General features: G+C 37.0%; 56 protein-coding genes and 1 riboswitch (2 of these 57 running past the window's edge). Of the genes, 4 read left to right on the forward strand and 52 right to left on the reverse strand.

The window, feature by feature from the left end; genetic code table 11:
- The 36 genes from rsmB to ACSYSF_RS05780 form a co-directional block, all read right to left on the reverse strand.
- Nucleotides 1-1,245, reverse strand: the 5' portion of a protein-coding gene (gene rsmB, locus ACSYSF_RS05605) for a 16S rRNA (cytosine(967)-C(5))-methyltransferase RsmB (RefSeq protein ID WP_489867002.1). It extends 126 nt beyond the left edge of the window; the window shows 1,245 of its 1,371 coding nt (coding positions 1-1,245); it begins with the start codon at nucleotides 1,243-1,245; its stop codon lies beyond the left edge, outside the window.
- A complete protein-coding gene (gene fmt / locus ACSYSF_RS05610) occupies nucleotides 1,238-2,188 on the reverse strand; it encodes a methionyl-tRNA formyltransferase (RefSeq protein ID WP_489867003.1) in 951 nt (316 codons plus the stop codon). Before fmt ends, rsmB begins: the two co-directional genes overlap by 8 nt.
- Before the next feature lie 66 nt (nucleotides 2,189-2,254).
- Complete coding sequence (gene priA, locus ACSYSF_RS05615; RefSeq protein ID WP_489867004.1) at nucleotides 2,255-4,675, reverse strand: primosomal protein N'; 2,421 nt, start codon at nucleotides 4,673-4,675, stop codon at nucleotides 2,255-2,257.
- A 148-nt stretch (nucleotides 4,676-4,823) separates the two neighbouring features.
- The gene (locus ACSYSF_RS05620) at nucleotides 4,824-6,011 is read right to left on the reverse strand and encodes an acetate/propionate family kinase (RefSeq protein WP_489867005.1); all 1,188 of its coding nucleotides are present in this window, start codon (nucleotides 6,009-6,011) and stop codon (nucleotides 4,824-4,826) included.
- A 102-nt stretch (nucleotides 6,012-6,113) separates the two neighbouring features.
- Nucleotides 6,114-7,121, reverse strand: a complete 1,008-nt coding sequence (locus tag ACSYSF_RS05625; protein ID WP_491737221.1) for a class I SAM-dependent methyltransferase — start codon at nucleotides 7,119-7,121, stop codon at nucleotides 6,114-6,116.
- A 73-nt stretch (nucleotides 7,122-7,194) separates the two neighbouring features.
- On the reverse strand, nucleotides 7,195-7,485 hold the full coding sequence (locus tag ACSYSF_RS05630) for a hypothetical protein (RefSeq protein ID WP_489867007.1): 291 nt from the start codon (nucleotides 7,483-7,485) through the stop codon (nucleotides 7,195-7,197).
- Entirely contained in the window at nucleotides 7,478-7,906 is a 429-nt protein-coding gene (locus ACSYSF_RS05635; protein WP_489867008.1) for a prepilin-type N-terminal cleavage/methylation domain-containing protein, read from the reverse strand. Before ACSYSF_RS05635 ends, ACSYSF_RS05630 begins: the two co-directional genes overlap by 8 nt.
- A 156-nt stretch (nucleotides 7,907-8,062) precedes the next feature.
- Complete coding sequence (locus ACSYSF_RS05640; protein ID WP_489867009.1) at nucleotides 8,063-8,464, reverse strand: type II secretion system protein; 402 nt, start codon at nucleotides 8,462-8,464, stop codon at nucleotides 8,063-8,065.
- A 1-nt stretch (nucleotide 8,465) separates the two neighbouring features.
- Complete coding sequence (locus ACSYSF_RS05645; protein ID WP_489867010.1) at nucleotides 8,466-8,795, reverse strand: competence type IV pilus major pilin ComGC; 330 nt, start codon at nucleotides 8,793-8,795, stop codon at nucleotides 8,466-8,468.
- Nucleotides 8,792-9,784 (reverse strand): type II secretion system F family protein, encoded by a 993-nt coding sequence (locus tag ACSYSF_RS05650; RefSeq protein WP_489867011.1) that lies wholly within the window; start codon nucleotides 9,782-9,784, stop codon nucleotides 8,792-8,794. The genes ACSYSF_RS05645 and ACSYSF_RS05650 overlap by 4 nt, the downstream gene beginning before the upstream one ends.
- Nucleotides 9,756-10,673 (reverse strand): competence type IV pilus ATPase ComGA, encoded by a 918-nt coding sequence (comGA, locus tag ACSYSF_RS05655; protein WP_489867012.1) that lies wholly within the window; start codon nucleotides 10,671-10,673, stop codon nucleotides 9,756-9,758. Before comGA ends, ACSYSF_RS05650 begins: the two co-directional genes overlap by 29 nt.
- Before the next feature lie 117 nt (nucleotides 10,674-10,790).
- Complete coding sequence (locus ACSYSF_RS05660) at nucleotides 10,791-12,242, reverse strand: NCS2 family permease (RefSeq protein ID WP_489867013.1); 1,452 nt, start codon at nucleotides 12,240-12,242, stop codon at nucleotides 10,791-10,793.
- Between the two features lie 231 nt (nucleotides 12,243-12,473).
- Entirely contained in the window at nucleotides 12,474-13,196 is a 723-nt protein-coding gene (locus ACSYSF_RS05665) for a YebC/PmpR family DNA-binding transcriptional regulator (protein WP_489867014.1), read from the reverse strand.
- A 52-nt stretch (nucleotides 13,197-13,248) separates the two neighbouring features.
- Nucleotides 13,249-15,783 carry an SF1B family DNA helicase RecD2 gene (recD2, locus tag ACSYSF_RS05670; RefSeq protein WP_489867015.1) on the reverse strand — a complete coding sequence of 845 codons (2,535 nt, stop codon included), beginning with the start codon at nucleotides 15,781-15,783 and terminating at the stop codon, nucleotides 13,249-13,251.
- Nucleotides 15,764-16,432 (reverse strand): tetratricopeptide repeat protein, encoded by a 669-nt coding sequence (locus ACSYSF_RS05675; RefSeq protein ID WP_489867016.1) that lies wholly within the window; start codon nucleotides 16,430-16,432, stop codon nucleotides 15,764-15,766. The genes recD2 and ACSYSF_RS05675 overlap by 20 nt, the downstream gene beginning before the upstream one ends.
- 18 nt (nucleotides 16,433-16,450) lie before the next feature.
- Nucleotides 16,451-17,113 (reverse strand): histidine phosphatase family protein, encoded by a 663-nt coding sequence (locus tag ACSYSF_RS05680; RefSeq protein ID WP_489867017.1) that lies wholly within the window; start codon nucleotides 17,111-17,113, stop codon nucleotides 16,451-16,453.
- 93 nt (nucleotides 17,114-17,206) lie between these two features.
- Nucleotides 17,207-19,999 carry an isoleucine--tRNA ligase gene (ileS, locus tag ACSYSF_RS05685; protein WP_489867018.1) on the reverse strand — a complete coding sequence of 931 codons (2,793 nt, stop codon included), beginning with the start codon at nucleotides 19,997-19,999 and terminating at the stop codon, nucleotides 17,207-17,209.
- Between the two features lie 277 nt (nucleotides 20,000-20,276).
- Nucleotides 20,277-20,921, reverse strand: a complete 645-nt coding sequence (locus ACSYSF_RS05690; RefSeq protein ID WP_489867019.1) for a DivIVA domain-containing protein — start codon at nucleotides 20,919-20,921, stop codon at nucleotides 20,277-20,279.
- A 14-nt stretch (nucleotides 20,922-20,935) separates the two neighbouring features.
- Nucleotides 20,936-21,721 (reverse strand): YlmH family RNA-binding protein, encoded by a 786-nt coding sequence (locus tag ACSYSF_RS05695; protein ID WP_489867020.1) that lies wholly within the window; start codon nucleotides 21,719-21,721, stop codon nucleotides 20,936-20,938.
- A gap of 8 nt (nucleotides 21,722-21,729) precedes the next feature.
- Complete coding sequence (locus tag ACSYSF_RS05700; RefSeq protein ID WP_489867021.1) at nucleotides 21,730-21,993, reverse strand: YggT family protein; 264 nt, start codon at nucleotides 21,991-21,993, stop codon at nucleotides 21,730-21,732.
- A gap of 11 nt (nucleotides 21,994-22,004) precedes the next feature.
- On the reverse strand, nucleotides 22,005-22,454 hold the full coding sequence (locus ACSYSF_RS05705) for a cell division protein SepF (protein WP_489867022.1): 450 nt from the start codon (nucleotides 22,452-22,454) through the stop codon (nucleotides 22,005-22,007).
- 11 nt (nucleotides 22,455-22,465) lie between these two features.
- The gene (gene ftsZ / locus ACSYSF_RS05710) at nucleotides 22,466-23,722 is read right to left on the reverse strand and encodes a cell division protein FtsZ (RefSeq protein ID WP_489867023.1); all 1,257 of its coding nucleotides are present in this window, start codon (nucleotides 23,720-23,722) and stop codon (nucleotides 22,466-22,468) included.
- Between the two features lie 30 nt (nucleotides 23,723-23,752).
- The gene (gene ftsA, locus ACSYSF_RS05715; RefSeq protein WP_489867024.1) at nucleotides 23,753-25,147 is read right to left on the reverse strand and encodes a cell division protein FtsA; all 1,395 of its coding nucleotides are present in this window, start codon (nucleotides 25,145-25,147) and stop codon (nucleotides 23,753-23,755) included.
- 105 nt (nucleotides 25,148-25,252) lie between these two features.
- Entirely contained in the window at nucleotides 25,253-26,200 is a 948-nt protein-coding gene (locus ACSYSF_RS05720; protein WP_489867025.1) for a cell division protein FtsQ/DivIB, read from the reverse strand.
- 29 nt (nucleotides 26,201-26,229) lie between these two features.
- Entirely contained in the window at nucleotides 26,230-27,327 is a 1,098-nt protein-coding gene (gene murG, locus ACSYSF_RS05725; protein WP_489867026.1) for an undecaprenyldiphospho-muramoylpentapeptide beta-N-acetylglucosaminyltransferase, read from the reverse strand.
- Between the two features lie 12 nt (nucleotides 27,328-27,339).
- Nucleotides 27,340-28,692 (reverse strand): UDP-N-acetylmuramoyl-L-alanine--D-glutamate ligase, encoded by a 1,353-nt coding sequence (gene murD / locus ACSYSF_RS05730; protein WP_489867027.1) that lies wholly within the window; start codon nucleotides 28,690-28,692, stop codon nucleotides 27,340-27,342.
- 60 nt (nucleotides 28,693-28,752) lie between these two features.
- Complete coding sequence (gene mraY / locus ACSYSF_RS05735; protein ID WP_489867028.1) at nucleotides 28,753-29,748, reverse strand: phospho-N-acetylmuramoyl-pentapeptide-transferase; 996 nt, start codon at nucleotides 29,746-29,748, stop codon at nucleotides 28,753-28,755.
- Between the two features lie 29 nt (nucleotides 29,749-29,777).
- The gene (locus ACSYSF_RS05740) at nucleotides 29,778-31,964 is read right to left on the reverse strand and encodes a penicillin-binding protein (RefSeq protein ID WP_489867029.1); all 2,187 of its coding nucleotides are present in this window, start codon (nucleotides 31,962-31,964) and stop codon (nucleotides 29,778-29,780) included.
- Nucleotide 31,965: 1 nt separating this feature from the next.
- Complete coding sequence (ftsL, locus tag ACSYSF_RS05745; protein ID WP_489867030.1) at nucleotides 31,966-32,361, reverse strand: cell division protein FtsL; 396 nt, start codon at nucleotides 32,359-32,361, stop codon at nucleotides 31,966-31,968.
- Nucleotides 32,362-32,383: 22 nt separating this feature from the next.
- Complete coding sequence (gene rsmH, locus ACSYSF_RS05750; protein ID WP_489867031.1) at nucleotides 32,384-33,328, reverse strand: 16S rRNA (cytosine(1402)-N(4))-methyltransferase RsmH; 945 nt, start codon at nucleotides 33,326-33,328, stop codon at nucleotides 32,384-32,386.
- A 38-nt stretch (nucleotides 33,329-33,366) separates the two neighbouring features.
- Complete coding sequence (gene mraZ / locus ACSYSF_RS05755; protein WP_489867032.1) at nucleotides 33,367-33,801, reverse strand: division/cell wall cluster transcriptional repressor MraZ; 435 nt, start codon at nucleotides 33,799-33,801, stop codon at nucleotides 33,367-33,369.
- Between the two features lie 345 nt (nucleotides 33,802-34,146).
- Nucleotides 34,147-34,527: a hypothetical protein gene (locus ACSYSF_RS05760; protein ID WP_489867033.1), complete on the reverse strand. Its 381-nt coding sequence runs from the start codon at nucleotides 34,525-34,527 to the stop codon at nucleotides 34,147-34,149.
- A gap of 17 nt (nucleotides 34,528-34,544) precedes the next feature.
- Nucleotides 34,545-35,288 carry an RsmE family RNA methyltransferase gene (locus tag ACSYSF_RS05765; protein WP_489867034.1) on the reverse strand — a complete coding sequence of 248 codons (744 nt, stop codon included), beginning with the start codon at nucleotides 35,286-35,288 and terminating at the stop codon, nucleotides 34,545-34,547.
- Nucleotides 35,288-36,241, reverse strand: a complete 954-nt coding sequence (gene prmA / locus ACSYSF_RS05770; RefSeq protein WP_489867035.1) for a 50S ribosomal protein L11 methyltransferase — start codon at nucleotides 36,239-36,241, stop codon at nucleotides 35,288-35,290. Before prmA ends, ACSYSF_RS05765 begins: the two co-directional genes overlap by 1 nt.
- A gap of 179 nt (nucleotides 36,242-36,420) precedes the next feature.
- Nucleotides 36,421-37,842, reverse strand: a complete 1,422-nt coding sequence (gene pyk, locus ACSYSF_RS05775) for a pyruvate kinase (RefSeq protein ID WP_489867036.1) — start codon at nucleotides 37,840-37,842, stop codon at nucleotides 36,421-36,423.
- Between the two features lie 252 nt (nucleotides 37,843-38,094).
- Nucleotides 38,095-39,570 carry an amino acid permease gene (locus tag ACSYSF_RS05780; protein WP_489867037.1) on the reverse strand — a complete coding sequence of 492 codons (1,476 nt, stop codon included), beginning with the start codon at nucleotides 39,568-39,570 and terminating at the stop codon, nucleotides 38,095-38,097.
- A 94-nt stretch (nucleotides 39,571-39,664) separates the two neighbouring features.
- Nucleotides 39,665-39,842, reverse strand: a riboswitch (Lysine riboswitch).
- 191 nt (nucleotides 39,843-40,033) lie between these two features.
- Here ACSYSF_RS05780 and ACSYSF_RS05785 point away from each other — a divergent pair.
- Nucleotides 40,034-40,681, forward strand: a complete 648-nt coding sequence (locus ACSYSF_RS05785) for a hypothetical protein (protein ID WP_489867038.1) — start codon at nucleotides 40,034-40,036, stop codon at nucleotides 40,679-40,681.
- Nucleotides 40,682-40,786: 105 nt separating this feature from the next.
- On the opposite strand, the gene ACSYSF_RS05790 is transcribed toward ACSYSF_RS05785, so the two are convergent.
- The 5 genes from ACSYSF_RS05790 to mreD all read right to left on the reverse strand — a co-directional run bounded on the left by ACSYSF_RS05790 (nucleotide 40,787) and on the right by mreD (nucleotide 45,659).
- Entirely contained in the window at nucleotides 40,787-42,448 is a 1,662-nt protein-coding gene (locus ACSYSF_RS05790; RefSeq protein WP_489867039.1) for a formate--tetrahydrofolate ligase, read from the reverse strand.
- Between the two features lie 130 nt (nucleotides 42,449-42,578).
- Nucleotides 42,579-43,412, reverse strand: coding sequence for an amino acid ABC transporter substrate-binding protein (locus tag ACSYSF_RS05795; protein WP_489867040.1), 834 nt, complete (start codon nucleotides 43,410-43,412; stop codon nucleotides 42,579-42,581).
- Nucleotides 43,409-44,059 carry an amino acid ABC transporter ATP-binding protein gene (locus tag ACSYSF_RS05800; RefSeq protein WP_489867041.1) on the reverse strand — a complete coding sequence of 217 codons (651 nt, stop codon included), beginning with the start codon at nucleotides 44,057-44,059 and terminating at the stop codon, nucleotides 43,409-43,411. Before ACSYSF_RS05800 ends, ACSYSF_RS05795 begins: the two co-directional genes overlap by 4 nt.
- 13 nt (nucleotides 44,060-44,072) lie before the next feature.
- Nucleotides 44,073-44,717: an amino acid ABC transporter permease gene (locus ACSYSF_RS05805; RefSeq protein WP_489867042.1), complete on the reverse strand. Its 645-nt coding sequence runs from the start codon at nucleotides 44,715-44,717 to the stop codon at nucleotides 44,073-44,075.
- 321 nt (nucleotides 44,718-45,038) lie between these two features.
- On the reverse strand, nucleotides 45,039-45,659 hold the full coding sequence (gene mreD / locus ACSYSF_RS05810; RefSeq protein ID WP_489867043.1) for a rod shape-determining protein MreD: 621 nt from the start codon (nucleotides 45,657-45,659) through the stop codon (nucleotides 45,039-45,041).
- A 148-nt stretch (nucleotides 45,660-45,807) separates the two neighbouring features.
- Between mreD and ACSYSF_RS05815 the strand changes: the two genes are divergently transcribed.
- Both ACSYSF_RS05815 and ACSYSF_RS05820 read left to right on the forward strand, forming a co-directional pair.
- Complete coding sequence (locus ACSYSF_RS05815; protein WP_489867044.1) at nucleotides 45,808-46,434, forward strand: carbonic anhydrase; 627 nt, start codon at nucleotides 45,808-45,810, stop codon at nucleotides 46,432-46,434.
- A 196-nt stretch (nucleotides 46,435-46,630) separates the two neighbouring features.
- Nucleotides 46,631-47,971 carry an ISL3 family transposase gene (locus ACSYSF_RS05820; RefSeq protein WP_489867045.1) on the forward strand — a complete coding sequence of 447 codons (1,341 nt, stop codon included), beginning with the start codon at nucleotides 46,631-46,633 and terminating at the stop codon, nucleotides 47,969-47,971.
- Nucleotides 47,972-48,100: 129 nt separating this feature from the next.
- Here ACSYSF_RS05820 and mreC read toward each other — a convergent pair whose 3' ends face one another.
- The 3 genes from mreC to ACSYSF_RS05835 all read right to left on the reverse strand — a co-directional run bounded on the left by mreC (nucleotide 48,101) and on the right by ACSYSF_RS05835 (nucleotide 50,604).
- Nucleotides 48,101-48,946 (reverse strand): rod shape-determining protein MreC, encoded by an 846-nt coding sequence (mreC, locus tag ACSYSF_RS05825; RefSeq protein WP_489867046.1) that lies wholly within the window; start codon nucleotides 48,944-48,946, stop codon nucleotides 48,101-48,103.
- A 127-nt stretch (nucleotides 48,947-49,073) separates the two neighbouring features.
- Nucleotides 49,074-50,078, reverse strand: a complete 1,005-nt coding sequence (locus tag ACSYSF_RS05830) for a rod shape-determining protein (protein ID WP_489867047.1) — start codon at nucleotides 50,076-50,078, stop codon at nucleotides 49,074-49,076.
- 91 nt (nucleotides 50,079-50,169) lie between these two features.
- On the reverse strand, nucleotides 50,170-50,604 hold the full coding sequence (locus ACSYSF_RS05835; protein ID WP_489867048.1) for a JAB domain-containing protein: 435 nt from the start codon (nucleotides 50,602-50,604) through the stop codon (nucleotides 50,170-50,172).
- Nucleotides 50,605-50,717: 113 nt separating this feature from the next.
- Between ACSYSF_RS05835 and ACSYSF_RS05840 the strand changes: the two genes are divergently transcribed.
- Complete coding sequence (locus ACSYSF_RS05840) at nucleotides 50,718-51,062, forward strand: VOC family protein (protein WP_489867049.1); 345 nt, start codon at nucleotides 50,718-50,720, stop codon at nucleotides 51,060-51,062.
- Nucleotides 51,063-51,322: 260 nt separating this feature from the next.
- Here ACSYSF_RS05840 and ACSYSF_RS05845 read toward each other — a convergent pair whose 3' ends face one another.
- The 8 genes from ACSYSF_RS05845 to nrdE all read right to left on the reverse strand — a co-directional run.
- Nucleotides 51,323-52,156 carry a hypothetical protein gene (locus ACSYSF_RS05845; protein ID WP_489867050.1) on the reverse strand — a complete coding sequence of 278 codons (834 nt, stop codon included), beginning with the start codon at nucleotides 52,154-52,156 and terminating at the stop codon, nucleotides 51,323-51,325.
- Nucleotides 52,157-52,273: 117 nt separating this feature from the next.
- The gene (locus ACSYSF_RS05850; RefSeq protein WP_489867051.1) at nucleotides 52,274-52,642 is read right to left on the reverse strand and encodes a fluoride efflux transporter FluC; all 369 of its coding nucleotides are present in this window, start codon (nucleotides 52,640-52,642) and stop codon (nucleotides 52,274-52,276) included.
- Entirely contained in the window at nucleotides 52,630-53,019 is a 390-nt protein-coding gene (locus ACSYSF_RS05855; protein ID WP_489867052.1) for a fluoride efflux transporter FluC, read from the reverse strand. The genes ACSYSF_RS05850 and ACSYSF_RS05855 overlap by 13 nt, the downstream gene beginning before the upstream one ends.
- A 14-nt stretch (nucleotides 53,020-53,033) precedes the next feature.
- The gene (locus ACSYSF_RS05860; RefSeq protein ID WP_489867053.1) at nucleotides 53,034-53,804 is read right to left on the reverse strand and encodes an ABC transporter ATP-binding protein; all 771 of its coding nucleotides are present in this window, start codon (nucleotides 53,802-53,804) and stop codon (nucleotides 53,034-53,036) included.
- A gap of 6 nt (nucleotides 53,805-53,810) precedes the next feature.
- A complete protein-coding gene (locus ACSYSF_RS05865) occupies nucleotides 53,811-54,698 on the reverse strand; it encodes an ABC transporter permease (protein ID WP_489867054.1) in 888 nt (295 codons plus the stop codon).
- Between the two features lie 7 nt (nucleotides 54,699-54,705).
- Nucleotides 54,706-55,692 (reverse strand): tryptophan ABC transporter substrate-binding protein, encoded by a 987-nt coding sequence (trpX, locus tag ACSYSF_RS05870; protein WP_489867055.1) that lies wholly within the window; start codon nucleotides 55,690-55,692, stop codon nucleotides 54,706-54,708.
- A gap of 314 nt (nucleotides 55,693-56,006) precedes the next feature.
- Entirely contained in the window at nucleotides 56,007-56,963 is a 957-nt protein-coding gene (gene nrdF / locus ACSYSF_RS05875; RefSeq protein WP_489867056.1) for a class 1b ribonucleoside-diphosphate reductase subunit beta, read from the reverse strand.
- 32 nt (nucleotides 56,964-56,995) lie between these two features.
- Nucleotides 56,996-57,671, reverse strand: the end of a protein-coding gene (nrdE, locus tag ACSYSF_RS05880) for a class 1b ribonucleoside-diphosphate reductase subunit alpha (RefSeq protein WP_489867057.1). Its footprint extends 1,496 nt past the window's final position; 676 of the gene's 2,172 nt are visible here — the last part of the coding sequence; its start codon lies beyond the right edge, outside the window; the stop codon is at nucleotides 56,996-56,998.

Genomic DNA, 57,671 nt, shown 5'->3' on the forward strand with positions numbered 1-57,671 from the left:
ATCATGATGACTTGCTAAAAATTCATCGATTACATCTTCATTTTCAGATTTAAGAATGGTACATGTACCGTAAACCAGTCGACCACCTGACTTCAATTTACCAGCAACGGCATCCAAAATAGCACTTTGGATTTTTTGTAATTGGTAACTATCATCAATTGATTTCTCATATCTAATCTCTGGTTTACGTCGTAATAGGCCAAAACCTGAACATGGTGCATCAACCAAAATACGATCAAAAGCACCATCCGCAAATTTCTCATCAACTTTTCGTGCATCCAAAACTTGTGTAACAACCCGATCAGCAAGCTGTAAACGGTTAGCATTTTCTTGAATTAACTTTGCCTTGTGATCATGGATATCTAACGCTGTTACTTTACCACCTGCTTCAGCATTCAAATACGTTGCAATTTGCGTTGTTTTACCTCCAGGTGCAGCAGCTGCATCTAAGACTTGATCAGTAGGTGCAATATCTAAGCTAGGTACCATTAACATTGCTGATTCATCTTGTAACGTTAATAAGCCATCTTTAAACATTTGTGAACTTGCAACATGCCCGCCTGATACTAACAACGCATCTGGCGTAACTTGTGAAGGCTGCACACTAAATCCGGCTTGTTCTAATAACTGAGTCACTTCTTTTGTCGTTGTAACTGCTGTATTGATACGAACAGATTGCGCAGGTGCTTCATTAATGGCAGCAGCAATAGCAGCTGTTTTATCCAAACCTAATTGCTCCTGCAAAGTACGTAACAACCAAACTGGTAATGAAGCTTTAATTGATAGTTGTTCTACTGGATCTTGAATTTCTGTAAAATCTGAAACGCCTTGCCGTTGAATAGCATGCAAAACACCAGTCACAAATTTACGAATGCCATCATGACCACGTCGTTTAGCGATGTTGATTGCCTCGTCAAAAATTGCATGATCTGGAATTTTATCCAAATACTGCATTTGATAAATTGAAATCAACAATAATTCACGTACCCAAGCATCCAACTTTTGTGGCTGTTTTACAAACGGTGTAAGCCAATATTCAATAGTCAGCCGATGTTGAATCACGCCATAAACCATCGTAGTCATTAAATTCACGTCTTTTTCAGCCAATTGTGACTGTTTAATAATGCTATTTAACTGCAAATTTGAATAAGCTCCATTATGAACTTTTTCTAAAACACGAACAGCTAAAGCACGAGGATTTGTTTGCTCCCACGTCGCAATTTTTTGATTAGTTTTTTTACTCATTTGTAATTACGTGATCTCCCTCGGTAAATTTAGCATGGCCATTCAAATAAGCAGTAATTGCCATCTTAGGTTTGCCAGCTGGTTGAATTTTATCAATTGCAAGTACGGTACCATCCCCTGCTGCAATCCACAAATCATGTTTACTCTTTTTAACAACTGTTCCTGGCAAAGCTGAAACAGTTTCGTCAACAACATGGGCTTGATGGATTTTTGTACGGACACCATTAATATTAGTGTGCGCAATTGGGAAAGGACTTAAACCACGCACATGGTTGTAAACAACCTGGGCTGGTTTCTCAAAATCTAATACTTCTTCTTCTGGTTTAATATTTGGTGAAAAAGTAACTTCATCGGGATTTTGTGCGATTGGCGTTACTGTACCAGCAACCAATTTTGGTAAGGTTTCTAGTAACAAATCACGACCAACCAAGCTGAGTTTATCAAAGAGCATTCCCGTTGTATCTTCATTTAAAATTGGCAATTCTTTTTGTGCAATAATATCACCTGCATCCATGGCTTTTACCATGTACATAATCGTAACACCAGTTTTTTCATCGCCGTTCAAAACAGCATAATGAATTGGTGCACCACCACGATACTTAGGTAGCAATGACGCATGGACATTAATAGCACCTATTTTAGCAGCATGCAATAATTTTGTTGGCAAAAATTGTCCATAAGCTGCTGTAATAATAAAATCAGGCGCCAAATCAATAATTTGTTGCATTTCGTCTGATCCAGACAATTTTTCTGGTTGGAGAACCGGAATGTTTGCCTTAACAGCCACTTCTTTAACCGGTGTTGGTGTTAAGACATGTTTACGTCCAACTGGACGATCTGGTTGCGTTAAAACTGCTTTAACATCATAAGCAGAATCTTCAATTAAACTTTGTAGGATTGGGGCTGAAAAATCAGGTGTTCCCATAAAAACAATACTTGTCATGTTTATTATAAACTCCTCTACTGTATGTATGATAATACCATCATTTTCATAATGGTATTTTCGTCATTAAATAAAATTCGTTGGTTCACGGTCAATCATAATCGTCACCCCTTGTCGTTGTAACTCTTGTCCACATTGCATCAACTCGGTCAGTGCCTGCATAAGATTTTGATCATAACGATACTTAATAACTAATCGATAATAATATTTATTTTTAATTCGCACAATTGTACTAGGCGCAGGTCCAAGCATAATTGTTTCTTTATCAACAATTCCTTTTAACCAGTTTGCCGTTTCAAATGCTGTCTTAGCAGCTTGCTCTTCTTTTTCATGAGCAAACTTAATCTGCACCGTAAAATAATATGGTGTATATTTCCAAGCATAGCGAAGAGCCATTTCCTGTTTATAAAAAGTTTCATAGTCCTGATCTTTTGCCAATTGAATAGCATAGTGTTCTGGATTAAAGGTTTGCATAATAACTTCACCTGGCTTTTCGGCTCGCCCAGCTCGTCCTGATACTTGAGTGAGAAGTTGGAAAGTTCGTTCAGAAGCTCGAAAATCTGGCAAAGTTAGTGTTGTGTCAGCATTTAAAATACCAACTAACGTAATATTAGGAAAATCTAACCCTTTAGCAATCATCTGTGTTCCTAATAAAATATCTGCTTCATGATGACTAAAAGCGGTTAATAACTTATCAACCGAGCCTTTTTTACGTGTTGTATCAACATCCATACGTAAAACACGGGCTTGCGGTAAGATTTCGTTTAAATGTTCCGCTACTTTTTGTGTCCCAGTTCCAAACTGACGGATACGTGTTGATCCACAAACTTTGCAGCGACTTGGGATTGTTTCACTATAACCACAATAATGACACATTAATCGGCCAATGTCTTTGTGCACCGTTAAAGCGACATCACAATTCACACATCGAGGTGAGTAACCACAATCACGACAAATAACAAAGTTTGCATAACCACGGCGATTGAGCATCAACACAATTTGTTCTTGATTTGCCAACCGTTGCTGCATACTCGTTAATAATTGAGGTGAAACAATATCATCATCATTGTATTTCATTGACTCACGCATATCTACAATCTCAGTTGTCGGTAAAGCACTTTTCGTTGCACGTTTTGGCAATCTTAATAATTGATAAACGCCTTTATGGGCACGCGCGCGACTCTCTAATGAAGGAGTAGCAGAACCTAATACTAACGTCGCATCATAATAATTTGCCCGCCACTGTGCCACGTCACGTGCATGGTAACGCGGATTATCATCCTGCTTATATGATGCCTCATGTTCTTCATCAATGATAATTAGGCCAATGTTATCTAATGGAGCAAAAACAGCTGAACGAGCCCCTACAACCACATGGACCTCATGTCGTTGGACCCGTCGCCACTCATCGTACCGCTCGCCATCGGATAAACCTGAATGCATAACGGCTACATCATCACCAAAACGACTTTTAACCCGACGAACCATCTGCGGGGTCAAAGTAATTTCTGGCACCAACATTAACGCAGTTTTACCTTGAGCCAAGGTATGCGCAATTGACTGTAAGTACACTTCTGTCTTACCTGAACCAGTCACACCTTCTAACAAAAAAGTTTTGGTTTTTGCTGTTGTAATACTATTTGTAATCGCTAAATAAGCTGTTTGTTGCGCTTCATTTAACGTTAGTGGTTCGCTAGGTTGTACTGGTGTTTGTAACTTAGGAATACGATATGATTCCATTTGATCTTGTACTAGCCAGTCTTTATTTTCAGCTTGTTTAATAACAGCATAATCCAACTGATAGTGCTTAATGACTTCTTTAACAGGTACAAATTTAGGGGATGCTTGTATCAAGTACTTTAACAACCGTGCTTGTTTAACAGCTGCTGGTCGTAACTGTGCTAAGCGTTGCTGATAAAATGCTTTATTCTGTACTGGTTTTAAGACATTAACCATTTTAGCTTTCGCTCTATTTTTGACCAAATAACCAACTTCAATCACATGTTGTTTTTGCAATTTCATCAGTTGTGGTAACAATTCACGATCAACATTTTCGTTATCAAATGGCACTTCATGTCGATCCGCAAACAATAGTGCTATTTCTGGCCAATCTTCTAATTTTTCTGGTGCTAATAAGCGTAAGACTTTACCATATTTAGCTCGCATGACATTAGGAAGCATCGTTTGCAAGACACTAACTTGAAAGGCAAAGTTATAGTCGGCTACCCAAGCAGCCAATTGTAACAATTCTTCATTAAGGACTGGCGTCATTTCTACTACTTGAACAATGTCTTTTAATGTTTGCGGTTCTTCTATTTCTTGATTGGTTTCAACCACAAATCCTTGTACTAATCGATTTCCCTTACCAAAAGGAACAACTACGCGCATGCCACGTTGTAAGATATCCAATAAAACATCTGGTACATGATAAGTATAAGGTCGATTAGTTTGCATAGTTGGCACATCAACAATTACTTGTGCATACATCAATAGTTCCTCCTTTCTCCTTAGTAATTTTAGAAAAATAATCACATACTTCATTTTACCAGAATTACTAATATCATGTTCTGCTTATAGCAAAAATAAAAAGCCAGAACCTTTCAGTTCCAGCTCTAATTATTTATAAATTGTCTAATTACTTTGATTGCAAAGCTTGAACATCACGAGCAATCATCAACTCTTCGTTAGTAGCAACCTTCAAAACTGCTGCTGTTGAATCTTCAGTTGAGATAATAACTTCATCATCACGTGATTCATTCTTTGCTTCATCCAACTTGATACCCATGAAGCCCAAACGCTTAATGATTTCTTCACGTACGTTTGCAGCATTTTCACCAATACCAGCAGTAAATGTCAAAGCATCAACACCACCCAATTCAACATAGTATTGACCGATGTAACGAACAACACGATCAATGAAAATTTCAATTGCAAGTGCTGCATGGTCATTCGTGTCTTCAACTTGTTCCAAGTCACGCATATCTGATGAAATTGATGAAACTCCTAGCAAACCTGACTTCTTGTTCAAGATATCAAGCATTTCGTCATTTGATAGACCTTCACGGTTTTGAATGTAATATACAAGTGAAGGATCAACATCACCGGTACGAGTAGCCATCGCAACACCAGCTAATGGTGTGAATCCCATTGATGTATCGTATGACTTACCATCTTTGATTGCTGTAACTGAAGCACCAGCACCCAAGTGTAGCGTAATAAGCTTCAAATCTTCTAGCTTCTTACCTAACAAATCAGCCGTACGTTGTGCAACATAATAGTGTGAAGTTCCATGGGCACCATACTTACGAGCTCCGTACTTTGTGTAGTACTCATATGGTAGTGCATAAAGGTAATTCTTTTTTGGCATTGATTGATGGAAAGCTGTATCAAAGACAGCAACAGACAATGCATTAGGTAGCAACTTTTGGAATACACGAATTCCCAATGCTTCAGATGCATTATGCAAAGGTGCATAGTCTGCTAAACGCTCAATCTTGTTGATAACTTCATCATCAACAACAACTGACTTGTTAAACCATTCCCCACCTGCAACAATACGGTGACCAACACCGGTGATTTCTGACAAGTCTGCAATAACTTCATGTTCCTTCAATTGAGCAAGCAAAAGATTAATTGCAGCTTCATGATCTGCAATATCTTGTACTAATTCAAACTTTTCTCCATTATATTTCAAAGTAAAGATTGCATCGCTCATTCCGATACGCTCAATTTGTCCTTTTGCAATCACTGTTTCTGCTGGCATCTCAAATAATTGAAACTTTAGTGATGATGATCCAGCATTAATCGCCATTGTCTTAGCCATGTACACTTATCTCCTCTTTCCTAACTAATCATAATTAACTTAAAACAGTATATCATAAAAAAATGATATTCGTTAATAAAAACGTTTACAAAGCCTATTAAACTAATGAATATACATTTGGTTAGCGGTCATCCAGGCTGTCAATTCAGTCACAAACTGCTTATTTTCTTTCTCTTCAGACAATGATGGTGCCTTTGCCAACATGACTGGCTTAGCTTGTTGCGCATTAGCGCCAGAACGTTGTAATACTAAGATTGCTTTCCCATTCTTAGGGTCTTTAAACAAGTTAGTTGGCAACTGTACAAAGGCCTGGAAGTAGACTTTATCTGTTTGTATATAACGTAACAAAGATTTACTCTGTTCACTTTCAAATAAATTAGTTGGTACAGCTAAAATCACTAAACCACCTGGTTTTACGGCAGCAACACTTTGTTCAATCAATAAATGATGCACAAATGTTAAGCCATCTGCCACACTCATTTCATAATTTTCTGGTGCTGATTTAGGGTAATAACCGATTGGTAAATCACCGACAACAACATCAGCATCAGCAGTCATTGTGGTTGCAACGCTATCGGCTAAATTAACATGCCAATCCTCATCTAATAATGCGGCCACACCACTAGCTACGGTGAGCATCGTATCATCATTTTCCCAACCAGAAATTTTTAGACTTTTACCTTTAGTCTGTAAAGCCTGACTAATCGTAACCATTAAGTTACCAGTCCCTAATGATAGATCCTTAAGGGTTACGTTATTTGTTTTTTCAACAAATGCATTCGTAATCATGGTAATCCACATACCAATTGCATCCGGGGTTACTTGATAATTAGCTTGTAAGCCATCTTGATGAATTGTACCAACTAATAGAAATTGCAATACTTGGCGTTTATCATTCTTACTTAACTCATCAAAATTGGCTGATTTTAAATCAGCCATAATACTTTGCTTTTGTTCATCAGTTAGTGCCGCAAAATCATCATCAGATTGGCCTAACATCAGCTCAAACAAGATAATTAAGGCGTCAATTGATGCGCCATCAATGAATGTCATTACTTTCTGTTGGGCAGCCTGTAAATATTTTACGCTGTTTTCAATCGCTTCATACATTTCAATTACCTCATCTTTCATACAGAGACTAGTTTAGCTAGTTTCGATGTAACTGACAAGGTACATTAACCACTTATTTTTTAGGTACCATGACAATTTGCTGTGGCGTTACTTTCAAAGCGTAATGAGTTTTAGTAATATAAACAATTCTAGGAATCTGTTGCGCTTTTTTATCGACGACTAGATTTTTAGTCTGACGCACATACCTGACTGCTTGATATTTATTTTGCCAATATTGATATTCTTGTTTTTGTAAAACTTGATAATGCACTTGGCTACCCAACCAAAATGTCATTACGGCTAATAAAGTACCACTTAAAATAACAATATGACATAATATAAAGCCCTGTCGTCGCTTAACCATTAATATATACTTCTTCCTTAAATTGCCGACTATTAGTAAATTGCAAAGTTATTTGATATAAATGTGCTCCCTCTTCTGTAAAATTAACTTCTTTGACATCTAGCAAATATGATACAAACTTACCATCAGAACGATATAAACACAGACAGCGCCCCCACAAACCTAAATAATAAAATTTGTCAGTTTTTGTATTATAAATACCTAATTTATTACTGTTTACTGATTTCACTTGATAATGCTGCGCATCACTTTCTAAACGCGTAATAAAACGATTCATCAAAATCTCTTGCACATCATTAGTTTGGTGCTGTTTAATCTTTTGTATACCATGAGATAGCACAACAAACGTCCCCAATAAACTACTAAAAATAGCCAGCGCTATGATACATTCAACTAATGTAAATCCCTGCCTTTTAACCATGCTTGTCGTTCCTGATAATATTTTTGTTTGACCAACAGAATATTTTGATCATTTTGCTGCCGTTGTTGGCGTACCATTTCCACAGTCATTAAAACAATCGTGACCATTCCCAACACAACCGAGGTACTAATTAATGATTCAACTAATAAAAATCCTTTACGTCGTAAAACGATAAGCCCCACCTCCTAATTGAAAAATTAAACTGCAACGCGTTTTGGTTTTAACATTTACAAAGCGAATCGTTCCAGCAGTTACTTGTGAGGGACGCCAATGAATTCGATTACTATAAGTAAGAACTTGCCAATCATCAGGCAATTGAATCGTTTGATCACCAACATAAATTGTGTCTTCATGACCACTAATATAAAAACCAAAACCTTGCCCTAAATATACTTGTTGCTGTTCTAGTAAATATTTTTGGCGAAATTCATTTTTTACCGACTCCCAAGTATGCAACCGTGATTGTGCTGGCAACATTGTACCAGGTATTGAAATTAACAAACAGATTGCTAATACAACCAACGTTTCAATTATTGTGACACCTTTACGCCTCATCATATTACTTCTCTTGAATAATCACCTTATCACCCTTAATCGCAAACTTTGCCCGTTCCATTTGTCGTACTTGTGATAAGGTTAAGTAACCACAATTCATCAACATTTCTAATGACAAAGTATGCCGTCCAGCTTCATCTTCAGTAATTCGATACACATTCACTTGATTTTGTAAGGTATTGTATAGTGCCTTTTGTTGCCGTTCTTCAGCTGATTTACGAATATGAAATACATTAGGATAAACTAACACAACTAATAACCCGATAATAAATAATGTCGTTACAACTTCAATCAATGTAAAACCCTTACGATTTGCACCCTTCTTTTTCATCATTGAATAATTCCTCCCATATTTTGATACATCGGTACAAGTGTTAAATAATACAAAGCAATCACAACAATTCCAATTACAGCAAAGCATAATGGCTGGATAAAGGTCATATATTTTTGAATCAATTCATCAAGCAATTGAAACTTTCGCTTAGCTAGCAATTGAAACTCTTCCCCTACTTTATATTGCGGTTGACCACGCATAAACAATAGTGTGCATTCTACTGGTAACAGTTCTAGGCTAACGATAAACTGATGCATTGTTTGACCATCGTTTAAAGCTTGCCAGGCTTTGTCTCCTATATAAGCAGTTAATTTAGAGTTCTTAGCTTGACGAGCCCGTGTGACAATTGTCGCTAATTCAACTCCACTAGTTAGCAATAAGCCCAATTGTAAACAGATATAATATTCAATGCTTAATTTTATAATGCGACCAATTATGGGACATCTCATTAATAATTTAATCCGTAAATACCAAGACTGTTTTTTAAACCATGCCATACCAATCATTATTGGTATTAGCAGACCAACTAACCAATAACCACTATTTTTGATATCCATTAATTTTAAATTAATGCCTAGTTGCTGTAACTCTGGCAGTAAAAATAGCACAAACCCCGCTAACATTATCGCTAGCAATATCATTAATACAATTGGATATAGTAATAACTGACGTAATTTCTGATATTGAATCAAACGCTCTCGTTCTCGTTTCCCTAACGCCTGTAGCAACGCTACCAAGCGGCCATGAACCATTGCAAACTCTAATTGCTGCCTTAACTCGGGTCGAACATATGGCGACATCACAGTGGCAAACGTTGACCCTGATTTTAAGTCAGCTACCATTTGTTCAACTTGTCCTTCTGGTAAATGGAGTAGTAATTTTACGATTTTTAAAGCATTTTCTAAATCATAGCCAACAGACAATAAATAGCTTAAATTCTCAAAAAAGTCTGCTTGTCGCTTACGTTGCCACCTTTTCTTGTTCTTCATGCCCCAACTCCACTAATAATTTATCTAATGCGGCACCACTCATGACTTCGAGCTGCACATATGGTCCAGATGCTTGATTAACCATTTTTTGATAACCCAAGCCACATAAAATTTGTTGCAAAATATCTGCCGGAATACCAAAAGCACGCAGGCGGTGCCATATACCAACTATCGACATGGCATGAACTGTACTCAAAATCAAATGACCACTCAAAGCTGCTTGCGCAACAATATGTGCCGTCTGCGCATCACGTATTTCTCCAACAATCATGACATCAGGATGGTGTCGCAATGCCAATTTCAAAAGTTGTTCATAACTCATATCAGCAGCTTCATTAACCTGTAATTGTAGAAATTTAGGTTCAACAAGTTCGACGGGATCTTCAATCGTTAAAACCATTTTATGTCGTAAGTGATTAGCAGCCATATGATACATGGTTGTGGTTTTTCCTGACCCCATTTGACCGGCTAATAAAATTAAACCTTGCTTATTTTGTAATAAATTAGTTAATTCAGTTACTTTATGCACTGGTTGCCAATTTAAAAAATCCTCTTTCATACTATAAATTAGCCGAATCACGACTGATTCACGATTCAAAAAATCAGCCACACTGGAAATACGTAAATATAATGATTGATTATCTAAAATATAATGCCAGCGCCCTAATTGAGGTCGTCGAATTTCACTAATATCCATACAAGCTGAAAATTTAATATGACGAATTAACGCCTCGCCCTGATTACAATCTAACTGACCCATATTTTTTAAGCCGCCTAATTCATAAGATACTATTTGAAAGCCCATTTGATTTGGCAAAATGTATATGTCACTCGCATGATTAGCAGCCGCCTTGGCTAGTAAATCGTAAAACGTTTGTTGAACTACCATGGTATTTTAACCTCCTAACACTTATAAAGACGTTGCCCGTTTAAAAATGTTCACAAAAAAAGTGCAAAAGCGACATTCACTTTTGCACTATTAACGCTGATAACTAATCAACTTTTATTAATTTAAGGCCAAGACCACGAAGTTTAGAATAAACAAAATTGATACAATCCATAAGATAACACTAATTTCGCTAAACTTACGCTTAACACTCTTAATCAAAACGAAGAAAATAAATCCGGCAGCAATACCGTATGAAATAGAATATGAGAAGGCCATAAAGGCAGCTGTAAAGAATGCTGGGATTGCAACTTCAATATCATCCCAATCAATCAATTTAAACTCATTCATCATCATAATTCCAACCACAACCAAGATAGGTGCAGTTGCAGCACCTGGAATAACATTAACCAAAGGCGCTGCAACAATTGATAGCAAGAAACCAATAGCCACAACAACAGCCGTTAATCCAGTACGACCACCAGCTTTAATCCCGATTGATGCTTCAATAAATGTTGTTGTATTTGAAGTACCAAAAATTCCAGCAAACATCGTTGCAAACGTATCAGCAACTAGGCCACGATCCATCTTTGACTTGAAACCCTTATTTTCATAGAACTCTTTTTGGTCAGCTGGTGAGAAAATACCCGTTGAAATACCAGTTCCAATAAATGTTCCAATGGCATCAAACAAACCAGATAGTCCCATAGAAAAGACCGTTAAAATAACAATCAAAATATCTTTAGGTGAGGTAAACATTGACCATAACCCATGTGAGCCCAATGCTTGTCCAAAAATAGAACCAAAATCATGGAACGTCGTTGAAAATGATGACAAACCTTCAATATGTGTATTTGTAACACCCATTGGAATTCCAATTAAAGTTGTTGCAAAAACAGAAATCAAAAAGGCACCAGGCACATTAGCAATAACCAACAAAACTAACAAAATTAAGCCAATTAATGCTAATAGAACTGAAGGCTCCGTAAAAGTTGTTAACTGTGGCGTTGTGCTACCACTACCTGTCAATGTTTCAATGACTTTCGCACCACCACCATTAAATGGCTTATTATTTAATGAAATAATGTCCTTACCATCAACTAAAAAGTTAATAAAACCAGCATTCTTCAATCCAATATACGCAATATACAATCCGATACCAGCAGCAATCGCATGCTTCAGTTGTACCGGGATTGACTTAACAATCAATGAACGGACTTTCGTAAGCGTAATAATAACATCAACTAACCCAACCAAGAACACCATTCCTAGTGCCTGTTGCCAAGTGTAACCTAGTCCGAAAACAATAGTGTAGGTAAACATGGCTTGCATTCCAATCGAAGGTGCTAATGCATAAGGTAAATTAGCAAATAACCCAGTAATTAACGTACCCGTTACGGCAGTTAAAATCGTTGCTAAAAATACTCCCTGACTAGGCATTCCCGTCAAAGCAAGTACTGACGGATTCAAAAAGATAATATAAGCCATTGCCACAAAGGTCGTAATACCAGCAATAATTTCGGTACGTATCGTTGTGTTGTTTTCCGATAGCTTAAAGAAACGCTCCAACATAATAAGTTCTTCTCCCTAAAAAATCATGTTAACGTTATTCGTCAACATGACCCAAGCGGTAAAAAATTAACTGTTGATTGATATTTATAACACAATTAAATAGTTTACGTTTGAGTCTGTGGCAAAACACGTTAACGACTCTATTCAAATAAGTTTAACGTTATCGCTAAATTTCAAATTAGTCAATCCATTTATAAAAAAAGAACTTGTTAAATACAAGTTCTTAATTATTTATTCAGCTGTAGTGAAGACTGCTTGAACATCTTCGTTGTCTTCCAGTTCAGCAACTAAGTTAGCTAATGATTCTTGCTTATCTTCTGGCACAGCCATTGGATTTTGCGCAATCATTGTAACTTCGTCGTTTGTTAACTTGTAACCCTTTTCTAGTAGCGCATCACGCACTTCTGGGAAAGCCTTTGGTTCTGTATAAATTTCAAATTGATCATCAAATGTCTTCATGTCATCTGCACCAGCATCTAACATATCTTCAAACAATTGATCTTCATCAATTTCATTATCTTCATCACGCTCAATTTCCATGTAACCCTTACGATCAAATTGGAATGAAACTGAACCTGACGTACCTAGCTCACCACCAAAGTGCTTAAATGAAGAACGTACTGATGAAGCTGTACGGTTAGTGTTATCTGTTAAAGCTTGCACCAAAACAGCAATTCCAGCTGGACCATATCCTTCATAAGTTAGCTCTTGGTAATTCGCACCATTGGTACCAGAAGCCTTATCCAATGCACGTTGGATGTTGTCCTTTGGCATGTTAGCTGCCTTAGCTTTATCAATTACCAAACGCAACCCAGAGTTTGATTCTGGATCAACACCACCTGATTTAGCTGCCGTATACAAATCACGAGCTAACTTTTGGAAAATCTTACCACGCTTCGCATCTTGGGCGTTCTTACGTCCTTGGATGTTATGCCATTTACTATGTCCTGACATTTCAGAAACCCCTTTTCTATCGAAAATATATCGATTTATTTTACCATATAAATTAAGTATTTGCCAATTCTTGATGATTATCTGGCATAAAATCATATGGTGTGACATCATTTAGACCAATATTAGGATCAATATTGCCTTGTTCAATCAACGCAGACGTTAATATAAAGTCCTTTGGTTTATTTACTTCAGTCAATACCTGTTTAGCCTTAGATGCTTCGCTATCAATGGCTGTTTCATCAAACAGTGAATCCTCGACTAATATTGTCTTTTCATCAAGTCTTTTATTATCAGGTGCTTGACCGTTTGCATACTGTAAAATACGCGCCTGCAAATTAGTTTGCCGATCTACGCCTAATGTTATGACAGCCGTTTGATACGCACTCAATTGTCCAATTAATACCAACGACTCGCTAGCACGCGTCAAACCTGTATATAGCAAGTTACGCTTTAGCATCCGTGAAAATGCGTCAACCAACGGCATGATAACTAATTTATACTCTGTACCTTGTGACTTATGAATGGTTGTTGCATAAGCTAGTGTGATATTTTGATAATTTTCACGCGTATAAGTAACTTCACCGGTATCAAAAGCCACTATCAACTGATCTTTATTATCCGTATTTGTCTTGTCTTTAGCTAACAAAATACCTGTAATATAGCCAATATCACCATTAAATACATTGTTTTCTGGATCATTAGCTGTTTGCATAACTTTATCGCCGACACGATAATTAAACACTTGATTATCCCGTTTGATATCAATTGACTTTGTACGATTAGTGACCGGATTGAAAATATTTTGGACAATCTCATTTAAGTTATTAACACCAGCTGCCGTGCGATACATAGGAGACAAGATTTGCATATCAGCAACTGAATGCCCCTTATCCTTCCAACTTTTCGCAATCTTTTCAATCAGCTTAGGCACATTATTCAAATTTGCAGGGAAAAATGAACGATCAATTTGCTGTTGCGTAAAATCAGCTGGTAGGCGACCATTTTTCACTTCATTTGCCAAAGAAATAATCGTTGAGCCTTTTCCTTGTCGGTGAATCGTTTCTAGTTCGCGATAATTCAACAAGCCACTAGCCAATAAATCATAAAATACACGACCAGGCCCTACTGATGGTAGTTGATCCTTATCACCGACCAAAATAATTTGCATATTCGCTTGAATAGCTGATAACAAAACAGCGAATAATTGTGTATCGACCATTGACATCTCATCAATAACCAGTAAATGACCGGTAATTTCTTCAACATCGACATCACTGATGTTCACTTCACGTCCAGTTATACCCAGTAAATGATGGATAGTTGTTGCCAACATCCCCGTTGACTCCTGCAACCGCTTAGCTGCTCGTCCAGTAGGTGCTGCCAAATGTATACTATCATCAATTTCATCAGTTTTTAAACCATCAGCTCTTAATAACTTCTTCAAAGTCGCAACCACGCCACTAATAATCGTCGTTTTACCGGTACCAGGTCCGCCAGTCAAAATGAATAATTGATTGGTTAACGCTGCGATAATGGCTTCTTTTTGTGTCGCATCATAATCAAAATCATTCGCTTCTTCTACTTCATTTAAAAATTTAACAACCTGTTTGCGATCATACGTTGTTTGACTGTGATGGGTTAAATTAATTAACCGTTCAGCAATTTGATTTTCTGCTTCATAAATTTCTTGAACATAAAAATAACTACCGTCTACAACAATAGTACCTTCACTCGTTAAGCCTAATAATGCCTTTTTAATCATGGCATCAGTCACATCAGCCGGCTGGCTTTTTGCTAATAACGCTTTGGTACTACTTAACAAATCAGGCAAAACCATATACGTATCACCTGAACTGAAAGTTTTATTATTAATTGTTGCAATAACTCCAGCTTTGATACGACGCTCATCTAAAACATCAATGCCTTGTTGCAAAGCGAATTGATCAATTCGTTTAAAAGAAACACCGTCAATATCAATAACTAACTGATAAGGATTATTTTTTAAAATAGCCAACGTATCTTTTTGATATTTCTGATAGATAGCTGTCGACAATGCCGAGCCGAAGCCAAAATCATTTAGGGCTATAATGGCACGCTCCATACCATCAGATTTCATTAATTGATCAACAATAACTTGTTGTATATCTTTTGAAACACCAATACCCTTTAAAATATCAGGCTTATCTAAAATTAATTCAATCGCATTAATGCCTAATTCATCAACAATTTTTGTGGCAGTGACTTTTCCAACACCGGGAAAACTGTCACTTGATAAATACTTCACTAAACCTGATGCTGTACTAGCGGCTTGACGATGGTAGTTATGGGCCATGAATTGTAGACCATAGCGGGGATGCTCTTTTAGCTGCCCTTTAAATTCATAACTCGCCCCAATTTGGATATCACCAAAACTACCTGTAATGGTTATTTCATCTTCATTAAAATCAAAATTTTTACTAACGATAGCAATTCGTAATACTTTATAAAAAGAATCTGACGCCGCAAACATAATATTTTGTACTTGCCCAGTCACACTTGGGGTAAGGTCCACTTCATCTTCTAAAATATCAGTCTGAATTGGATTCATTGTTTTGACTTCCTAACATAATTGTAATTAATTCATCAAGCCGTTTTGCATCTGATTCATACTGTTTTGAATCAATTTTTTTAGCTTGCTCTAACCAAGGATTAGCTTCTTCATCGTTGGCTTGTGCTATTACACCACGCCCGAAATTGGCACCATAATCTTGATCATCTACTGAAATTGCTTGATCAAACGCAGCAGTTGCCGCTGTTAAATCACCAAGACTTAACCAAACATTTCCCAATAAAACTTGGGCTTTAACATCTTGCTTATCCTGTTGCACCGCTGTTAATGCAAAGGCCAAACTTTGTTTAAACTTATTTTGGGCATAAAAACTTTGCGCTTGCATCAAAGTTGCATCATGTTTTAACTGTTCATCGGTAATCTTATCAAAAAAGGTTGCCGCACGCGCATAATCTGCTGCTGTGTAATAAACGTTACCAGTGGCATAGAACAATTCTTGTTGAGCTGCCGCATTATCTTTAAATAAAGTTAAGCTTTTCAAGGCTAACTCCTCGGCAGCTGCTAATTCATCCAAAACAGTTAACAATCCAATTAAATCCACATACGCCTGCCAATGGTTAGGATTTTTAGAAATATCTTGAACCAAAGCTTTTATATTTTGTTGAACTTCATCATCTACCTTTGACATTTGTTTTTCTCCATTTAATTAAATTGTATTTAATTCATCTGCCAATTCATTCAAATAACTGGTATCGTTACGCAATAATTCTGTGAAATTTTGACCGTCAGTTGTTTCTAAAATTGATGTACTCGTATTACCTAGCCCGCCACGATCACGCAAATGGTCAAGTGGGATGTTTAATAAACCACCCATACCCGTTGTTAAAGCAGCACCATGACTAAAGAAAATTAGATTAATATCTGAACCACCATATTGTGCCACTGCTGATTGAACCGCATCCCTAAAACGTTGTTGAACGGCTTCAAACGTTTCGGCACCTGGTACTAAACTTGCGTCAAATTTTTCAGGATGATGGCGTGATGCTTCATACATACCAGCCCAATCTTTTTTAACCTCACTAAAAGTCATGCCTTCCCATACACCAAAAGAAAACTCTTTTAATCCTTCTTTAACAGACAAAGCTGGCTTGTCTTCAAAGTATGCTAATGTCTGCTTGGCTGTATCAACAGAACGCTTAATTGGACTTGTAAAAGCATGTGCAAATTCAATGTGACTTAAATGCTTTCCTAACTGGGCAATTTGTTCAATTGACTCCGGTAATAAAGGTGAATCGCCGCCAGATCCTTGAAAACGTCCTTCAGCGTTCCAAGCCGTCTTCCCGTGGCGGATAAAATATAATTTCGTCATGCAGTGATTCTCCAATCTATTTTTTGCTTGTTACCTTCCATTATAGTAAAAAAAACGAGTAGAAACAAAAAGTTCTACTCGTTTAAAAACAATCTATTCTAATCCTTCTGTCAAAGCTTCAGGGAAGTTTTCACGCACAATTTGTGCTTCGTGAGCTGATAACATAGGGAAATCTTTATCTGTTCCTAAATCAGTGTGATACATACGATCACGAGGTGATACCTCACCCACAGCATGCTCAACCTTAATTAGGTAACCATTGTAGTTCTCAGCATCAGTTGGTGCATCAGCAGCCTTTTCTAAGTGTAACTGTGATACAAGCAACAATACTCGAATATCTTGCCCCAATGACGCAACCATATTTGCTTGCTCATCACTCAAGTACAATGTCAATGCAGCTTCAGCAGGTTTACCGATCATTTTAGCATTACGGGCCACTTCTAATGATTTATTCGTTGCATCACGCAATGACATAAATGCATCCCACTTAGCAAATAACTCGGTCGTATCACCCAAATCTTCAACTTCTGGCATATCAGTTAAATATGCAAAATCAGCCGTCTCATATGGTAGATACTCAAAAATTTCTTCTGCTGTATGTGGCAAAATTGGCAAGATTAACTTATCTAAATCAACCACAATCTTGTACAAAACAGTTTGCAATGAACGACGCAAATGACCGTTTGGTGCTTCAACGTACAAAATATCCTTGGCGAAATCAAGATAGAATGCTGACAAGTCCACATTGATAAAGTTAATTAATAACTTGTGTACTTGTTGGAAATCGTAAGCATCATAGGCATCCTTGAACTCACCTACTAGGTTATTAAAACGGGCGTAGAAGTATTGATCAACAGCTGTCATTTCGGCATAAGGTACAGCGTCCTCATTTGGATTAAAGTCAGTTGTATTTGCCAACAAGAAACGCATCGTGTTACGAATCTTACGATAAATTTCTGAAGTTTGTGACAAAATGTCCATTGATACACGCACATCAGCTGATGTGTCAACTGTTGAAACCCATAGACGAATAATTTCAGCACCCATTTGCTTAATAACTTCATTAGGTTCAATGGTGTTACCAATTGACTTAGACATCTTTTCACCATTACCGTCTAAAGTAAATCCTTGTGAGACAACTTCTTTGTACGGTGCTTTACCTGTAACGGCAACTGACGTGATTAATGATGAATTAAACCAACCACGGTATTGGTCAGATCCTTCCAAAACCATTGTTTCTGGGAACTCTAATTCTGGACGAGTTGCCATAACACCTTGATGTGATGAACCTGAATCAAACCAAACATCCATGATGTCGGTTTCTTTTGTAAACTCGCCATGAGGTGAATGTTCATTAGTATAACCTTCTGGTAGCAAGTCCTTTGCTTCACGTTCAAACCAAACAGTTGAGCCATGCTCAGCAACTAATTCAGCCACATGATTGATAACATCTTGATCAAGAATGGCTGTACCATCTTCAGCATAAAAGATTGGCAAAGGAACACCCCAGACACGTTGACGTGAAATGACCCAATCACCACGATCACGAATCATATTGTAAAGACGCTTCTTACCCCATTCAGGCTTAAATTTAACCTCATCTAGGGCATCCAAAATTTCTTGACGGAAACTATCAATTGAAGCAAACCATTGTGGTACAGCACGGAAAATAACCGGCTTCTTAGTCCGCCAATCAAATGGGTAGCTGTGTGTAATTGGTTCAGATTGAACCAAGGCATCAACATCACGTAACTTTTGCAAAGAAACTTCATTAGCATCTTCATAGAAGACACCGTCAAAATCTTCACCTGCTTCAGCAGTTAGATAACCACGATCATCAACGTTCATAACTGGCTTAATACCATAACGTTTACCAGTCATAAAGTCATCTTCACCAAATCCTGGCGCTGTGTGAACCAAACCAGTTCCAGTATCATCAGTGACATAATCTGCCAAAACAACCAAGATATCTCGGTCCATATATGGATGCTTCGTAACCATATATTCTAAATCTTTACCTTCAAATGTCGCCATAACAGTTGGTTCTTCCCAATCAAACTTTTCAGACAATGAGTTAAGTAATGATTCAGCAACCACGTACTTTTTAGCTGAATTCTTAGGTTGAACTTGTACGTACTTAAAATCAGGATGAACGGCCAAAGCTTGTGAAGCTGGCACAGTCCATGGCGTTGTTGTCCAGGCAACTAAATACGTGTTTTCATCAAGAAGGCCTTTACCATCCTTAATTTGCTCAGAAATAAAAGCTGACTCTGATGTAACATCATGATACTCAATCTCTGCCATTGCAAGAGCTGACTCTGAAGACCATGACCAAAAGACTGGTTTCTTACCACGATAAATCAAGTTACGATTAACCATGCTACCAAAGACACGGATTTGAGCTGCTTCAAAAGAAGGTTGCAAAGTCAAATAAGGATTATCCCAATCTGCTGAAACTCCCAAGCGCTTGAAATCAGCCATTTGCTTTTTAACTTGCTTATGTGCAAATTCATCAGCCATTTTACGCCAAATAACGGGGCCAACCTTCTTACGATCTTTACCCGCTTTGGTCAACTGTTGCTCAATTGGCAATCCATGTGTATCCCAACCAGGTACGTATGGTGCATAAAATCCATTCATTGACTTATAACGAACAATAATATCCTTTGAAATCTTGTTCATTGCGTGGCCAATATGAATATTTCCATTTGCATATGGAGGACCATCATGTAGCATGAATGATGGCTTGCCTTCATTCATTTTTTGACGACGTTCGTATACTTTATTTTCGAACCAAATATTTTCGCGTTGTAATTCTGTTTGTGGTAAATTACCGCGCATTGGAAACTTAGTCTTACCAAGATTTAAGGTCTTCTTGATTTTCATAATTAGTTCCTCTAACCTTTCTCAAAATATGTCTACTAAATCATTACTCTAATAAAAAACCCGCATCAGTCAAAATGACTAATGCGGGACGTTTTTAGCGTGGTACCACCCGAGTTCACAATTTAAAAATTTAAATTGCCTCTTTAATGTATGTGTACTAATTTTCTGCTGATAGATATAATCCGTTACTATCTTAGGCTTACACCATTTCCTAAGTCGCTGGTTAGAATAGACTATATTTTTTGGTCAGAAACTTTATGCTATATATAATAACTAATTACTTATCTTTATTCAAGAAATTTTCTGAATCTTCGCTATCTTCGGGGAAAATAACCACAGTTTCAGCTTCTTGATTATCAGTTGCAGGTTCTTCTTCAACTGATTCTTCTGAAACAGCGGCTGCTGATGGCTCTTGATAAGCAGCTGGTGTTTGGAATGAATTCCATTCATCAGATTGAACCATATCCAATTGTGCACGAAGCAAACCTTCAATCTTGGCTTTGAAGGCACCCATTTCTTGATCAAGGCCTTCTTTTTCAGCAACTAATGATTCATTCTTAGTTTGTGAATCCGTTAATAATGCATTTGCCTTGGCATTTGCTTCCATAACAATCTTCTGAGCTTCAGCTTGGGCTTGTTGCAACGCAGCTTCGGCCTCAGCCTCTGTTTGCTTCTTCAAACGATCTGCTGCTTCTTGCGCAATCAAAATTGAAGAATTAACAGATTGCTTCATTTCTTCAACTTGCTTAGCATTTGCATCAGCTTCAGCCAATTGTGTCTTTAATGTTTGATTTTCTTGTTGTAAAGCATCAAAATCATCCACAACGCGATCTAAAAAGTCAGAAACTTCTTGTTTGTCGTACCACTTATTACGACTAGTGGTAAATTCTTTTGCATGAATTTCTTGTGGGGTTAATGTCATGAGATTTCTCCAATCTATTTTTTAATTACCGCCAATGTTAAGCGCCATTTATCTTTTTTCGTTAAGCCATTGAGTTCATCTAATCTTAGCCGACCATAATGTCGAACAGAAATAATATCATTAACTGCTAACACATAATCTGGCTTGTTAATAGTCGCCCAATTCACTTTAATTAAATCATGTTCAATCATTTGTTTAGCATGGCTTCTAGAAATATTATACCCATTTGCAACGATACTATCTAGTCGTAAAGAACTAACAGTTGTATTTACGATTTCCCAGTCAGCAGTTATGGGAGTCATATCATCTTTAGTAATTTCTTCAAAGCGCACTTTTGTTTTACCAATATGATTTAAATGATTCAAAATAAAAGTTCCCATTGATTTAGTAGTAGTAAAATACCACTCATCGGACTCCCCTTTAATGATATCACCTATACTTTGTCGTGCAATACCATTATGCATAAAAGTGCCCAAAATAGTACTATGATGCAAGGTTGTAAACTTTTCAGGATATTTAATTTGAATTAACATCAATTCAAAATCATCCATCATTGGCTGGTAATAACTTGGTGCAATTAATAATCGTTTATTTTCTGCATTTTCATAACCACCAAATTCATACAACTTAATATTATCCTGTTGATTAACCAAAGTGGTTACAATATAAACTTCTCTTGGGTTCAAAAAATTCGTCAGAACTGGACTATATTCATCCAATACCTGACGAACCAAACCCTCCGCCATATTTAGAAACGTTGTTTCATTAGGGCGGAAATGTTGTGCTACATTATCAACCATAATTTTCTCTATATCATTGCTTGAGCAATAGCCTGCAATCCCATTTCAGCTGCTTGCAATAAAAGCAATCCAACTATCGGAGTTAGATCAAACATTCCAAGCGGCGGAATGAAACGGCGTAACGGGTTTATAACTAATCCGGCAATCTTTTCCAATAACTGGCCAAATGATGATTGTGATGCACCGGGTAACCAAGACATCAATACCCAAATCACAATCACAAATTCTAATGCACGAAGTAGTAAACTCAATAATCCAAAGATTGTTGCCATATTACCACCTGTTAATTAAATTGTTGACCAAGATTTTGCGAAATAGTACCTGAAATCTCAAAGTTGTGTGGTGTTGCTAAGAAAATACGTTCACCAACACGTTCAATAGTGCCATCGACAGCAAACGCTGTACCACCTAAGTAATCTAAAATTCGCTTACCTGTGTTTTCGTCAATTGATCCTAAATTGACAATAACTGCTTCGCCACCAAGTAATTGCGTCGCAATAGTTTGTGCATCAGCATATGTACGAGGCTCATATAAAGCAATTTTAGCTGGTTCATCTCTTGAGCCATCCATCTTAATAACATTTGCCCGACGTTCATTGGTTGGACGAGTGGCATTGTTATTTGTTGATTCGAAATTAGATTTTTGTTCTTCTTGACCATCTTCAGATTCTTCATCTTCGTAGTAGTAATTGTCATCACCACCAAAAATATAATCCTTAAACTTAAATGCCATAAACAGCCTCCTTACTTATCGCCACGCTTCATCCAATTAAAGTAAGCTGGACGTTCAATCTCGTCGTCTGCCGAACTTGGTTGAGCTGAAGAAGATGGTTGTGCAGGTTGTTGTTGAGGTGCTGCAGATTGAGCAGGTGCACTTTGTTGTGATTGACCTTGATCACTAGGTGTTCCCCAATCAGCAAATGGATCATTGTTAACCACTGGTTGTTGTGCTTGTGGTTGCTGTTGTGGTTGTTCAGCGTTCATTGATTGAAATGGACTAGCTTGCTGGTTTGATCCTAAATTAATTTCTGGACGAGGTGCCTCTGGACGATCAATACCTGTTGCAATAACTGTCACAACTAAGTCGCCATCCATTTCCATATCGATGGTTGTACCAAAGATAATATCAACATCTGTACCTGATGCTTGTGCAATTGTTTCTGAAGCTTCTTGTGCTTCAAACAATGACATATCAGCACCACCCTTAACAGATAGCAAAACATTAGTTGCACCTTCAATTTTAGCTTCCAACAATGGTGAAGCAATTGCCTTGCGAGTTGCTTCAGCAGCACGGTTCTCACCAGATGCTGAACCAATTCCCATTAGCGCAGTTCCTTGACCAGCCATTGCTGTCTTAACATCAGCAAAGTCCAAGTTAATAATTCCAGGCTTTGTGATTAAGTCTGAAATACCTGAAACACCTTGTAGCAACACATCATCGACCATCTTGAAGGCTTCCATAATTGGGGCCTTCTTATCAACAATTTGTAGCAAATTGTTATTAGCAATAACAATCAATGTATCAACGTTATCCTTTAGCTTTGCTAGTCCTTCAGCAGCTGACTTGCCACGACGAGGACCTTCAAAAGAAAATGGACGTGTGACAACACCAATTGTCAAAGCGCCAGAATCTTTAGCGATTTTAGCAATTACTGGTGCTGCTCCAGTTCCAGTTCCACCACCCATACCGGCAGTCACAAAGACCATATCGGCACCTTGTAGTGCTTCTGTTAACTCTTGTTCGCTTTCTTTAGCAGCAGCTTCTCCAACTTCTGGACGAGCACCAGCTCCTAATCCACGAGTAGCTTTTGAACCGATTTGAATCTTGTTTTCTGCTGAAGAACGCTCAAGAGCTTGTGCATCAGTATTGGCAACGATAAATTCGACACCTTCTACGCCATCAGTGACCATTTGGTTAACGGCGTTACCACCACCGCCACCGACTCCGATAACTTTAATTGTTGCACCATATTCTTGATTCGTGTCCATTTGAAAATCCATATTGAACTCCTTTTTTTATTAATCTATGAATTAGTCAAAGAAATCCGCAAAGAAAGCCTTAACGCGACTCTTCTTCTTAGGTTGTTCTTCATCAGTAAATTCAGTATTTTCAGCTTCTTCATTTTCAGGTTGTGAAACAGGCTTTTGCTCAACTTTAGGCTGACGCTTAGGTTGCTTAACTTTGGCTTGTGGCTTAGGTTTCTCAACTGAATTGTCATTCGTTAATTGCATCATACTGTTTGGTTGGCCTAACACCACTAATGGTAAGCCATACAAAGCTTGCTTAACAATTAACTGAATAGGTGTTTGCTGTGCAGCATAATGGATTAATGCCCATGCACCCGCATAACCCGGATGACGTAATCCAATATCATCTGGTGCAAACAACTTCGTTTGCACCTTATAATTTGCGTGAATAGCTTCGGGAATACCACGTAAAGCAGCACCACCCCCGGTAACTACAACACCACCAGGCATTTGGAAAGCGCCTACCATATCAAGTTTTTCACCAAGTTTACTCAAAATCTGAGCGACACGAGCTTCAATAATTTCTGCTAACAATTTTTCAGAAATTTGCTCAGGTTCCTCAGCACTAATCTTTTTAATTACTAATTGATTGTCTTCTTGTGCTAACTCTGAAAGTGCAAAACCAGAATCTAGTTTTAACATATCCGCGTCATGTAAGCCGACTTCAAGAACAGCACTAATATCACGAGAAATATTATCACTTCCAGCTGGGAAAGAAGACAAGAACTTTAACTGATTTTCATGGACAACAGTTGCTGTTGTTTGTCCAGCACCCATATCTAGTAAAATCGTACCAAATTCTTGTTGGCCATCATCTAACAAAGTTTTACTGTATGCTAGTGGTGCCAAAACAAAATCACGTAACTTTAATCCAGCCTTGCTGATTGCAAGACGTAGATTCCCCATCACATTGCGTGGTGCGGTATATGCAATACCATGCATAGCCAGACGCATCCCCACCATGTCATTAGGATCTTGAATACCATCAAAATCATCAACAACAAATTCAGTTGGAATTAATTCGACGACCTCACGATCTGCTGGTAATTGAATTTTTACCGCTTCTTGAACGGTGTTAGCAACATCCTCATATGAAATATGTTGACTATCTTTAACTGTCACAGTTCCTTTAACATGTTGAATTTGAATGTTACTTGCGGGTAAACTTGCAACTACTTCCGTAATTGGTTGCTCAGTTTGCTCATTTATTTGTGCTACTGCTTGACGAATATCAGTTGCTGTTGCATCAATATCAACAACAACACCCTTCTTGACACCGTGTGCAACAGAGCGACCAACCGCTACAATATTAGCTTGTTGGTCTCTAACATCTGCTGCTAGCACTTTAATGGTGTTAGTCCCCACATCAAGACCAACAATTAATCCATGGTTGGCCATCTTAATTCCTCCTTTGACTACCATACAAAAATGTTCATTTTTATAAACAATTCTTTAAGAATAATACCATACTTTAGGGGCATTCTTCCAGACCTGGGTTTAGTTTTATTGCTTATATGGTCTAAAATAAGCACCAACTTGCAAATCAGCTTGACCAGGTTTATCCAATTGTGCCACCATTCCTGGATAATACTTCATTTTTTTCGATAATTCATCCGCGCTAATTAACACTTCATTACCATCGTTCATATAAATCAATAAACGTTGATTATTTTGCTTATTAGGCGACCAGACAATTTCAGAAACCGCATGTCGTAACGGTGCTGACAACTTACCAAACTGTTCTAATGTTTGATGTAGTTGCTTAGCCGATGTAAAACCATCATACAATGGTAACCCACCAACTTGTTGATCACTTACCTCTTTATTTAACATATTACCATTTTCTAATATTGGATAATATTTATTACCAGCCTTAACGTAACCAACTTTAACAATTTCATCAATTTTAATTTGTAAAGTATTGTCTTCCTTTAATGTTAACTTCAAATGATTAATTTGCGGATTTCTATTTTTAGCCTCACGACTAAAATAATCGCTTTGATACAATGTCGTCAACAATGGCTGACCGGTCTGCAAACCAGCAGCCTTCAAAACTGCTTTATCTGATAACTCTTGTGCCCCAACTACTTCATACTTTTTAACTTGACTCGCAGGAGAAATTAAATAAATTAAACCAGCAGCAATAATAACTAAAACAATAATTGTTTTAATCGCACTACGTTCGTGCGGAAATAATCTTTTTGCCGGTTTTGGCTTTTTTACAGGTTGCTTTTGCTTTTTGCTGACATTTTCATCAGACGTTGATTGTTTTGGCTCATCAACAACCTCAGCCCTTTCCTCTTCTGATTGCTGATCAATTTTATCAGCTGGCTTTGCGTCTGGTTTCGATGACCCATCATCTTCAGATAATAAGTTATTTAAATGTGCTTGAATATCTGAAGAATTCGCATTATTTTTTTCATTATGCGGATTTTCATTTTTTTCAGTCATCGCAATCTCCTACAATCTTTCACGTAAGTTTACTTAATAACACTTTTAATTAAAGCAATAAACTGATCAGCTGCATCAGGAACACCCATCTTAGTTGCTGCATCAGCCATTACTTGACGCTTATCATCATTGGTCATCAATTGATCAATTGTTGCAAACAATGTTGTTCCTGATAATGAATCTTCCGTAATCATTTCAGCAGCACCAGCACTAGCTAAACTACGTGCATTCTTAGTTTGATGATCATTTGTCACATATGGACTTGGAATCAAAATCATTGGCTTACCAAGCGCTGTTTGCTCAGCCAAACTAGTTGCACCAGCACGACCAACAACTAATGAAACTCTTGGCATCAATTGTGGCATATTACTAATATATGGTACGACAGCAATATTTTGAGCTGGTGTAATATTTTTATCAGCCATTTGCTGTTTAACATCATCGTATCGTTTTGATCCAGTAACAAAGATGACTTGATATGTTTTACCAGCAAAATCTGCCAAGATAGATACAACCGAATTATTAATTTTAATAGCCCCTTGTGAACCACCAAAAATTAAAACAGTTGGTTTATTTGCTGATAGGCCAATTTTATCCCAATCAAAACTACCTTGACCATCAACTACTTCTTGAGCTCGTGGATTTCCCACCACAGTTGCTAAATTACCTTTAAATGCTGGCAAAGCAGCTGGGAAAGCAACACCTACCTTAGTTACTTTACGAGCCAAGAATTTGTTTGTTACCCCGACTACTGAATTTTGTTCATGAATAACCGTTGGCAATCCCATTTGCTGAGCTGCATATAGAACTGGTCCAGAAACATAACCACCTGTACCCACAACAACATCTGGCTTAAAGGCTTCTAAATATTTTTTAGCCTCACGAGTGGCCTTCAAAAATAAATAAATTGTTTTTATATTATCGAGTGACAATGAACGACGGAATCCTTGAACACGCAATGACTTAAATGCAAATCCTGCTTCAGGCACAATGTTTCCTTCAAGGCCGCGCTCGCTACCAATGTATAATACTTTAGTGTCTTTTTCTAATGCCATTAATCGCTTAACGGTAGCTAACGCTGGATAAATATGTCCCCCGGTACCACCACCAGATACTACAATTCGCATGTGTAAGCCTCCTTAGTTTTCTTCTTGTGAAAGTGCAACTTTTTTAACTGCATCTACAAACTTATTACCACGTGTTTCAAAATCAGGGAATTGGTCCCATGATGCCGCTGCTGGTGATAGTAAGATTACCTCACCAGACTGGCTAGCTTCAAATGCTGGTTCAACAGCACTTGGCGCATCTTCAGCATAAATAACTGGTATATTTAATTCTTGTCCAACTTTAGCTAGCTTGTCTTTAGTTTGTCCAAATACAATTAGCGTCTTGACATGTTGCTTTAACGATGGTAATAACCGCATTTGGTCATCACCACGATCTAATCCACCGGCTAGTAAAACAACTGGTTCTTTAAACCCAGATAAGGCCATTTCAGTTGCCTCAATATCGGTTGCTTTTGAATCATTATACACTTTTCGACCCGCAAAATTACCAATAAATTGTAAACGGTGTTCTACACCAGAAAAGTCGTGTAACGCTTGCACAATATCAGCAGTTGCTACCCGCATTAACTTACCAACTGCAATAGCTACTAATGCATTGTCAATATTGTGTTCACCAGGGACGCCTAATTCATCAGCTGCCATGATGCGCTCTTGTTGATAGTACATGACGCCATCCTTAAGATAAGCACCTGCTTCGCTATTACCATCTCGTGAAAATGGTACGACTTGCGCTTGTGTTTCTTTAGACAAGTTACGCCACTCTTCAGTATCAAAATTAACAACAAAATAATCATCAGCTGTTTGATGTTTTGTAATGTTCATTTTAGCAGCGATATAATTTGCGCGTGAACCATGGAAATCTAAATGTGATGAAAAAATATTAGTCAAAACAGCAATATGTGGCTTTGGTGCTGGCATGCCCATCAATTGGAACGATGATAATTCCGTTACCATAACATCTTGCTTAGCCATTTTAGGTGCAACTTCACTGACTGGCACACCAATATTACCAGCTACAACAATGTGCTTCGTATCATTAGCGTTCTTTCGTAAGACTGAAGCAATCATTTCAGTTGTCGTCGTTTTACCATTAGAGCCGGTTACTGCAATCCATTGATCAGAAATATATTTTTGGGCCAGTGCCACTTCAACAACAATTGGAATGTTGCGTTCCTTAGCAGCGGCTAAAATTGGAATCGTATAAGGAATACCTGGGTTTTTAACAATTAAATCAATATCCGTAAGTAAGTCTGCTGTTTGTTCAGTTGTAAACTGAACACCTTTTTGTGCTAATGCAACAACCTTAGCATCAGTCTTATCTAACTTAGGGTCTGACACAGTCACTTTTGCTGATTCATTTAATAATAAATTTGCAGCTGCTGCACCAGAACGGGCAAATCCAACAATTAATACATTTTTGTTCATCGTTTAAACCTCTTTTTAGATATGTATATGGGGAAATCCCCCATGAAATTTATGACGTGCTTAATGCCACCAAATAAGTAGATAAATGATTGCCATAACTAAGCCAACTCCCCAGAAGAAGAAATTAACTTGCCATTCATTCCAAGGCTTATCTGTATTACCTGTTAAGCCACCTTTTTCAAAACTATGATGAATCGGTGTCATTATGAAAATACGTTTGTTAAAGAAGTGGAAACTAGTTACTTGAATGATAACACTCAAAGTTTCAACCATGAATACAAATCCAATAATCAAAAGTGACCACTCATGATGTAATACCAAAGAATTCATCGCTAATCCAGCTCCTAATGCTAATGAACCAGTATCACCCATAAAGATAGTTGCTGGATAATGATTAAAGGCTAAGAAACCTAACAAGGCACCAATCATCAATGCGTCCAACAAGACCATGGTCATATCACCTTGGACAATTGCAATAATCAAGTAAGCAACATATGCGATAATAGCTGTTCCTGAAGCTAAGCCATCCAGTCCATCAGTCAAATTAGTGGCATTTGACCAACCGACTAACCAGAAAATTGTAAACAATGTATAAGCAATAACACTGTGCCATTCACCTAAGCCAAATGGCAGTGATAGGAAAAAGTCAAACTTACCAACTGCTAAGACAATCACACCCAAAATAGCTGCTGCAATTTCAGAAAATAGTTTTGGTAAGAAACGTAGTCCCTCATCACGATGATTAAATACCTTAATACTATCATCGAAAGCACCAACAATTGCAAAAACGATAATGGCGATTAAAGTTGCCCAACCAGTTGAGCTTGTATTCTTAGTAATTAAAGATAATATGATAAAACCAATCACGACAACTGGAATAAATGCTGCACCACCCATAGTAGGTGTTCCAGCTTTAGCAGCATGATCAGGCTCATGTTCTCCCGTTCGCATAACCAACTGCGCTACCTTGATTTTTTTAAACCAATCTCGTAACCGTGGTACTACCAATACCGTAACAATTAGACTAAATAATAGTCCTAGCAAAAAAGTCGACATTCGACTACTCCTCTCACTCACCTATATTCCTAATTTTCATTTGGCTTTTTAAATTCAACCGTAATGTTATGATATCCATCAGACAATGCCGTATCAGGTTCTAATGACTGTGTATCGACAAAGCCATTACCCTTAATGACTGCTTTGATATCAGCCATTGATGCCCAAGACAAAACATCACTTTTAGCCCAACCATGCATGTCAGGAACAGTAATATTCTTATCTGTGTTCAAAAAGACGCGTTGGCCAACAATAGAACTATCACCCGCTGTCAATGATTGTCTCTTTACAGTATCGCCATCACCCATCACAACTGGTGTTAAACGATTAGCCTTCATTTCTTGTTTAGCATCTGAAACTGTTCCACCAACCACTGTTGGCACTTTAACTTCTTGGTTATTGCTTACAACAACCTTGTTGTCATTTTCAGACATGTCTAACGCCTGTTCCATATTTTTCTTAAATACTTCTGACATATCTTTGGCGATATTGTCCGTATTTTGTTGGGGTTCCTTGGCAACAATGTACATCATATACCGTGGATTCTTAGATGGGGCCATCCCCATCCAAGAATGGATTTCTTTGCTACTATCACCAGGTGCAGAATAACCAAGTGATGTTGCTATTTGGGCCGTTCCTGATTTACCAGTAGTCCGCACGTTTGGAATAGCATAATCTTTTCCTAATCCATGTTGTGAATAGATAACATCTTCAAGTTGCTTACGGGTTGCCTTAGATGTTGCTTTACTAATTGGCTTAGAAACAACATTAGGTTTTGCTTGCGAAACAACCTTTTTATTATTAGGATTAACAATTTTCTCAATAATTTGAGGTTGTAACTCCTTACCATTATTAGCAATTGCTGAATATGCCTGCATCATCTGCAATGGCGTTACAGAAATACCTTGACCAAAGGCCGTATTTGCTTGCTCAATTGGATACTTGAACTGCATATTACCAACAGCTTCATCCTGAAAACCAGTCTTAGTAGACTTCAAAAGTTGGAATCGATTAATATACTTTTTCCAAGTTTTAGCCCCCATTTTCTGCTCGGTCAAAGCCATAGCAACGTTAGAAGATTCCGCAATTCCACGAGCAAAGGTAATATTTCCCCAACCTTCACCATCATTCCAATCAGTAACTTTTTTATTACCAATTTTAAGTGTTCCTGATTTATATGTTGCATCTGGATTCCAATTATCGGTATCAATTGCTGAAGCTAGTGTTAGTCCCTTTAGAACTGATCCTGGTTCAAAAGCCGTACCATATAACTGATTAGTCCATAAATCACCTAACCCTTCACCCGTTTTAGCATTAAAAGTAGGGCGTTGAGTGGTCGAAACAATTTTACCAGTTTTAGTATCCATCATGACAGCCAGTGCTGCCTTTGGCTTCATATCATCATATAGCTGCTGCATACTCTGCTCAAGCGTTGTTTGCAATTTCATGTTAATCGTCGTATAGACATCATAACCATTTTTAACAGCTAGGTTTTTCTTTGAAACACTGTGATCAGTAATATCTGTTGACGTTGTCTTAATACCATTACGCCCAGTTAACTTCTTATTCCACGATTGTTCAATTCCAGATACACCAGAGATGGTCTGTGAGTTACCATCACGTTCTTTCTTAGTAATACCAATCAAATCAGAAGCAAAGGTCCCATTAGGATATAATCTTGATTCACTACTCGTAAAAGTTAGTCCTGGAATATTTGCATTTTTCAATTGCTTATACTTTTGAACGCTTAAATTAATACCTTTTTCACCAAATTGAACTTGTTGCAATTTATCTTTACGGCCAGATTTAATAGAGTGCTTATAATCTTTTGCTTTACCACCCAAAATATCTGCTAACTTCTTGCTAACCTGTGTATCTTGTGATTTCTTAACATACATCGGTTTACCTTTAGAAGATTTTTGGCTTTTATCTAAAACAGCAGCCAATGTATAGGTCGTTGATGACTCAGCTAATGGATTACCAACTGAATCATAAATCTCACCACGTTTAGCAGGAATATCATTTTGGCTTTGATAAATTAATTGTGCTGCTTGATCTAGCTTGTGTCCTTTTACTTCTTTAGTAATCGCAATACTAGAAAAACGGACCCCTAACACAACCAACATACCAATCACCAATATAAGCAAAATTTTACCTGTATTGCGACTATTTTTATCCGCTTGGCTACGTTTTGGCATCCGTTGTTTTTTTACCATGCTACTTTACGTTCCTTATATTTTGATTTTTAAGTGTTAAACCATTTTTATCAGCGATATCATTTAATCTTTTAGGACTTGATAAATCACTAACTTGTTGCTTTAACGTATTATTTTTATTACGCACTTGTTCTAATTGAGCAGAAGTTGCTGACAACTGAGTATTAGTTGTGGTACTTTTGTTAGCCATAAAAATTACAACAAAAACTGTCATAATGACAGCCGTAACTAGCGCAGCTACCATGAACTTATCACCAGCATTCCACTTAGGTTTCTGGTACTTTATTTTAACAACTCTATTTTTTGATTTTGCATTAGTCCGTATTTTTTGTTGTGTCTCTGGTTTCCTAACAACATTCCCGTTGTAATCATTACGGTAGTTTGGCAATTCGTCCATGATAAATTTCCCCTGTTAATTCTTACTTGATTCTTTCAATAACCCGTAATTTAGCAGAATGTGCGCGGCGATTAATTGCTAATTCTTCTTCAGATGGCAAAATAGGTTTACGTACAACTAATTTAAAATTAGGTTGCATCTCTTCTGGAATTATTGGCAAGCCAGCAGGTAAATCTGCAATCGTTACTTTTTCTTTAAACATTGTTTTTACTAGACGATCTTCCAAAGAGTGGAATGTAATAACAGCAATACGTCCATTGACATTTAACATATCAAGCGCTTGTGTTAACGACTCTTCAACAGCGCCTAACTCGTCATTAACAGCAATTCTAATTGCTTGAAAAGTTCTTTTGGCTGGATGACCACCTTTACGCCGTGCTGCTGCTGGAATAGCATCCTTAATAATATCTACCAATTCGAAAGTTGTTTCAATTGGCTTAATTTCACGTGCATGTTCAATTTTACGTGCAATTTGTTTGGCAAATTTTTCTTCACCATACCGTGAAAAAATACGAAGTAAATCATGAAATGACCATTCATTAACAACTGTTCGTGCTGTTAATTCTTGTGACTGATCCATTCGCATATCAAGGGGCGCATCATAGTTATAAGAAAAGCCACGTTGACCATCATCAAATTGAGGCGATGACACACCTAAATCATAGACAATACCATCAAAAGAAGTCACATCATGCGCTAGCAATGCAGCATTCAAATTTCGAAAATTTGTTTGGATAAAATCAACTTTACCTGCTGCTAATTCATCAGCTAAATGTTCTTGATTATAAGTAATAGCTGTTTCATCTTGATCAAATGACCACAACTTACCAGTGGTTAATTTACTTGCTAATAGTTGTGAATGACCACCACCACCAAGTGTCGCATCTACATATGTACCCTCTGGTTTTACATCTAGCGCGTCAATTGCTTCTTTTAATAACACCGTTACATGTTTAAACTCTGTCATTGGTTTCCTTGTTCCCTTCAGACGTCTATGAACTAATTTTAAAATCCAAGTTCTTCCAATCCGTTTGCGATATCATCAAAATTCTCTGCTGTTTCATCTTCGTATGCTTGCCACTTCTCAGTGCTCCATAACTCAAAAATATCGTCACCCATACCAAAGACAGTCACATTTTTTTCAATTTTTGCATAACTACGTAACGTTTGTGAAAGATTAATACGTCCCTGTTTATCAAATTCAACTTCAATTGCACCGCCAAAAACAAAGCGCTTAAATTGACGTGCCTTTGAGTTTGTATCAGGTAGTGCATTGATTTTCTTTGAAAAGTCTTGCCATCCCTCAAGGGTATAGGCACGTAATGAATGATCCATCCAGCGGGTAATCACAAATGATTCACCCAACTGGCTCCTAAATTTTGCCGGAATGATTAGTCGATTTTTAGCATCTAATCCATGCTGAAATGTACCCATGAACATTGACTAATCCTCCTTTGCAAAATTTTGTGAGACATTTGAATTCAATTCACCAATTATTCAACAATTCAATACTCTTAATTTACCACAATATCCCACATTCAACCACCTTTCTCCACTATTCACCACCATCAATTTTTGCGAAATTAAGATGTTAAATATTGGTACACTGGGCTATACCAGTCTTTTTAACATATTCATTACAATTACACGTTTTTTTCAAAACAAATTGCTTTCTGAATTTACAAAAAAAGTGGTTGAGACATAACCGTCTCAACCACTCAAAAAATAATTATTATTAACTAGATAAAACACCTAATAAATTTGTGTGAACATTAATCTTTTTCATTATACTTCTTTAAAACCACCATCAACAGGAATTTGCTTATCTACATCTAATTCTTCTTCTTGACCACTTGTAAAAGCAAAGATTTCAATGATCAAATACAATACCGCCAAATAATAACCATAAAAGGCTGAATTAATTTCCAACCATACTGATACCAAATACACAATTGGCCAGACCAATAATAAGACCCAATTAGATCCTGTACGGCGTAAGAATGAACCCGCTAAGACACTAAATATCATATTAATGATAAACAATGACACGATTATTTTAAAATTAACCGTCAACGGCGTTTCATTAATAAGATAAGGAACTAAGAGTCCTAGAATTGGCATCCATATCCAAAAACGCCAATCAAAAGTTTTTTTAATTTTTTTCATCGCAAATCCTCTATATATTAGTTATTTAACTCCACAACATAACTTAAAACACTTAGTGCATACATCGGTGCTGTTTCTGCGCGTAAAATACGTGGACCTAAACCAGCTGGCACAAAGCCATCATTAACTAAATTGGTAATTTCATTAGGTGCTAAACCACCTTCTGGTCCAAACAAAAAACAAACAGCGTCATTTAGTTGCAACTTTTTTAGTTGCTGAACCAATTGACTAGTTTCGCCTTGCTTAGCACTCTCTTCCCACGCAACAATTTTGATTGTGTTTTCTGGCAATGATAATTCTGACAATTTATCTAAGTACGAAACTTCCGGAATTTTTAATCGATGTGATTGTTCAGCTGCAGCTGCCGCTATTTTATTGAGTCGTGCTACCTTTTTAGGAGCCTTCTGCCCCCAGTGAGCGACTGACCATTCGGTTTCAACAACAATAATATGATGTACCCCTAACTCCGTTGCTTTTTGCACAACTAGTTCAGGTTTATCACCTTTAGACAAGCCAATCACAATTGTTGTATCAACTGGCAATTCAACTGTTACCATTTTTTGTGATTCAATCGTCATCATCGCCTTACCATCAATGAAACTCGTTAATTTAGCAACCAGAATTTCTTGTCGATTTGGTAAGACAAATTCTGCCCGAGAACCTTCATGGCTACGCAAGACCGTTATAAAATGATGTTCAACTTCTTCGGGTAATTCAAATGTTTCACCACTGGGTGTCGTATTCAAAAAATACCTTTGCATTAATCATCCTCACTCTTAAATTTTGCAATAATACCATACCAATCACCCAATTTCATGGACTGTTCAACAACCAATCCATTAGCTTCTAAATCAGCAATCATCTTATCACGCTTATCGTAATAAATTCCTGACAATAATAAGTGTCCTTTAGGTTGCAAAATAGTTTTGACGTCAGGTATTAACATATCCAAAACTTCTGCCAACATATTAGCAATCACGATATCATACTTTTTGTCTGGTACGTCTTTTAATAAATCACTAACGATTAATTTCATATCAGCCGCTTGAGGATTTAAATCAACGTTACCTTGTGCTGATTTGACAGCCACATCATCAATATCAGTTCCTAAAATATCACCAGCCCCTAATAAACGAGCTGCAATACCAAGGACACCTGATCCGGTTCCAACATCAATAACTGTTTCACCACCACGAACAACTACTTCCAATGCTTGCATCATTAATTTGGTAGTTGGATGAGTACCAGTACCAAATGCCATTCCTGGATCTAATGTAATCACTTGTTCATCAATTTGTTCTGGTTGATAATCTTCCCATTTAGGAACAACTGTCATATGTCTAGTAACCCGTACTGGATGATAATACTTTTGCCACTCTGTCGCCCAATCAGCATCAGCAACTGGTTGCATCGTAACAATTCCCGGATGTGCATCTAACCCAAATGATGCCAGTTCATTGACGGCTGCTCTAATATTATCTATCAACGACGCAAAATCAAGATCATCTGCAAAGTAACCACTCACAGCAGCGCCACTTTCACGATGTTTAATCTCATCTTTTTTAAGCATAACGGTTGCATCAGCCGGCTGGTAATTATCAAGCTCAGCAGAATCATCAATTTCAATGCCTTCTGCACCACTTGTCATTAAGATATTACTAATTGCTTCAATTGATTCCGTCTGTGTTTCTACAATAATTTTTTGCCAACTCATGAACATTCCTCGTTTACATTAATTTAATTAAGAATACCACAAAAAAACAGTGCCGCCTACATAATAAACAACAATTAAAAACACCCACAATTATTGAAGGGTTATCCTCACTTTCATAACATTTAAGTCATGGATGAGTCATACTTTTCAAAAATCATGGATGTTTAATTTATTAGAAATTAGTCAATTGTAACAATTGTCATCAAGTTAGTTGTACCTGAAGTTGTTACAGGAATTCCAGCAGTAACAATGATTGTATCACCCTTACTTACAATTCCTGACTTAAGTGCTTCTGACTTTGCCATTGCTACCATAGCGTCAGTGTTGTCCATTGGCTCAGTAATTACTGTTTGGACACCCCAGTAAATGCTCAATAGACGTTGCACATTTTCAGTAAACGTTAATGCCAAAATATCAGTGTTAGGACGATACTTTGAAATCATCTTAGCAGTGTAACCTGAATTTGTAGCAGCAACGATAGCCTTAACGTTCAAATTACCAGCAGCAGTAGCCACAGCAGATGCAACTGATTCAGTAACATCAGTTGCGTCGAAGTGATCATCATGACGACCGTTCATTACCAATGAAGTTTCTGCTTTTTCATCAATACGAGCCATTGTCGCAACAGCTTCAACTGGGTAAGCACCATTAGCTGACTCACCAGATAGCATTGTTGCGTCAGTACCATCAAAGACTGCGTTAGCCACGTCAGATGCCTCAGCACGTGTAGGACGTGGATTCTCTTGCATTGAATCAAGCATATCAGTTGCAGTGATAACTGGCTTACCAGCAGCGTTCATCTTACGAATCAACATCTTTTGTACCAATGGCACATTTTCAGCTGGAATCTCAACACCCATGTCACCACGAGCAATCATCAAACCATCTGAAACAGCTAGAATTTCATCAAAGTTATCAATTCCTTCTTGTGACTCAATCTTTGGAAAAATCATAACTTCTTCGTGATTAGCTTCTGTAAGCAATTCACGGATTTCAAGTACATCAGCTGCCTTACGAACGAATGAAGCAGCGATAAATTGAATACCGTTCTTCAAACCGAAGCGAATATCATCAGCATCTTTTTCAGTGATACCTGGCAAGTTAATGGCAACACCTGGTGCATTAACTCCCTTACGTGACCCCAAAATACCATGATTTTGAACTTCAGTTACAAGTTCTTGGTTTGTATCATCTTTCTCAGTGATAACCATATCTAGCTTACCATCGTCAAACAAGATATGACCACCAACGTGAACATCATCATACAAACCTGGGTAAGTTACAGCAATCTTTTCTTTCGTTCCTTCAATTGAAGCATCCATTGAAATACGAACAACATCACCAATGTTAAATTCAATCTTACCTGGTTCTTGAACAGTGGTACGGATTTCTGCACCCTTTGTATCCAACAAGAAACCAACCGTCTTGCCTGTTGCTTTCTCAGCTTCATGGACAGCATTCATTCGTCCTAAGTGTTCCTCGTGATCACCATGTGAAAAGTTGAAACGGACAACATTTGCGCCTGATTCGATAATCTTAGTAATCGTCTCTACATCAGAGCTGGCTGGTCCAAGCGTTGAAACAATCTTGGTCTTCTTCATGATTAAAAATTTCTCCTTAGTAAAAAGATATTGGTATTTCTATCTGGAATTTATTGTACTATTTATCACTATCTTTGTATACAAATTCAAACTATCATTTGTTGCAATCATAGAACAGTTTAAGGTTCAAAAAATATTAAAACCTTTTGCAATAACAATTAAAGCGCTATCATCATTTACAATTTATTTTATGAATTTTTTTATATAAAAAAGATTAGAACACAATGTTCTAATCTCTTAATGTTTATTCAATTAATCTAATGGACGTGCATCTGTATCAAGATCCACTTCTTCCAACTTACGTAACTTTGTACGATGCTTGATTTTGTAACCGAAATACAAAACTAAGAATAATGGAATTGCCATATATGTCGTAATAATACCTGGCCAGTTCCAATCTAAGATTGATCCCTTAAATGATGCTGTATCCTGACCAATGACCACAATAATTGATAATGCCAAGGCAATTAGTGGACCCACTGGGAACCACTTAGCTTTATAACGCAACTTATTAACATCGCGTCCTTGTGCAACAAAGGCACGACGGAAACGATAATGTGAAATAGCAACACCAATCCAAGCAATGAAGCCGGTCAATCCAGATGCGGCAACTAGATAGTAGTACAAGCTTTGACCAAAAATTGACGTAACGTATGTAAACAAACCAACTGCAACCGTTGCTATAACAGCTGGTACAGGAATACCTGACTTTTTATTAACTTGTTTAAAAATCTTAGGTGCCATACCGTCAACGGCCATTGAGTAAAGCATACGAGTTGACGCATACAATCCAGAATTAGCTGATGAAACAACGGCTGTTAAGATAACCGCGTTCATAATTGAGGCTGCTCCAGCTAATCCAGCAGATTTAAATACTAACGTAAATGGTGATACAGCAATGTTAGTTTCACTTGAACGTAGTAAATTAGGATCCTTATAGTAAATAATCGCACCGATAATAAAGATTGATAGAATATAGAACAATAAAATGCGCCAGAAAATTTGCTTTACGGCTGCTGGAACAGACTTTTCAGGAGTTTCAGACTCACCAGCAGTGATACCAACCATCTCAGTTCCTTGGAATGAGAATCCAGCTACCATGAATACTGATAAAATACCGCCAAACCCACCAACAAAACCGTAGTGACCACCAGCAGATAAGTTATGCGCAACATCAGGTTGTTTAAAGACAATACCCAAAATTGTCATTAATCCAACTAATAGGAAAGCGACAACCGCAATAACTTTAATGGTTGCCATCCAAAATTCAGTTTCGGCATATGCCTTAGCTGATAATAGATTAATCGTTGTAATTAGTACCAAAACAATTGTTGACCAAATCCAACTTGGAACATCTGGTAACCAGAATCCCATTACGACACCAACTGTTGCTGCTTCAACGGCAACGGTAATCGCCCAATTAAACCAATAATTCCAACCCATAGCAAAACCAAATGCCGGATCTACAAAGCGATCAGCGTAAACTGAAAATGATCCAGAAACTGGCATATAGGTTGCCATTTCTCCTAGACTAGTCATTAAAAAGTAAACCATGACACCAATAACAGCATAGGCTGTTAAGGCACCAAATGGTCCAGCTTGTGAAATTGTTGCCCCAGAAGCAACAAATAGCCCTGTTCCGATTGTTCCTCCCAATGCAATCATTGAGAGATGCCGGGTTTTCATCGTCCTTTTTAGATGACCCGTCTCTTGTTGATTCTCAGCCATATTTCCTCCTTAAAAAGGCCTAACGCATCACAAAAACAAAAAAATCCTAGTTTACACGTCTATCGTATAAACTAGGAACTCATTAGTTTTTAGTATTGTCGATAGCTCTCCGCGACCGACTATTTTGTCGCGACAGTCTGTTCATTATTGATGAACACACCAACAGTAACTATCACCATAGTCACCATTTCGGCAATCGCCCCTTTTTTCTAACCTCAAAGCTCGTCAGCTCAGTTAGAATACTTTTGTTGATTGCAACCTCTATATATTATTTATTTGCAATAATGATATTACCCTATTCCCTTATATAATGTCAAGTAATTGTTTAATTTAACTGTCATAAAATAAAAGGAAGATTAAATATTTGGAACAAATATGTGTTTTATATACGTTCGTGTTAAAATTAAATAAAGAAAACAAGTAAGCATCTTGATTCATTAGGACGCAAAAAGGAGTATCGCTTATGATTATCGCTAAATCACGAACCCGTTTCCTAACGTTGGTGGTTAGTTTAATCCTTTTTATCATAGTATCTATCTTGGCATACCGTCATAGTGGCTTTTTACAATCATTTATGCAACTAGACCATACTATCTTTCAGACGGTTTTTTCAGACCGTTTTGAGTTACTGATAAAACCATTTTTCTTCTTCAGTCATGGTTTCGGAATGTTTTTAGCAATCTTTTTAATTGCTTTCTTTCTATGGGGATTTAAATTTAAAATTCCAGCCACTTGGATTTTAATCACTAGTATTGGTGGTTGGCTAATCATTAACATTGCTTCTTTACTATTTAAAAACAACATGAATGGTAATCAAATTTTATATCCTGCACGACCAACCTTTTATATGACCTTATTAATTTCATTCTTCTTATTAATTATCGTTCCTGAGATTAACCGTAGTATGTTGCAATTTTTGTTCCAAATATTATTACTCTTAGGTTGGGTAGCAACCTTTATCGTAACGCTATTAACTCCCGGTTATAATCTAGCAGCTGCACTTGCTGGTTGGTTATTAGCATTAGTTTGGTTACAACTTGCCGAAAATGGTTACCGCGTCTATGCCCCAGAATTCTATCGTCGTAAAGGTTTTAGCAATTCTTGGTACTAGTTTAAATCCGCATGTAACTTGGCAATATTTATTAATATATTAAACACAAGGAGACTAGAACTCAAAATGCTCTAGTCTCCTTATTTGTTTTATTAGTAATATGATTTAACTTAACCCGGTAATCCGGCCATCATTATCAATATCAATATCAAGTGCAGCTGGATGTTTTGGTAAACCAGGCATCGTTAGCACTGATCCCGTCAACGCAACTAAAAAGCCGGCTCCCAATTTAGGAACAAATTCGCGAATGTGGATGACAAAATCCTTAGGTGCACCAATTTTTTTAACATCATCCGATAATGAATATTGAGTTTTAGCCATGATAACTGGTAATTTATCCCAACCATATTTTTTGAAATTCTGTAACTGTTTAGCAGCTTTATTTGAAAGTTCAATATCTTGACCACCGTAAATTTCTTGCACAATATGCTTAATCTTCACCATGGCATCATCTTCAGGTTGATAAAGTAGTTGATAATTCTTGTCTGAACTAGTGGCATTGATGACACCTTTTGCTAGATCTTGGGCACCATCCCCACCTTGTCCCCAAACATCAGCAACATACGCTGCAACACCAAACTTAGCAACATAACCCTTAACCATTGCTAACTCTTCATCAGTATCTGCCGTAAATTGATTAATTGCGACAACTACTGGCACACCATAACGCTGCATACTTGTTAAATGTTGTCCCAAATTATCAAGGCCTTGTTGTAAGGCAGTTAAGTTAGGGGTCGTCAAATTCTTCTTATCTTCACCACCATGCATTTTTAAAGCACGTACTGTCGCCACAATAACAATGGTATCAGGTGTCTTACCTAACAAGGGTACCTTGAAATCCAAAAACTTTTCCCCACCTAAGTCAGCACCAAAACCGGCTTCAGTCACAACGAAATCTGCTAAGTGTAAGGCAGATTTCGTTGCTAAAATTGAATTAGTTCCCTGGGCGATATTCGCGAATGGACCACCGTGAATCAATACTGGTGTATGTGCTAATGTCTGAACTAAATTAGGCTTAATAGCGTCTTTTAATAATGTCGTAATAGCACCTTCAACACCTAAATCAGCAACTGTAACGGGTTCTTTATCATAATTATAACCAATGACAATTCTTGCAATGCGTGCTTTCATATCAGCTAAATCTGTTGACAAGGTTAAAATAGCCATTAATTCTGATGCCACCGTAATATCAAAACCATCTTCACGAGGAACACCTGATGTTGGGCCACCCAGGCCAATCGTAATATGACGCAAAGCTCGATCATTAACGTCTAACGCCCGCTTCCAAAGCATACGGCGTGGATCCAAATTTAATGGATTACCCTGATACAAACTGTTATCAATTAAAGCAGCTAATGTATTATGTGCACTTGTTAAAGCATGAAAATCACCCGTAAAGTGCATATTTATATCTGCCATGGGTACGACTTGTGAATAACCACCACCAGTAGCGCCACCTTTCAGTCCCATCACGGGACCTAAAGAAGGTTCACGTAAGGCAACCATCGTGTTGTGTTGTTGTGATGCTAATGCATCTGCCAAACCAACTGTTACCGTTGATTTACCCTCACCTGCTGGTGTCGGATTAATTGACGTGACTAAAATTAGTTTACCTAACTCTTTTTGCTTTGTTTCATTATTCAGTTGAATTTTAGCCTTATCGCGACCATATGGTTCCCATTCTGACTCAGACAAGCCAATTTTATTGGCAATTTTTTCAATCGACCAAACCTCTGCTTCTTGTGCAATTTCAATATCTGTTTTCATCCATTATCCCCTATAATCATATTATTTTATACCCAATTATAGCATCTCGACTATTTAAATAACGCCTAATAAAGAACAAAAAGAAAAGAGACTGGCACTAAAATTCCAATCCCTTTTAACTTACCGTTAATTATTTATTGTCCTTACCAAAATATTTTTGTGATATCTTATCAAGCGTACCATCAGATTTCACTTCAGCTAAGGCTTCATTAACTTTCTTGATCAAGGTTACATCACCTTTACGCATACCAACACCATATGAATCAAGACCAAAGTTAGTATCCATCACACTAAAGGCTTGTGGATCTTTTTCGTGGGCAATATAGTAATTAGCATAATCAGCATCAATCAGTACGGCATTTAAACGACCTACTTGTAAATCATTCAACGCTTTATCAAAAGTATCATATGATTGGGCATCAGAACCAACCAATTTCTTTAATGAATTACCTTTTTCATTGTATGTTAGCAATCCTGAAGAACCAGTTTGTGCACCCAATTTCTTACCCTTCAAATCACTTAATTTATTAATTTGTTGATTCTTCATCGAAACAATCACTTGCTTATCATGGTGGTATGAATCAGAGAAAGCAACCTTTTTGGCGCGAGCAGGACTCTTCGTATAACCATTCCAAATCATATCAATATGGCCCGTCTTTAATTCCGTTTCTTTCATTGACCAATCAATGACTTGGAATTTAGGCTTTAAACCAATTTTTTTCAAGCTAGCTCTTGCTAAATCAACATCGAACCCAACTAGTTTACCATCTTTATTACGGAATCCCATTGGTACGAAGGTATCATCAATACCTACAACAACGGTTTTATCCGCTGTAACCTGTCGCCAAGTATCCTGACTATGCGAGGCACGATACCAAAAGAAACCTGCAATTAGCGCAATTACCAGTATAACAAGACCGTTACCGATAATCTGTCGACGCCAGTTTATCTTAGGCTTTATCATAGGCTACCCCCTCGTACAACATCTGTACTAAAGTCAAACGTTTGATCAGCTACCGCCTGAGCAAATGGCAAATCGTGGGTTACAATTAGCTGTGTAACACCTTGCTCTTTTAAGTCTTTTATCACTTTAATGACACGTTCAGTTGATTCGGAATCCAATCCTGATGTTGGTTCATCATAAGCTAAGATACCTGGTTTCATGGCTAACGCACGCGCGATAGCGACACGTTGTTTTTGACCACCTGATAATTGAAATGGATATTGTGTCATTTGTTCGGTTAGACCAAGATTCTGTAATAATACTTCGGCTTCACTCTCAGCCTGCTTTTTCGATTCTTTCTTTACCAATTGCGGTGCCAACGCAACATTTTGTTTAACTGTATAGTGTGGAAACAAATTAAAGTCTTGGAAAATCACCCCGACCTGCGCACCTTGACGATTACCAGTAATGTCTAATGTTTCATTATTTAATATTAATTCGCCTTGGTCTGCTGGTAGTAAACCTGCCAAGATTCGTAAAAAGGTTGTTTTTCCAATTCCAGATGGACCAACAATGCTTAAAACTTCAGCATCATTGATAGTCAAATCCATCTCTTTAAAGATTACTCGATCACCAAAAACTTTAGCTAAATTCTTTATTTCTAACATAATGTCCACCCCCTTAACGATAAAAGTTCATCTTTTTCTCGACATGACGTTGAATTAATGTTGCCAAAGCAATTAGGAACAAGTAAATAACGCCGACTAATAGATATGGTACTAGGGTTACATCACGTGATGCTGCAATGTTACCGGCACGCATTAGATCACCCAAACCAATGACGTAAACCAATGATGAGTCCTTTACTAAATTAACAACTTCATTTCCAACTGATGGCATCACGATTTTAGTAACTTGTGGTAAGATAATTTTCCACATCGTTTGAATTTTGCTTAATCCTAACACTTTGGCACCATCATATTGTCCATCAGGAATACTTTGAATACCACCACGAAAAATTTCAGCGAAATAGGCTGCATAATTAAGAATAAATGTAATAACAGCTGCTTCAAAGCGAGGTAAAGTCATAATATTAGCAAGGCTTAAGCCATAATAAACAAACACAATTTGCAGCAATAATGGGGTTCCACGCATGACCCATACGTACGTATTCATAACCCACTTTAGTAAATAAATATCTGAACGTAATGCCAGTGAAACTAACATGCCCAATGGTAGTGATCCAATCAAGGTTAACGCGAAAACGCCAATCGTAGTTTTTAATCCGCTTAATAAGCTTGGCAAAATTTGCATCATATAGTCCATACGTCGTCTCCTTAAAATAAAAAAGCCCTCAAGCAATTTACAAGAAATTGCTTGAGGACGAATAATCGTGGTTCCACCTCAGTTTAACTAATTATTACTAATTAGTACTCTGACCCCTGTACATATACAGGGATACATGGATAACGTCATGACACGGGAACGATTAAGCTCCAATAATCTTGGGTGTGGTTCATTTAGCATCTTCGTTACTTCCCAGCTTTAGCGTAACTCTCTTAGCAAAATAACTAAACTACTCTTCCAATCAAATTTTTATAATTACTGTTTACAATAATATAATTTAAAACAACCGATAAGTCAATCTTATCTTTTCATATTTCTTTGCGTACGTGAATCTAAAATGATTCGACCGTTCAAATCCTTTGGCGCAACGTCATATGAAGAAATATCTGGCTTCTTAGTTGCATTATACAAATACATGATAAACTCATATACCACAATCAACAACATCAAGTTAACAATAATTGTTGGGAACAAACGGAATATAATAAAATTAGGAATGCTCAAGTTAACTAAATTAATAATTCCAAATGCTGCGTAATCATAAACCATGTAAACGGTCGTTGAAACGAACCAAACTGCTAAAGATGAAAGCCAACTAAAATCTAAGAAACTCTGAATAAATTCAGCTAATTTCAAAATTAGTAAGAAACCGATTGTTGTTGGCCCGATAATGCCAGTATAAAAAATATCAATGATTAAGCCAGCAAAAAAAGCTATAAAATAAAGCCAGTGTGTCTTAATTTGCTTAGCATGACCAGTCATAACTGGCATCATAATGACAATTAAAGTTAACATTGGGGTTGCTGCCATTGGCTGTTTAAATAAAATTGGTGCCAAATATAATGATATGCCACCATCTAACATCACAGCAATTAGCACTAAAATAAAATGAACAAAAGTTGTATTAATATATTTAAGCATATTTATTCTCCGTTAATGTTACATAATTGGTAACTACATAATAGTAGCTTTTTTTCAACGTACTAGTCAACTAATTTACAAAAAATCCCTACCATATTTTTTTAAGACTGATAAACTGAATATAATATGGTTTATAAGGAGAATATAAATGGAAAAACTAGACTATTCAAACCAAGATAAATGGACACGCATTTCGGGTGATAAACAATCACCAATTGCCCTAACAGATGATAACGCCATTGACATTGATTTTGATACGACATTGTCATTTAATTATGAACATGACGCATCTTATGTCCGTGACACAGGTGCTGGAATTGAAGTTGGCTTATCAGGAAAGGCTAACATTGGTAATCGACCATTTACTTTAAAGCAATTCCATATTCACACTCCTAGCGAGCATACTGTTAATGATCAATCGTATGATGCCGAAATTCATTTTGTCCATGAAGCTAGCGATGGTCGCCTAGCAGTTGTTGCAACCCTTGTAAAAATTGGTGCCGCTAGTCAAACATATGATGCTGTCTTAAATCATATGAACCAATCAACAACTTTTGAAATTCCAGTTGATGATATTATGCCTGCTGACAAAGCGTATTACCATTATATTGGGTCACTAACAACACCACCATTAACAGAAAATGTTGAATGGTATGTGCTAAAGCAACCAGTCACCTTATCAGCAGAACAAATTGATAATTTGAAATCATTCTATGATCACAATAATCGAGATTTACAAGATTTAAATGGTCGTACAATTATTTCATCAAACTAACAAGTACAACGCATAATACTTAAATACCCCATAATCGCTAGACCTAAATATCTAACGATTATGGCTCTATACTTTTTAGCGTGAAAGTAAAAATTTCACGCTTTTATTTTGCTCTTTTTCACAATTAAAAAGACACCAATAAAAATACCGGCGTAAAATATAGTTGTCCACACAATAAGAAACGAGGTATTTATCGATGTCTATAAATGATTCTATCTTAAATTCAGTTGGTTTGACAGATAAAAATATCAATTTTTTAATTTCTAATGACGGTACTTTTAATGAGGTGGTTCCTAAAGGACATGATCATCACTTAGTATTGCGCTATCGTGCAAGTTTAAATACACTGCCTGAACGTTGCCCTAGCTGTGGTTGTCCCTTGTTAGATAACGTTTATTTAAATGGTAAAGATACAGCCGATTATCAATTACCCACAGCTAATGGTTTTGAACAAGTACTATCCGTTAAAAAACAGCGTTATCAATGTCGTAATTGCCTTAAAAGTTTAATCGCTCAATCATGTGATTTTATGCCACGTTCTAAGATTACACGTCCATTACTTTATCAAATTATCGATTTGGCTAAACGTGATATTTCTGAAAAGGAAATTGCACACATCTTACATTTATCTACTAGTAAAATTAATCGCTTAATGAATAATGCTGCTGAAGCCTATCAAACTAACTACGAGCGTGCTTTGCCTAGTGTCATTTGTGTTGATGAAATTCGTTACGCTAAAAACCAATTTAGTTTTGAAATGATTGATGGCCAGACCAGTGATTTAATTGAACTATTTTCCAAACGAACTGGTCCTAAAATTAAAAAGAACCTTTCCAATTACGCCCTAGCTAATCGAGAGAATGTTCAATTTGTTATCACCGACATGAATGCAAACTATCAAACACCTTTACGGACAATGTTTCCCAATGCTCAATTGATTATTGATCGTTTTCACATTATTCAACTGGCTTTAAAAGCTGTTCAAAGTACACGTATTAATTTACAACGTAGTTTAGATAACCATAAAAGTCGTATCTATAAACTGCTCAAAGCAAACTGGCGTTTCTTTATTACAGATGAAAATCGTTTAAACTTCCAACAGGCACGCTGGTTTAGAGGTATTAACGAATTTATGTACCCACAAGATGCATTACGATTAGTATTTGATATTTCTCCCAACTTCAAACAGACTTATGAAGTCTATCAAGCTGTTTTAAATTCCCAACGTCATCGTGCCTTTGAAGACTTTCAAACAATTTTAGAAAACTATCAATTTAACCATTCCGCAATGGATTCAGTTATTAGTAGTTACAAAAAGAATTTAAAAGGCATTAAAAATGCCTTCCTAAACAACTACTCAAATGGTCGTATGGAAGGCATCAATCGTCGTATTAAGCAAATTAATCGTACATCTTATGGCTTTCATAGTTTTAAAGCTTACGCTTTAAGAATTCGCTTTGAACTATTTAATCACCATGCATTACAAAATACTTTTAATTGCTTATTAATAAGCAAAAGGCCCATAAATCCGATGTAGTTAACATCAAATTTACGAGCCAATTTCACAAACTCAATTAGACAATTTCATGATTTTCACGCTATTTGCAATTGAGCCACGATTATGGGGTATTTCATTAACAGTAAGGCCAAATTCACACCATTTAGTTTAAGGAATTGCAACACTCACTACTGGAATATTATTAAAGTCAGTAGCAGGCTTAATATAGATTTTCTTTGATAATCCATAATTGTCGCTTCCTACTCGTTCAACTTTACCAACGTATAGACCTGATGGTGTAACACCACCAAGACCGCTTGTGGTAACTAAGTCACCCTTTTTAACTTTTACATCTGACGTAATTTGTCCCATGACAATTAAATTATCTGCCTGATTAAAATTGGTAATAATACCATCAACTGTTTCATTGGCACTATTTTGAACACGAATGGCAAAACGATCCGCCGTTTGATTATTATCTGATAGTAGTTCAACTTTAGCATTGGTTGTATTTACTTCCGTAATTCGACCAATTAAGCCACCAGAACCCATAACTGACAAACCTTTTTTTAAACCAGCATTAGTTCCCTTGTCCAAAATAAGCTGACTTTGCCAACTACTAGGTGAACGTGATGTAACCGTTGCGTTAACGACTTTATAATCAGTCAATGTATTATCAATCTTTAATTGATCTTTCAAAGCTCGATTTTCTTGTTGTAACACTTGTGATTGAACTTTCGTCTGTGCTAAATCATCTACTTTTTTAGTTAAACGCTCATTTTCTTCATACGTATTACCCAATTTTTCGATAGAATCATAGCCACCGTGAATTACCTTTAGCGGTGCATTTACCACATTTGAAGTCCAACCTGTCACATCCGATACAATTCGGGTTACTAAAGATGGTTCTTCTTGCGAATTGTGGGCCTTAGCACCTAATGTAATGACCCCAATTGTTAAAATGACAACAACGACACCAATCACTAAACGGCGTGATGTAAAGATATTTTTCATCTTAAACTTGCCCTTCGTTTCTCTCACTGCATGATAAATAGTAATTTCTACTACAATCTAATTCTAACATATAATAATAAACTACCCTGAAATACCCGGGTAGTTATACTATATTATAACTTTTAGCCTAATTATTCTTTAAAACATCAATAGACTTTAGCGCTTCACCAGTTCCAATAACAACTGCATCAAGTGGTTCAGGTGCAACAAATACTGGCACCTTAGTTGCTTCAGCAATTACCTCATCCAAATGAGCCAATTGCGCACCACCACCAGTCAACACAATCCCACGATCAATCACATCTGCAGCAATTTCAGGTGAAGTTTCTTCTAACGTTTCTTTAATAGCCACAATCACTTCAGCAATCACATCTTTGATTGCATCTGCAACATCACTTGCCTTTACTTCAATCGTCTTAGGTAATCCAGTCACTAAATCACGACCACGTGCACTGGCACTTTCCATATCTTCAGCAGCTTCTTGATCAGCTGAACCAACCGCCATCTTAAGACGTTCAGCAGTTTGCTCACCAATCAAAACAGAGTACTTTTGACGTACATAGGTCATGATAGCTTCATCTAATTTGTCACCAGCCATTCGAATTGAACGTGATGAGACAATACCACCCAAAGAAATAGTGGCAACATCAGTTGTACCACCACCCAAATCAACAACCATTGATCCAGTTGGCTCCATTACTGGCAAACCAGCACCAACAGCTGCCGCAAATGGTTCTTCAATCACATAAGCGTCACGTGCACCAGCTACTCGGGCAGCATCAATAACGGCACGGCGTTCAACAGCCGTAACACCTGATGGCACACCAATAGTTACATATGGCTTAGCACCACGTGTACCCAATGCCTTACCTAAGTAGTACTTAAGCATGGCAACGGTTGTTTCATAATCGGCAATAACACCATCACGCATTGGACGAATCGCCGTAATTGAACCAGGTGTTCGACCAAGCATTTCTTTAGCAGCTGTTCCTACCGCAACAACCTCATTTGTCTTTGTATTACGTGCAACAACTGAAGGTTCGCGTAGTACAATTCCTTTACCTTCAATATAGACTAGTGTATTAGCTGTTCCTAAGTCTATTCCAACATTTCGAGTTCCAAATGAAAACACAGCACTTTTCCCTTTTCTTTATTTATTTTGATAATTCAATTCTATTCATGTACTTTTTAACAAAGTACCATGCAATTTCTTATTAAGTTTATCACATGTTGTTGACCTTAGTCCATAAATCAATCAGTGTTTCTAGCTGAACTTTTGGCAATAAATTTTTACTACGATAACTGCGATAACCTTGTGGTGAAATCACCATAAAATCTAAAAAATGAAATTGCATTAATTGCCCACAGATAGCCATCTGATGCATCACGCTTTGATCAGCGGCCGAAGCATTTAGATTACCACTAGGATGATTATGACATAAAATAAATCCATAAGCATTACAAGCAACTAAATGTCGAAATACATCGCGGGGATGGATATTAACACTATCTAAAGTTCCCAATGCAACCTGATAAATATTAATTATAGTCATCTGCGTGGTCATTGCAATAACCCAACAACCTTCTTGTGGTGATTGTGCATAGCGTGTCACCAATAAATCGCCTAATTGCCGTACTGAAGTAATTTTAATTGTCATAACTCGCCTCCATTAATAAAGACGCACACAACCAAATTTTTATTCATCACAGTTTTATTTGTTAGCGTATAATATATAGTTGAATAATTTTATAAAGATGAGGTATGTACTACATGCGAGTTAGAAAATTTAGTCCCCTACAAATTCCAGCAAATAACGTTCCCAATACCGTTCGTTTTTACCGTGAAGTTTTTGATTTACCAACAGAATTCGGTATCAACGAATCACGTCATTTATACTTTAACCAACAATCAATTGTTTTCACTGAAGATCCCGATGCTGATCCCATTACAGTCCGAGTAGTCGTACGTGACCACAAAGACACGGTTATTAACCACTTTATTAACTATGAAGTAAAGCAAGCAAAGCCAGCTACAGAAAGTGAAGATGGCCGTCACATTATTTTCCACATCGATGATATTGATGGTAACCATATTGAAGTGATTGCGAATAAATAAGATAGTGTAACAAAAGCTGATTTGAATCCGGTATGTAACGTGATTTGCACTATTTTTGACCGTAGCAAAGCGAAGGACAAGAGTAGAGTAAATTGCGTTACATTGAGGATTTAGGCTTTTGGCGCACGTTTAAGATAGTGTAACAAAAGCTGATTTGAATTAGCTAAATAAATAAGACTGGGATGTTTACGACGTCCCAGTCTTATTTTAATTTATATGCTATTAACAGCTGCTTCCAATTCTGAAGCTATTTTTCACACTTAATCTCTTAACTTCTTTTGCCAAGCCTTAGACAATGAATAGCCAATTTCATACATGTTCTGCATTTGTAATTGATTAGCGATGTTCAAAGTTTCCTCAACAGCTGCCCATTGTTTATTAACCAATTGTGTTAATAAATTGGCCCACCATGAAAAACTCATTGCATTACGTGGTTGTTCAATCATCCACGCAGCTACCTCATCAAAGATTTCTTGCTGTAACTCAGATTCATTCAAAAGCATTACCAAAAATTGCGATGTCATCATATTTAGTAATTCCATAGTATGATGTGGCCATTTCTTTGCCCAAATCAATGCTAAATAATCAGCCGCTTGTCGCACTGGTAAATCAGTAATGACTGGTGCTAACAAAGCAACATCCATTTCTCGCCAAATTGTAACGGCTTCAAAGGAATCAATTAATATTTTTTTAGCAATTTGTGAATGCTCATTAGGAATTATTCTAGCATGCAATACATCAGCTAAACTTGCTACCCGTAAATAACCACGGGCCATTGTATTACGGAACAAATGATAGCCACGCCGACTAATATCCTTAATACCATCTACATCGTGCTTTTTATCAGCTTCCTGTAAAGCAATAATTAAGCCTTCAACCGTATCAAAGCTATTGACTAGTTCTGTATTAACTTCAGTTCCAGTTAATAGTAAATGACTCATTAATGAAATAAATCCTTCCGCAGGTAAATCATTTTCATCATTTAAATAACGATAATATCGATTACGACTAATACCAATGTTAGCCAACTCACGAACTGGAATGTCATTAGCCTGACGAATAGCATTAATTCGTTCACGATCAATTAAACTCATATGACTATCCCCACATTCCCTCAATATCTCTTACAACCTATACTATTGAGTTTACCATTTGCGCGATATCCATTCAACAAAGATTCGTTTAAAAGATGTGATTGGTATAGTTACCGACTAACCCAGCCAATTCCCAACACTAATACCGAACCATAATATAAATAAACCACCAACAAAGGTCATTAATGTCTTAATAATAAACAATGGTTGTTGACTTTCATGATGTTCGATCGCATTAGCAATATCAACAATGGGAGCTGAAAAAGTTGAAAAGCCACCCAAAATTCCTGGCGCTAAAAAGGTATGCAACCAATCTGGCATCAGGATTGATACAGTCATCCCCATAAAAAAGGCGGCTAATAAGTTAATGGTTAGTACCATTAATTCAGAAAAATTACTAAACCACTTTGTAGCAACTGACAATAAACCATAGCGCATCAATGAACCAATAGCTGCGCCAATACCCGTTAAAATTATTTCTGCCATGTTGCCACCACTTTATTTCCTATATATCGACTCAAAAATACCATCAAAACGCCACCGGCTACATTTAAAATTAGATAGCCTAGTGCACTAAATACTGATAAGTTAATCATATCTACTAGCGCGGTTGAGTAAGTTGTATACGCGCCCAAAATACCAACCATAATAAAATCTGATGTTACTTGCTTTAATTTAATCATATTACTAAACAAAACAACCAATAACGCTGAAATAAAAGTCCCACTTAGATTGACAATAACTGTTTGCCAAGGAAAGTCATTACTATGAAAAATTAACATCATACTAGCTCGTAAAATACCACCAATAAAACCACCAGCAGCAACTGCTAATATTTCAAATAAAATATTCTTTTTAGTCATGTTACTATCCCTTATCAATAACGATTAAAGTAATTTAATAAGTCCGTTACTGTTAAATTCTCCTTTTCACTGCCACTCACATCTAATGAAATTTTACCCTCTGACATGATAATTAAGCGATTACCATATTCTAAGGCATCTTCTAAGTGATGCGTAATCATTAATGCTGTCAATTTTTCCTCATAAATGCGTTTATCAGTTACTTGCATTAATTGCGCACTAGTTTTAGGATCCAAAGCCGCCGTATGCTCATCAAGTAGCAGCACTTCTGGTCGTAATTGTGTAGCCATTAAAAACGATAGTGCTTGTCGTTGACCACCAGAAAGATCACCAGCCGCCATATCGAGACGATCTGATAAGCCATTGCCCATGGTTGCCGTTACTTTCGCATATTCAGCTTTCTTAGCCTCAGTTAACCCACGATTCTTTAGACGACGTGGTAACCCACGACGTTCAGCTAAGAGCATATTTTCTAGCACTGTCATTCTTGGTGCTGTGCCTAATTTAGGATCTTGGAAAACACGCGCCAAGAAATGTGTGCGTTGCGCTTCACTAAGATTAGTAACATCTTGACCACCTAAATATATATGACCACTCGTTAACTTTAGTGAACCAGCTATAACATTAAATAACGTTGACTTACCAGCTCCGTTAGAACCCAATACAGTCACAAAGTCTTCCGCTAATAACGTTAAAGATACATCATCTAAAATTGTTTTTTCGCCTGGTTGACCTTGATTAACGACCACGGTCGCATGGTCTAATTGTAATTTTGTTTCTGTCATCTTTTATCATCCCCGCTTTAAAAACGTATTTAACCGTAATTTTGATCGTAAGCCAGGTAACATCAATGCTAAGCCAAGAATAATAGCACTAACTAATTTCAAATCATCAGCATTGAAACCGACATAAAGCACAATTACTAAGACAAATCGATACATAATTGAGCCAATAATAATTGTAATCAAACGTTCAGGCAATGTTAAGCTATCCGTAAAACTAACCTCACCAATAATAATCGATGCCAAGGCAACAACAATCGTTCCAACCCCCATGTTAACATCAGCGAAACCATTATTCTGAGCAACCAAAGCACCACCAAGACCAATTAACCCATTTGATACCATTAGTCCTAAAATCGTCATATTATCGGTATTGATTCCAAGCGAGCGTGCCATATTTGGATTATCACCAGTTACAATAAATGCTTGCCCTAATTCTGTTTTTAAAAATTGTGATAAACAAATAGTGATTAGAACAATAATGACAACACCAACCACAATTACCGGAAAGTTCTGTGGTAATCCTTTTAAGAAATCATATGTAAATAAATTGGTTTTACCTAATAATGAACGATTAGCTTGTCCCATAATTCGCAAATTCACTGAATAAGCAGCCGTCATTGTTAAAATACCGGCTAATAGAATTGGAATCTTTCCTTTAGTATATAACAAACCAGTAACTAATCCGGCTAAACTTCCTGCTAATGTGGCAATTAGCGTAGCAATTATCGGTGACACACCATTAGAAATTAGTGTTACAGCTGTAGCAGCTCCTAATGGAAAAGTACCTTCAACAGTCATATCAGCAACATCCAAGATTCGAAATGTTAAGTATAATCCAAACCCCAATGTCGCCCAAATTAAGCCTTGACCAATGGCTGATATTAAAATTCCCATAATGTCCTCACTTTACAAACTTTGCATGTTCATATTCTTTAGGTAACTGCAACCCTAACTTCTCCAACTGTGCGCGATTAATAATCAAATCACCTTTCTTTATAAATCCAACTGGTACGTCTTTTGGATCTTTTCCCTTCAAAATTTGAGCAACTTGCTTACCTGTCTTAATCCCTAATTTCTTTTGATTAATCGATTCAGCTGCTAAACCACCATCTTTTACCATCGTATCAACTGTTGGGAAGACTGGTACCTTAGCTGCGTTGGTACTGTCAATTAATGTTGGCATCGCACCAGCAATTGTATTATCAGTTGGCACAAAAACGGCATCCACTTGGTTATTCGCAACCATTTGCTTAGATGTTTGATTCAAATCATTAGATGAAGAAATTGTGTATGGCTTAACTGTCATACCGTCCTGTTTGGCTAAATCGATCATTTGTTTAGCTTGAATTGAAGCAGAATCATCAGAAGATGTATAAATAACTCCCAAATTTTTTAAATTCGGCACGAACGTTTTCATCATCTTTAATTGCGCTTGCAATGGCGCCTGATCAGAAACACCTGTCACATTACCACCAGGATGCTGATAGCTTTTTACCAATTTTGACTGAATTGGTGTTGTCGAGGCAGCAAAGACAACTGAATTATCAGTAATCGTATTAGCCAATGCAACAGCTGCAGGTGTAGCAATTCCAACTGAAACATCAGCGTTGGTATTTTCAAATTTTGAAGCCATCGTCTTTAAGTTAGACTGATCACCCTGCGCATTTTCATACAAAATTTTAATATTTTTACCTTTGTGATAACCTTCTTCAGCTAACCCTTTATAGATGCCCTTATTAATGTCATCCAATGCAGGATGCTTCATATACTGTAAAATAGCAACCTTTGGTGTTGCCTTATGCTGACTAGTTTGAACTGAATCATATACGCCTGCAAAAATTGTAAAAATAGTTAATACACTAATTGTGCCCAATATTTTTTTATTCATTTATCTATCCTCATGACTATTTGCTACACAAAAAAACACGAGCAGACACCACAGTATCTTCTCGTGTTTCACCATGAAAAGAACTGCACGTTAAGCCGCACAACTCTTTCCATCATTTCGGAAATTAGTTAGCACAGACTCAATACATCTGCTCCCTAAGGAACCCACGTACTGAACCTATGATTACCATAGTCCGTACGCGTTATCTGCGCCACCAACCATTAAATTGTAAAGTAAACTTACTCATAACTAATTACCACCTTGTATATCATTTTCATAATGATAGCACTTTATTTTTACTAATGCAATATGCCCTAATCAATATTATAATCATCATCTGACATCGCTTCAACTTGACCCAAACGGTAACCATTACCGACTTGTGAGAAGAAATCATGATTTGATGTTGTTGTTGAAATACCATTCATAACTATTGGATTTACATCTTCTGCCCCATCAGGGAACAATGGATCCTGACCCAAATTCATCAAAGCTTTATTTGCGTTATAACGCAAGAAAGTTAATACTGAGTCAGTCCAGCCAATATCATCATACAGTAATTTCGTATATTTCTCTTCGTTGCTGTACAAATCCATCAATAAGTCGTACAACCACATTTTTAATTCATTTTGTTCTGCTTCATCTAGTTCATTAAAACCAAGTTGGAACTTATAACCAATATATGTGCCATGCACCGATTCATCACGCAAAATTAATTTGATAATTTCTGCAACGTTATTCATTTTATTGTGTCCCAAATACCAAAGTGGTGTATAAAAACCAGAATAGAACAAGAACGTTTCTAACAAAACAGAAGCAACCTTTCGTTGCAAAGGTGTTCCTTCTTGATAGACCTCATTAATTTTATTTGCTTTATATTGCAAAAACTCATTAGAATTTGTCCAATCAAAAATCTCTGCAATTTCAGCTGGCGTATGCAATGTTTCAAAAATTGAAGAGTAAGATTTTGCGTGCACTGATTCCATGAATTCAATATTATTCAATACTGCAGTTTCATGTTGCGTCCGAGCTGCCTTTTTCAATGATTCCATACCATCTTGTGACTGCAATGTATCCAACAAAGTTAGACCACCAAAAACATGACCGACTAGATAATGTTCTTCTTCGCTCATTTTACGCCAGTCATCTAAATCGTTTGATAATGGAATACGTGTATCAAGCCAAAACTGTTCAGTTAATTTTTCCCAAGTGGCTTTATCAATATTATCTTCAATTTCATTCCAATTAATAGCTTCGTATGATTCTGTCATTTATTTACCCTATTTTCCATCTGCCAATTACTCTAAATTGAGCAACTCTCGCATTCATTTACACCGAATTCTTCCATATCATCAGTATAAGTACGAATATAATAAATTGACTTAATACCCTTGCTATGAGCATACAAACGCAAAATATTCAAATCACGAGTGGTCATCTTGTCAGTATGGTTCTCTTTCCAATCATACAAACCTTCTGGCACAGTTGAACGCATAAACAATGTTAAGGCCATTCCCTGATCAATATGTTGTTGTGCAGTTGCATACACGTCAATGACACGGCGCATATCCATATTGTAAGCTGATTCATAGTATGGCAATGTATCAGTTCCCAAATATGGTGCTGGGTAGTAAATTTTACCAATCTTCTTTTCTTGACGTTCTTCAACACGATTAATAATTGGATGTAGTGATGCTGTTGCATCATTAACATACGAAATTGATCCGGTTGGGGCAATTGCCATACGATAAGCATTATATAAACCATATTGCTTAACGGATTCTGCCAAAGCAACCCAATCCTCTTGTGTTGGGAAATGATGAACTGAGAAGATTTCCTTCACTTTATCAGTTTTTGGTGACCAGTCTTGATTAATATACTTTTTAAAGTATGCACCAGTTGCATAATCTGACTTTTCAAATTCGTAAAAACTAGTTTGACGTTCCTTCGCCAACTTATTTGATGCAACTAAACTATAA

This window comes from Weissella sp. ESL1139, from assembly GCF_058506735.1.

Coding starts and splice junctions, on each gene's coding strand:
- fmt (WP_489867003.1), bottom strand. CDS start 2,188: ATGACAAGTATTGTTTTTATGGGAACACCTGATTTTTCAGCCCCAATC.
- priA (WP_489867004.1), bottom strand. CDS start 4,675: ATGTATGCACAAGTAATTGTTGATGTGCCAACTATGCAAACTAATCGA.
- ACSYSF_RS05620 (WP_489867005.1), bottom strand. CDS start 6,011: ATGGCTAAGACAATGGCGATTAATGCTGGATCATCATCACTAAAGTTT.
- ACSYSF_RS05625 (WP_491737221.1), bottom strand. CDS start 7,121: ATGTATGAAGCGATTGAAAACAGCGTAAAATATTTACAGGCTGCCCAA.
- ACSYSF_RS05630 (WP_489867007.1), bottom strand. CDS start 7,485: ATGGTTAAGCGACGACAGGGCTTTATATTATGTCATATTGTTATTTTA.
- ACSYSF_RS05635 (WP_489867008.1), bottom strand. CDS start 7,906: ATGGTTAAAAGGCAGGGATTTACATTAGTTGAATGTATCATAGCGCTG.
- ACSYSF_RS05640 (WP_489867009.1), bottom strand. CDS start 8,464: ATGATGAGGCGTAAAGGTGTCACAATAATTGAAACGTTGGTTGTATTA.
- ACSYSF_RS05645 (WP_489867010.1), bottom strand. CDS start 8,795: ATGATGAAAAAGAAGGGTGCAAATCGTAAGGGTTTTACATTGATTGAA.
- ACSYSF_RS05650 (WP_489867011.1), bottom strand. CDS start 9,784: ATGAAGAACAAGAAAAGGTGGCAACGTAAGCGACAAGCAGACTTTTTT.
- comGA (WP_489867012.1), bottom strand. CDS start 10,673: ATGGTAGTTCAACAAACGTTTTACGATTTACTAGCCAAGGCGGCTGCT.
- ACSYSF_RS05660 (WP_489867013.1), bottom strand. CDS start 12,242: ATGTTGGAGCGTTTCTTTAAGCTATCGGAAAACAACACAACGATACGT.
- ACSYSF_RS05665 (WP_489867014.1), bottom strand. CDS start 13,196: ATGTCAGGACATAGTAAATGGCATAACATCCAAGGACGTAAGAACGCC.
- recD2 (WP_489867015.1), bottom strand. CDS start 15,783: ATGAATCCAATTCAGACTGATATTTTAGAAGATGAAGTGGACCTTACC.
- ACSYSF_RS05675 (WP_489867016.1), bottom strand. CDS start 16,432: ATGTCAAAGGTAGATGATGAAGTTCAACAAAATATAAAAGCTTTGGTT.
- ACSYSF_RS05680 (WP_489867017.1), bottom strand. CDS start 17,113: ATGACGAAATTATATTTTATCCGCCACGGGAAGACGGCTTGGAACGCT.
- ileS (WP_489867018.1), bottom strand. CDS start 19,999: ATGAAAATCAAGAAGACCTTAAATCTTGGTAAGACTAAGTTTCCAATG.
- ACSYSF_RS05690 (WP_489867019.1), bottom strand. CDS start 20,921: ATGACATTAACCCCACAAGAAATTCATGCAAAAGAATTTACCACTAGT.
- ACSYSF_RS05695 (WP_489867020.1), bottom strand. CDS start 21,721: ATGGTTGATAATGTAGCACAACATTTCCGCCCTAATGAAACAACGTTT.
- ACSYSF_RS05700 (WP_489867021.1), bottom strand. CDS start 21,993: ATGGCAACAATCTTTGGATTATTGAGTTTACTACTTCGTGCATTAGAA.
- ACSYSF_RS05705 (WP_489867022.1), bottom strand. CDS start 22,454: ATGGCATTTAAGTTTAAGGATTATATTTTTGGTGGTGATGACAATTAC.
- ftsZ (WP_489867023.1), bottom strand. CDS start 23,722: ATGGATTTTCAAATGGACACGAATCAAGAATATGGTGCAACAATTAAA.
- ftsA (WP_489867024.1), bottom strand. CDS start 25,147: ATGGCCAACCATGGATTAATTGTTGGTCTTGATGTGGGGACTAACACC.
- ACSYSF_RS05720 (WP_489867025.1), bottom strand. CDS start 26,200: ATGACTGAAAAAAATGAAAATCCGCATAATGAAAAAAATAATGCGAAT.
- murG (WP_489867026.1), bottom strand. CDS start 27,327: ATGCGAATTGTAGTATCTGGTGGTGGTACCGGGGGACATATTTATCCA.
- murD (WP_489867027.1), bottom strand. CDS start 28,692: ATGAACAAAAATGTATTAATTGTTGGATTTGCCCGTTCTGGTGCAGCA.
- mraY (WP_489867028.1), bottom strand. CDS start 29,748: ATGTCGACTTTTTTGCTAGGACTATTATTTAGTCTAATTGTTACGGTA.
- ACSYSF_RS05740 (WP_489867029.1), bottom strand. CDS start 31,964: ATGGTAAAAAAACAACGGATGCCAAAACGTAGCCAAGCGGATAAAAAT.
- ftsL (WP_489867030.1), bottom strand. CDS start 32,361: ATGGACGAATTGCCAAACTACCGTAATGATTACAACGGGAATGTTGTT.
- rsmH (WP_489867031.1), bottom strand. CDS start 33,328: ATGACAGAGTTTAAACATGTAACGGTGTTATTAAAAGAAGCAATTGAC.
- mraZ (WP_489867032.1), bottom strand. CDS start 33,801: ATGTTCATGGGTACATTTCAGCATGGATTAGATGCTAAAAATCGACTA.
- ACSYSF_RS05760 (WP_489867033.1), bottom strand. CDS start 34,527: ATGAAAAAAATTAAAAAAACTTTTGATTGGCGTTTTTGGATATGGATG.
- ACSYSF_RS05765 (WP_489867034.1), bottom strand. CDS start 35,288: ATGCAAAGGTATTTTTTGAATACGACACCCAGTGGTGAAACATTTGAA.
- prmA (WP_489867035.1), bottom strand. CDS start 36,241: ATGAGTTGGCAAAAAATTATTGTAGAAACACAGACGGAATCAATTGAA.
- pyk (WP_489867036.1), bottom strand. CDS start 37,842: ATGAAGAAGACCAAGATTGTTTCAACGCTTGGACCAGCCAGCTCTGAT.
- ACSYSF_RS05780 (WP_489867037.1), bottom strand. CDS start 39,570: ATGGCTGAGAATCAACAAGAGACGGGTCATCTAAAAAGGACGATGAAA.
- ACSYSF_RS05785 (WP_489867038.1), top strand. CDS start 40,034: ATGATTATCGCTAAATCACGAACCCGTTTCCTAACGTTGGTGGTTAGT.
- ACSYSF_RS05790 (WP_489867039.1), bottom strand. CDS start 42,448: ATGAAAACAGATATTGAAATTGCACAAGAAGCAGAGGTTTGGTCGATT.
- ACSYSF_RS05795 (WP_489867040.1), bottom strand. CDS start 43,412: ATGATAAAGCCTAAGATAAACTGGCGTCGACAGATTATCGGTAACGGT.
- ACSYSF_RS05800 (WP_489867041.1), bottom strand. CDS start 44,059: ATGTTAGAAATAAAGAATTTAGCTAAAGTTTTTGGTGATCGAGTAATC.
- ACSYSF_RS05805 (WP_489867042.1), bottom strand. CDS start 44,717: ATGGACTATATGATGCAAATTTTGCCAAGCTTATTAAGCGGATTAAAA.
- mreD (WP_489867043.1), bottom strand. CDS start 45,659: ATGCTTAAATATATTAATACAACTTTTGTTCATTTTATTTTAGTGCTA.
- ACSYSF_RS05815 (WP_489867044.1), top strand. CDS start 45,808: ATGGAAAAACTAGACTATTCAAACCAAGATAAATGGACACGCATTTCG.
- ACSYSF_RS05820 (WP_489867045.1), top strand. CDS start 46,631: ATGTCTATAAATGATTCTATCTTAAATTCAGTTGGTTTGACAGATAAA.
- mreC (WP_489867046.1), bottom strand. CDS start 48,946: ATGAAAAATATCTTTACATCACGCCGTTTAGTGATTGGTGTCGTTGTT.
- ACSYSF_RS05835 (WP_489867048.1), bottom strand. CDS start 50,604: ATGACAATTAAAATTACTTCAGTACGGCAATTAGGCGATTTATTGGTG.
- ACSYSF_RS05840 (WP_489867049.1), top strand. CDS start 50,718: ATGCGAGTTAGAAAATTTAGTCCCCTACAAATTCCAGCAAATAACGTT.
- ACSYSF_RS05845 (WP_489867050.1), bottom strand. CDS start 52,156: ATGAGTTTAATTGATCGTGAACGAATTAATGCTATTCGTCAGGCTAAT.
- ACSYSF_RS05850 (WP_489867051.1), bottom strand. CDS start 52,642: ATGGCAGAAATAATTTTAACGGGTATTGGCGCAGCTATTGGTTCATTG.
- ACSYSF_RS05855 (WP_489867052.1), bottom strand. CDS start 53,019: ATGACTAAAAAGAATATTTTATTTGAAATATTAGCAGTTGCTGCTGGT.
- ACSYSF_RS05860 (WP_489867053.1), bottom strand. CDS start 53,804: ATGACAGAAACAAAATTACAATTAGACCATGCGACCGTGGTCGTTAAT.
- ACSYSF_RS05865 (WP_489867054.1), bottom strand. CDS start 54,698: ATGGGAATTTTAATATCAGCCATTGGTCAAGGCTTAATTTGGGCGACA.
- trpX (WP_489867055.1), bottom strand. CDS start 55,692: ATGAATAAAAAAATATTGGGCACAATTAGTGTATTAACTATTTTTACA.
- nrdF (WP_489867056.1), bottom strand. CDS start 56,963: ATGACAGAATCATACGAAGCTATTAATTGGAATGAAATTGAAGATAAT.